This is a genomic window from Megasphaera indica (assembly GCF_046614755.1).
GTDB classification, from domain to species: domain Bacteria; phylum Bacillota; class Negativicutes; order Veillonellales; family Megasphaeraceae; genus Megasphaera; species Megasphaera intestinihominis.
Map to the genome: position 1 here is coordinate 57,672 of NZ_JBKKJR010000005.1, position 56,956 is coordinate 114,627.

Annotated in this window: 52 protein-coding genes, 6 tRNA genes and 1 riboswitch; of the genes, 18 read left to right on the plus strand and 40 right to left on the minus strand. The window is 54.3% G+C overall.

Annotated features, from left to right (window positions below; genetic code table 11):
• Positions 1 to 23: 23 nt before the first annotated feature.
• The 5 genes from ACFCTO_RS04325 to ACFCTO_RS04345 all read right to left on the minus strand — a co-directional run bounded on the left by ACFCTO_RS04325 (position 24) and on the right by ACFCTO_RS04345 (position 6,064).
• Entirely contained in the window at positions 24 to 671 is a 648-nt protein-coding gene (locus ACFCTO_RS04325; RefSeq protein WP_499876448.1) for a cupin domain-containing protein, read from the minus strand.
• A 302-nt stretch (positions 672 to 973) separates the two neighbouring features.
• Positions 974 to 1,402 carry an Hsp20/alpha crystallin family protein gene (locus ACFCTO_RS04330; protein WP_020311849.1) on the minus strand — a complete coding sequence of 143 codons (429 nt, stop codon included), beginning with the start codon at positions 1,400 to 1,402 and terminating at the stop codon, positions 974 to 976.
• Positions 1,403 to 1,497: 95 nt separating this feature from the next.
• Positions 1,498 to 1,938, minus strand: coding sequence for an Hsp20/alpha crystallin family protein (locus tag ACFCTO_RS04335; RefSeq protein WP_020311850.1), 441 nt, complete (start codon positions 1,936 to 1,938; stop codon positions 1,498 to 1,500).
• 356 nt (positions 1,939 to 2,294) lie between these two features.
• Positions 2,295 to 3,608: an MFS transporter gene (locus tag ACFCTO_RS04340; protein ID WP_499876449.1), complete on the minus strand. Its 1,314-nt coding sequence runs from the start codon at positions 3,606 to 3,608 to the stop codon at positions 2,295 to 2,297.
• 494 nt (positions 3,609 to 4,102) lie between these two features.
• Positions 4,103 to 6,064: a heavy metal translocating P-type ATPase gene (locus ACFCTO_RS04345; RefSeq protein ID WP_499876450.1), complete on the minus strand. Its 1,962-nt coding sequence runs from the start codon at positions 6,062 to 6,064 to the stop codon at positions 4,103 to 4,105.
• A 192-nt stretch (positions 6,065 to 6,256) separates the two neighbouring features.
• Here ACFCTO_RS04345 and ACFCTO_RS04350 point away from each other — a divergent pair, with 192 nt between their 5' ends.
• On the plus strand, positions 6,257 to 7,141 hold the full coding sequence (locus ACFCTO_RS04350; RefSeq protein WP_492001275.1) for a ketopantoate reductase family protein: 885 nt from the start codon (positions 6,257 to 6,259) through the stop codon (positions 7,139 to 7,141).
• A gap of 311 nt (positions 7,142 to 7,452) precedes the next feature.
• On the opposite strand, the gene ACFCTO_RS04355 is transcribed toward ACFCTO_RS04350, so the two are convergent.
• The 24 genes from ACFCTO_RS04355 to ACFCTO_RS04470 all read right to left on the minus strand — a co-directional run bounded on the left by ACFCTO_RS04355 (position 7,453) and on the right by ACFCTO_RS04470 (position 31,607).
• Positions 7,453 to 8,601 carry an acyl-CoA dehydrogenase gene (locus ACFCTO_RS04355; protein WP_294024993.1) on the minus strand — a complete coding sequence of 383 codons (1,149 nt, stop codon included), beginning with the start codon at positions 8,599 to 8,601 and terminating at the stop codon, positions 7,453 to 7,455.
• A gap of 198 nt (positions 8,602 to 8,799) precedes the next feature.
• Positions 8,800 to 9,918 (minus strand): 2-hydroxyacyl-CoA dehydratase subunit D, encoded by a 1,119-nt coding sequence (locus ACFCTO_RS04360; RefSeq protein ID WP_014015709.1) that lies wholly within the window; start codon positions 9,916 to 9,918, stop codon positions 8,800 to 8,802.
• Positions 9,918 to 11,204: a 2-hydroxyacyl-CoA dehydratase subunit D gene (locus ACFCTO_RS04365; RefSeq protein WP_020311648.1), complete on the minus strand. Its 1,287-nt coding sequence runs from the start codon at positions 11,202 to 11,204 to the stop codon at positions 9,918 to 9,920. Before ACFCTO_RS04365 ends, ACFCTO_RS04360 begins: the two co-directional genes overlap by 1 nt.
• A gap of 21 nt (positions 11,205 to 11,225) precedes the next feature.
• A complete protein-coding gene (locus ACFCTO_RS04370) occupies positions 11,226 to 12,002 on the minus strand; it encodes an acyl-CoA dehydratase activase (RefSeq protein WP_014015707.1) in 777 nt (258 codons plus the stop codon).
• A gap of 25 nt (positions 12,003 to 12,027) precedes the next feature.
• Complete coding sequence (locus ACFCTO_RS04375) at positions 12,028 to 12,942, minus strand: VOC family protein (protein WP_014015706.1); 915 nt, start codon at positions 12,940 to 12,942, stop codon at positions 12,028 to 12,030.
• A complete protein-coding gene (gene pct / locus ACFCTO_RS04380) occupies positions 12,939 to 14,492 on the minus strand; it encodes a propanoyl-CoA transferase Pct (protein WP_303147971.1) in 1,554 nt (517 codons plus the stop codon). The genes ACFCTO_RS04375 and pct overlap by 4 nt, the downstream gene beginning before the upstream one ends.
• A gap of 787 nt (positions 14,493 to 15,279) precedes the next feature.
• Positions 15,280 to 16,800 carry an L-lactate permease gene (locus ACFCTO_RS04385; protein ID WP_302485189.1) on the minus strand — a complete coding sequence of 507 codons (1,521 nt, stop codon included), beginning with the start codon at positions 16,798 to 16,800 and terminating at the stop codon, positions 15,280 to 15,282.
• A 313-nt stretch (positions 16,801 to 17,113) separates the two neighbouring features.
• Positions 17,114 to 18,010 (minus strand): mechanosensitive ion channel family protein, encoded by an 897-nt coding sequence (locus tag ACFCTO_RS04390; protein WP_292262284.1) that lies wholly within the window; start codon positions 18,008 to 18,010, stop codon positions 17,114 to 17,116.
• A 453-nt stretch (positions 18,011 to 18,463) separates the two neighbouring features.
• Positions 18,464 to 19,651 (minus strand): elongation factor Tu, encoded by a 1,188-nt coding sequence (tuf, locus tag ACFCTO_RS04395; protein WP_292300603.1) that lies wholly within the window; start codon positions 19,649 to 19,651, stop codon positions 18,464 to 18,466.
• A 148-nt stretch (positions 19,652 to 19,799) separates the two neighbouring features.
• A tRNA-Met gene (locus ACFCTO_RS04400) sits at positions 19,800 to 19,876 on the minus strand.
• 5 nt (positions 19,877 to 19,881) lie between these two features.
• Positions 19,882 to 19,957: transfer RNA gene (locus ACFCTO_RS04405), tRNA-Thr, on the minus strand.
• A gap of 58 nt (positions 19,958 to 20,015) precedes the next feature.
• Positions 20,016 to 20,091, minus strand: a tRNA-Met gene (locus tag ACFCTO_RS04410).
• A 5-nt stretch (positions 20,092 to 20,096) separates the two neighbouring features.
• Positions 20,097 to 20,182 (minus strand) — tRNA-Tyr (locus tag ACFCTO_RS04415).
• A 6-nt stretch (positions 20,183 to 20,188) separates the two neighbouring features.
• A tRNA-Thr gene (locus tag ACFCTO_RS04420) sits at positions 20,189 to 20,264 on the minus strand.
• 199 nt (positions 20,265 to 20,463) lie between these two features.
• Positions 20,464 to 21,792: a replicative DNA helicase gene (gene dnaB / locus ACFCTO_RS04425; RefSeq protein ID WP_499876451.1), complete on the minus strand. Its 1,329-nt coding sequence runs from the start codon at positions 21,790 to 21,792 to the stop codon at positions 20,464 to 20,466.
• A gap of 1 nt (position 21,793) precedes the next feature.
• Positions 21,794 to 23,713, minus strand: coding sequence for a Lon family ATP-dependent protease (lonC, locus tag ACFCTO_RS04430; protein WP_418518100.1), 1,920 nt, complete (start codon positions 23,711 to 23,713; stop codon positions 21,794 to 21,796).
• 22 nt (positions 23,714 to 23,735) lie between these two features.
• Positions 23,736 to 24,182 carry a 50S ribosomal protein L9 gene (gene rplI / locus ACFCTO_RS04435; RefSeq protein ID WP_020311654.1) on the minus strand — a complete coding sequence of 149 codons (447 nt, stop codon included), beginning with the start codon at positions 24,180 to 24,182 and terminating at the stop codon, positions 23,736 to 23,738.
• Positions 24,179 to 26,194, minus strand: a complete 2,016-nt coding sequence (locus ACFCTO_RS04440) for a DHH family phosphoesterase (RefSeq protein WP_499876452.1) — start codon at positions 26,192 to 26,194, stop codon at positions 24,179 to 24,181. Before ACFCTO_RS04440 ends, rplI begins: the two co-directional genes overlap by 4 nt.
• Before the next feature lie 18 nt (positions 26,195 to 26,212).
• Positions 26,213 to 27,169: a YybS family protein gene (locus ACFCTO_RS04445; protein WP_292261373.1), complete on the minus strand. Its 957-nt coding sequence runs from the start codon at positions 27,167 to 27,169 to the stop codon at positions 26,213 to 26,215.
• A 78-nt stretch (positions 27,170 to 27,247) separates the two neighbouring features.
• The gene (locus ACFCTO_RS04450) at positions 27,248 to 28,909 is read right to left on the minus strand and encodes a ribonuclease J (RefSeq protein ID WP_292261375.1); all 1,662 of its coding nucleotides are present in this window, start codon (positions 28,907 to 28,909) and stop codon (positions 27,248 to 27,250) included.
• A gap of 205 nt (positions 28,910 to 29,114) precedes the next feature.
• Entirely contained in the window at positions 29,115 to 29,960 is an 846-nt protein-coding gene (locus tag ACFCTO_RS04455) for a hypothetical protein (protein WP_337465991.1), read from the minus strand.
• A complete protein-coding gene (thiD, locus tag ACFCTO_RS04460) occupies positions 29,957 to 30,763 on the minus strand; it encodes a bifunctional hydroxymethylpyrimidine kinase/phosphomethylpyrimidine kinase (RefSeq protein WP_292261376.1) in 807 nt (268 codons plus the stop codon). The genes ACFCTO_RS04455 and thiD overlap by 4 nt, the downstream gene beginning before the upstream one ends.
• A 16-nt stretch (positions 30,764 to 30,779) precedes the next feature.
• Positions 30,780 to 31,277 (minus strand): SixA phosphatase family protein, encoded by a 498-nt coding sequence (locus tag ACFCTO_RS04465; protein WP_499876453.1) that lies wholly within the window; start codon positions 31,275 to 31,277, stop codon positions 30,780 to 30,782.
• 27 nt (positions 31,278 to 31,304) lie between these two features.
• Positions 31,305 to 31,607 carry an ArsR/SmtB family transcription factor gene (locus ACFCTO_RS04470; RefSeq protein WP_020723714.1) on the minus strand — a complete coding sequence of 101 codons (303 nt, stop codon included), beginning with the start codon at positions 31,605 to 31,607 and terminating at the stop codon, positions 31,305 to 31,307.
• A gap of 254 nt (positions 31,608 to 31,861) precedes the next feature.
• Between ACFCTO_RS04470 and ACFCTO_RS04475 the strand changes: the two genes are divergently transcribed.
• Positions 31,862 to 32,386, plus strand: coding sequence for a nitroreductase family protein (locus tag ACFCTO_RS04475; RefSeq protein ID WP_014015691.1), 525 nt, complete (start codon positions 31,862 to 31,864; stop codon positions 32,384 to 32,386).
• 150 nt (positions 32,387 to 32,536) lie between these two features.
• Here the strand turns inward: ACFCTO_RS04475 and ACFCTO_RS04480 are convergent, their stop codons facing one another.
• Genes ACFCTO_RS04480 through ACFCTO_RS04490 form a run of 3 tightly spaced genes read right to left on the minus strand, consistent with a single transcriptional unit; the run spans position 32,537 to position 34,445 of the window.
• Entirely contained in the window at positions 32,537 to 32,962 is a 426-nt protein-coding gene (locus ACFCTO_RS04480) for a Fur family transcriptional regulator (protein WP_292300439.1), read from the minus strand.
• Positions 32,959 to 33,777, minus strand: coding sequence for a metal ABC transporter permease (locus ACFCTO_RS04485; protein WP_020311664.1), 819 nt, complete (start codon positions 33,775 to 33,777; stop codon positions 32,959 to 32,961). The genes ACFCTO_RS04480 and ACFCTO_RS04485 overlap by 4 nt, the downstream gene beginning before the upstream one ends.
• Positions 33,777 to 34,445: a metal ABC transporter ATP-binding protein gene (locus tag ACFCTO_RS04490; RefSeq protein ID WP_292300438.1), complete on the minus strand. Its 669-nt coding sequence runs from the start codon at positions 34,443 to 34,445 to the stop codon at positions 33,777 to 33,779. The genes ACFCTO_RS04485 and ACFCTO_RS04490 overlap by 1 nt, the downstream gene beginning before the upstream one ends.
• Before the next feature lie 129 nt (positions 34,446 to 34,574).
• Between ACFCTO_RS04490 and ACFCTO_RS04495 the strand changes: the two genes are divergently transcribed.
• From ACFCTO_RS04495 to ACFCTO_RS04515, 5 genes are all read left to right on the plus strand, one after another.
• Positions 34,575 to 35,501, plus strand: a complete 927-nt coding sequence (locus ACFCTO_RS04495; RefSeq protein ID WP_292300437.1) for a metal ABC transporter substrate-binding protein — start codon at positions 34,575 to 34,577, stop codon at positions 35,499 to 35,501.
• Positions 35,502 to 35,535: 34 nt separating this feature from the next.
• The gene (locus ACFCTO_RS04500) at positions 35,536 to 36,258 is read left to right on the plus strand and encodes an HAD family hydrolase (RefSeq protein ID WP_292300436.1); all 723 of its coding nucleotides are present in this window, start codon (positions 35,536 to 35,538) and stop codon (positions 36,256 to 36,258) included.
• 252 nt (positions 36,259 to 36,510) lie between these two features.
• A complete protein-coding gene (locus tag ACFCTO_RS04505; protein WP_292300434.1) occupies positions 36,511 to 37,857 on the plus strand; it encodes an MFS transporter in 1,347 nt (448 codons plus the stop codon).
• Between the two features lie 16 nt (positions 37,858 to 37,873).
• Positions 37,874 to 38,302 (plus strand): hypothetical protein, encoded by a 429-nt coding sequence (locus ACFCTO_RS04510; RefSeq protein WP_292262583.1) that lies wholly within the window; start codon positions 37,874 to 37,876, stop codon positions 38,300 to 38,302.
• 66 nt (positions 38,303 to 38,368) lie between these two features.
• Positions 38,369 to 39,769: an FAD-binding oxidoreductase gene (locus ACFCTO_RS04515; RefSeq protein ID WP_292262585.1), complete on the plus strand. Its 1,401-nt coding sequence runs from the start codon at positions 38,369 to 38,371 to the stop codon at positions 39,767 to 39,769.
• Between the two features lie 145 nt (positions 39,770 to 39,914).
• Here ACFCTO_RS04515 and ACFCTO_RS04520 read toward each other — a convergent pair whose 3' ends face one another.
• The gene (locus ACFCTO_RS04520; protein ID WP_481324937.1) at positions 39,915 to 41,054 is read right to left on the minus strand and encodes an MFS transporter; all 1,140 of its coding nucleotides are present in this window, start codon (positions 41,052 to 41,054) and stop codon (positions 39,915 to 39,917) included.
• 262 nt (positions 41,055 to 41,316) lie between these two features.
• Positions 41,317 to 41,415: riboswitch (SAM riboswitch) on the plus strand.
• An 89-nt stretch (positions 41,416 to 41,504) separates the two neighbouring features.
• On the opposite strand from ACFCTO_RS04520, the gene ACFCTO_RS04525 reads away from it, so the two are divergent.
• The 4 genes from ACFCTO_RS04525 (at position 41,505) to ACFCTO_RS04540 (ending at position 44,771) form a co-directional block, all read left to right on the plus strand.
• A complete protein-coding gene (locus ACFCTO_RS04525) occupies positions 41,505 to 42,329 on the plus strand; it encodes a MetQ/NlpA family ABC transporter substrate-binding protein (protein ID WP_036200576.1) in 825 nt (274 codons plus the stop codon).
• Positions 42,330 to 42,492: 163 nt separating this feature from the next.
• Entirely contained in the window at positions 42,493 to 43,158 is a 666-nt protein-coding gene (locus tag ACFCTO_RS04530) for a 3'-5' exonuclease (RefSeq protein ID WP_418519509.1), read from the plus strand.
• A gap of 17 nt (positions 43,159 to 43,175) precedes the next feature.
• Positions 43,176 to 44,153 (plus strand): AEC family transporter, encoded by a 978-nt coding sequence (locus tag ACFCTO_RS04535; RefSeq protein ID WP_292299920.1) that lies wholly within the window; start codon positions 43,176 to 43,178, stop codon positions 44,151 to 44,153.
• Between the two features lie 18 nt (positions 44,154 to 44,171).
• A complete protein-coding gene (locus tag ACFCTO_RS04540) occupies positions 44,172 to 44,771 on the plus strand; it encodes a hypothetical protein (RefSeq protein ID WP_292299918.1) in 600 nt (199 codons plus the stop codon).
• Here ACFCTO_RS04540 and ACFCTO_RS04545 read toward each other — a convergent pair.
• Both ACFCTO_RS04545 and ACFCTO_RS04550 read right to left on the minus strand, forming a co-directional pair.
• Positions 44,764 to 45,300, minus strand: coding sequence for a Gx transporter family protein (locus ACFCTO_RS04545; protein ID WP_020311680.1), 537 nt, complete (start codon positions 45,298 to 45,300; stop codon positions 44,764 to 44,766). The genes ACFCTO_RS04540 and ACFCTO_RS04545 overlap by 8 nt on opposite strands.
• 8 nt (positions 45,301 to 45,308) lie before the next feature.
• Positions 45,309 to 45,707 (minus strand): NusG domain II-containing protein, encoded by a 399-nt coding sequence (locus ACFCTO_RS04550; RefSeq protein WP_020311681.1) that lies wholly within the window; start codon positions 45,705 to 45,707, stop codon positions 45,309 to 45,311.
• A 33-nt stretch (positions 45,708 to 45,740) separates the two neighbouring features.
• On the opposite strand from ACFCTO_RS04550, the gene ACFCTO_RS04555 reads away from it, so the two are divergent.
• Positions 45,741 to 46,391: a tetratricopeptide repeat protein gene (locus ACFCTO_RS04555; RefSeq protein WP_292261092.1), complete on the plus strand. Its 651-nt coding sequence runs from the start codon at positions 45,741 to 45,743 to the stop codon at positions 46,389 to 46,391.
• On the opposite strand, the gene gmhA is transcribed toward ACFCTO_RS04555, so the two are convergent.
• From gmhA to ACFCTO_RS04575, 4 genes are all read right to left on the minus strand, one after another.
• Positions 46,392 to 46,949, minus strand: coding sequence for a D-sedoheptulose 7-phosphate isomerase (gene gmhA / locus ACFCTO_RS04560; RefSeq protein WP_292261089.1), 558 nt, complete (start codon positions 46,947 to 46,949; stop codon positions 46,392 to 46,394).
• Positions 46,946 to 47,524 carry a beta-class carbonic anhydrase gene (locus ACFCTO_RS04565; RefSeq protein WP_292299916.1) on the minus strand — a complete coding sequence of 193 codons (579 nt, stop codon included), beginning with the start codon at positions 47,522 to 47,524 and terminating at the stop codon, positions 46,946 to 46,948. Before ACFCTO_RS04565 ends, gmhA begins: the two co-directional genes overlap by 4 nt.
• A gap of 10 nt (positions 47,525 to 47,534) precedes the next feature.
• Positions 47,535 to 48,893, minus strand: coding sequence for an NAD(P)-dependent oxidoreductase (locus tag ACFCTO_RS04570; RefSeq protein ID WP_292299915.1), 1,359 nt, complete (start codon positions 48,891 to 48,893; stop codon positions 47,535 to 47,537).
• Between the two features lie 57 nt (positions 48,894 to 48,950).
• A tRNA-Arg gene (locus tag ACFCTO_RS04575) sits at positions 48,951 to 49,027 on the minus strand.
• 181 nt (positions 49,028 to 49,208) lie between these two features.
• Between ACFCTO_RS04575 and murQ the strand changes: the two genes are divergently transcribed.
• Genes murQ through ACFCTO_RS04590 form a run of 3 tightly spaced genes read left to right on the plus strand, consistent with a single transcriptional unit; the run spans position 49,209 to position 52,575 of the window.
• Positions 49,209 to 50,123 carry an N-acetylmuramic acid 6-phosphate etherase gene (gene murQ / locus ACFCTO_RS04580; protein WP_292261081.1) on the plus strand — a complete coding sequence of 305 codons (915 nt, stop codon included), beginning with the start codon at positions 49,209 to 49,211 and terminating at the stop codon, positions 50,121 to 50,123.
• Entirely contained in the window at positions 50,110 to 51,492 is a 1,383-nt protein-coding gene (locus tag ACFCTO_RS04585) for a PTS transporter subunit EIIC (RefSeq protein WP_020311687.1), read from the plus strand. The genes murQ and ACFCTO_RS04585 overlap by 14 nt, the downstream gene beginning before the upstream one ends.
• Positions 51,493 to 52,575 (plus strand): DUF871 domain-containing protein, encoded by a 1,083-nt coding sequence (locus tag ACFCTO_RS04590; RefSeq protein WP_292299913.1) that lies wholly within the window; start codon positions 51,493 to 51,495, stop codon positions 52,573 to 52,575.
• Here ACFCTO_RS04590 and ACFCTO_RS04595 read toward each other — a convergent pair.
• A complete protein-coding gene (locus tag ACFCTO_RS04595) occupies positions 52,565 to 53,440 on the minus strand; it encodes an EamA family transporter (protein ID WP_292261097.1) in 876 nt (291 codons plus the stop codon). The genes ACFCTO_RS04590 and ACFCTO_RS04595 overlap by 11 nt on opposite strands.
• Before the next feature lie 139 nt (positions 53,441 to 53,579).
• Here ACFCTO_RS04595 and ACFCTO_RS04600 point away from each other — a divergent pair, with 139 nt between their 5' ends.
• The 3 genes from ACFCTO_RS04600 to ACFCTO_RS04610 all read left to right on the plus strand — a co-directional run.
• Entirely contained in the window at positions 53,580 to 54,500 is a 921-nt protein-coding gene (locus ACFCTO_RS04600) for an NYN domain-containing protein (protein WP_292299912.1), read from the plus strand.
• 29 nt (positions 54,501 to 54,529) lie between these two features.
• Entirely contained in the window at positions 54,530 to 55,651 is a 1,122-nt protein-coding gene (locus ACFCTO_RS04605; RefSeq protein ID WP_292261072.1) for a 3'-5' exonuclease family protein, read from the plus strand.
• 634 nt (positions 55,652 to 56,285) lie between these two features.
• Positions 56,286 to 56,956 (plus strand): transposase (locus ACFCTO_RS04610; protein WP_499876454.1); only part of this gene is annotated, 671 nt, incomplete at its 3' end.

The window sequence follows — 56,956 nt, forward strand, 5'->3', positions numbered from 1 at the left end:
TCAATTATCTCTATATGATGAAATTATTCTAACGTAAGCAGCAATGCCATTTTAAAGGGTCCATCGGCAGTGATGGCATGGCGGCCGTTCTTGGCAAAAGCAAAGTTTTCGCCGGCCTTGATTTCATGATCTTCACCTTCATAGCGAATGACGGCTTTGCCTTCCAGGGCAAAAATCAAGGCTTCGCCGGGAGCAGCGTGTTCCGAAAGGCCTGTGCCGGCGCCGAAACTCATGACGACGAATTTGACTTTAGGCGACTGAATAATGTCGCGGTTGATGATCTTACCATCCTGATAAGGCACGAGGCCTGCCAAAGAGAAAATCTTGCCTGCATCGATGTTCATAAGGAATTCCTCCTCTACTGTAAGTTCCGTATAGACCGCCCCATCGCGGCTCTTCATGCCAACGGGTACGGACGGCGGTGCGATGATGGCCTGACCAGCCACCAGATTATGTTCTTCCCCCGGCCAGTGAACGATCAGCGTACCGTCAGCGACATAGAGGACTTTCGCCTGCCTGTAGATTTCCGGACTGATGTCCGTACCGGCAGCCAGGGAAAAGTAAAAGACTTGATACTGGGCTTCATTGACCAGTTCTTTAGAAATCGTACAGCCGGCCACTGGGGCATTATCACGGCTGATAGAAAAGATATGGCCTTTCGTTTCTTTCATTCCACTCACCTCGTTTTTTCTTTCCCTTCGATGTGTTAAGTATACGTTTTTTTCATCATTATAGCTGTTGTAATTACAACAGACAATAGAATTTCTCAATTATAAAAAAAATAGGCGTCGCATTAAGCGATGCCTATTTTTAGCAGCCAGCAGTCAGCGGTTAGCAGATAGCTTTAAATCAACCTCTCAGACCGCCTTCGGCGGCCAGCTCTCCTATTATGGGAGCCTTGAGGCCGGCCTCTGCGAGCTGCTAGCCACTAAAAAAAGACCTGCCGTGTATGCGGTAGGTCTTTTTTTCATCCTCACTGGATTTCAATGGTGTTGGTCGGTTGTGCCTGTTGGGCATCTTTCGGGAGAGTTACGGTCAGGACGCCATCTTTGAAAGCAGCCTGGATACCTTCTTTCTGAATGCCTGTGACAGGGAACTGACGGCAGAAGGACGAACTCGAACGTTCTTTGCAGATGTAGTTGTGCTGTTCGTCTTGCGAATCCTTCTGTTCGTTGTGGCTGGCAGCCAAAGTCAGGACGTTGTTGTCGTAGCTCAGATGGATGTCTTCTTTCTGGACGCCCGGCAGATCAGCGGTCATAACGTATTCGCTGCCTTTGTCTTCAATGTCGACTTTCGGCATAGTGCTGGAGAATTCACTCGGCCACATGAAGCGATTGAAGAAGTTATCAAAAACATCGGGAACGGAAAATTCATTATCAACAACTGGGAATAAGCTATTCATAAGTCATGCCTTCTTTTTACGTAAGTTTGAACACCATATATCAAACATTGAATACAAGGGAGTTTGGCGGGCGCCCCACGTGGGCGCCCCTACAATTATTTGACTTCAATGCGGTGGGCTTCAGCCACTTTCTTCGGGTCTTCTTTCGGCAGGGTTACGGTCAGGACGCCGTCTTTAAAGGCTGCCTGGATGCCATCTTTCTGGATGTTGCGGACCGTGAACTGACGGCAGAACGTATGGCTGCTGCGTTCTTTGCGGATATATTTCTTCTTATCGTCTTTTTCATCTTTCTTTTCTTCGTGTTTAGCCGTCAAAGTCAGGATGTCATCGTTGTAGCTGACGTTGATGTCTTCTTTGGCGATGCCCGGCAGGTCCGTCGTCAGGATGTAGGCCTTATCGGTATCTTCGATATCTACCTGCGGGACGCGGTAGTTGCCTTCTGTCGGATTTTCAAAGCTGTTGAAGAAGTTGTCAAAAATCGTATCAGGGAATACAAAATCACTGTTCGTTACAACTGGAAATAAACCTTTCATCATAATCATTACCCTCTTTCAACACATCGTTCATTGTTGCTATGAGTGAACCTTCTTTTCAGTTCTGTTCTTTTGACCTTTTTGCTTATCTCTCTGTAACCTCTTCCTGATTACAGCTATATCATAAACCCTATTAGCACTCTTGTCAAGTGAGTGCTAATAAAAAATTTCAAAAAAAGTGCTGTCGCGTAAATGACAGCATTTTTTAGTGGTTAGCAGCTAGCCGTTAGGGGCTAGTAAAAGAAACCTCTCCGCCCTTTCAGGCCACCTCCCCTGTTAAGGGAGGCAAAGAACGCGTTCTGCGGCCTGCGAACGGCAAACGGCGGGCGCCCTATGTGGGCGCCCATCAATCACTTATCCTACGGGACGAGTTGTTTGCCCGGTTTTACGAAGATCCAGGCTACGATGGCGATGATGCCGAACAGGGACGTGGCCGTGAAGGCGTTGTTCCAGCCGTAGTTGGTGACGAAGAAGGCCGTGACGATAGGAGCCAGGACGCCGCCGATGTTGCCCCAGAGGTTGATCCAGCCGGAAACGGAACCGGTGTATTTACCACCCAGGGAGATGACGGAAGACCAGCTGGCGCTCATAGCAAAGCCCAAGGCACCGAGGGAAACGGACATCCAGAAGATGTTCATGGCCGGGTCAGCCGTATGGGATGCGATGTACAGGCCGAGGGATGTAACGGCGACGCCGGCCATAGCCGTGACGGTGCGCATCTTATACTGCATTTCGCTGTGGCTGCCATTGGCAATCTTGTCGGAAACGAAGCCGGCCAGGAAGACCATAGCCATCAGCGCGATCCAAGGACAGGAAGCCCAGAAGCCCATGGATTTCAAGGACATGTTGTGAACTTCAGTCAGGTACATGGGCAGCCATGCCAGGAAGACGTACATGATGTAGTCGACGACCATGAACTGGATACCGACAGCCCAGAACTGGGTCGAGCGGAGGAACTTGCTCCAGGGAGCGACGGCTTTCTTCAGGGAGTCAGCCGAACGGCCTTCGTTGATGTACGCAGCTTCTTCAGCATTGACATAGGGGCTGTCTGCCGGATTGTCACAGGCGAAGCGGTGCCATACCCAGGCCAGGGCGATGCCGACGAGACCGAAGATGATGAAGACGGCGTGCCAGCCGAAGAGGCCCATGAGGGCGACCGTTGCGACCGGGCCGACGACGGGGCCGAAGAAGGTCCCTAACAGGATGGACGAGCTGGCCTTGCCTTTTTCGTGTTTATTGAACCATGTAAAGGTAGCGGCCCCCAAAGACGGGAAGACAGGGCCTTCGCCGAGGCCGAAAGCCAGGCGGACAGCGGCGAAGCTGATCTTGCCTTTAGCTAAAGCCGTCAAGGCCGTGAAGACGGACCACCAGAGGATGGCGAAAGCCCCGGTCTTGCGCATGCCGAACTTTTCAGCCAGGATACCGCCAGGGACCTGCATCAAAGCGTAGCTGGCGAAGAAACAGGTCTGAATGAAGCCCATGTCGATTTTCGTGAAGCCGAAATCCTGCATGATGACCGGCGTCGCGACGGAAAGGTTGACGCGGTCCATATAAGCGACGAAACTGATTAAGAAGATTAAAAACGCGATTTTCCATCGGAAGTTTGTCATCGTGCCGGCAACAGCCCGCGTTTCAGCTGCAGCGGTCATGATCTTACCCATTGCTTTTTCCATAGCCAATACCTCTTTACATGAATACCAAAATACCCAAGAAATAATTTGATAATGAATACTGTACGAGTCACACTCAGGGGATATAAAAAACCCCTGCTGCTCCAGCGGAGCAACAGGGGCGATGATTCGCGGTACCACCCTGTCATTATACTCAACGTCTTTGACAGACATCCTATAACGCGGGATTGCGTCTGTACCTCAATTCCCTAGAAAAACAGTCGGTACAGAAACTCCCGGGCGAAGTCGGACGATTGCACCTCGCCGGATTCACAGCACCGCCGGCTCTCTGAAGAGGATCAGGATTCGTCTTTTACCCGTTCATCGTCATTATATCCGCACTGCTTTCACAGTGCTCTGTTTGTGTGATGTGCCTATTATCCCTGAAAAGAGGCTGGTTGTCAAGGACTTTTGTTAATATTTTTAAATTTTATTTCGTTAAACGTTATATTTTAAATTTAGTTAAACGTTTTTATTACCGATTTGCCAGAAAGACTTTATTTTTTGTAAAGCATGCGTACCGAATTGAGGACACAAAGGGCGGCGACGCCGGAATCGGCAAAGACGGCAGCCCACATGGAAGCATAACCGGCAAACCCGGCGATCATGACGACGCCTTTGACGCCTAAGGCAAAGACGACGTTTTCCATGGCAATCTTCATGGTTTCCCGGGACAGGTGGAGTGCTGCCGGTACGGCGCTGACCCGGGACTGCATGAAGACGACGTCAGCCGCTTCGACGGCTGCATCGGCACCACTGCCCATAGCAGCGCCGACATCGGCACCGGCCAGAACAGGCGCATCGTTGATGCCGTCGCCGACGAAGAGGATCGGCCCGTATTGCTTACGCAGGGCATCCATCTGATTGACTTTATCCTGCGGCAGCAGCTTGGCCCGGACGTCGTCGATGCCCGTCTTAGAGGCGATGTAATCTGCGGCTTTCTGAGAATCACCGGTAAGCATGGCCGTCGTGATGCCCATGCGGGAAATGGCCTTGACGGCGTCGACAGCGTCTTCTTTGATGGTGTCCGAAATGACCAAGCGGCCGGCATAGGCTCCGTCGATGGCGACGTACAGCTCCGAACCGTACTCGACGTCGTCCATGGCCGGCAGGACGATGTGGCGGGTATCCATGAGCTGGCGGTTGCCGCAGAGGACGCTATGGCTGCCGACCTGGGCTTTCAGGCCCTGCCCGGCGATTTCTTCCATTTCCGACGGCTCGGTCAGGCTCAGGCCCTGTTCACAGGCCTGGGCGACGACACTGCGGGCAATGGGATGGTTCGACGCCTGTTCTGCCGACGCGCAGAGGCAGAGGACGTCATCGGCACTGCGGTTATCGGCCGGAACGACCTGGTGGACGACGAAGTTACCTTTGGTAATGGTACCGGTCTTATCGAAGACGACGGCGCCGATGTGCTTCATCTGTTCCATGGCAATACCGCCCTTGAAGAGGATGCCCTGTTTCGACGCCGCACCGATACCGGCGAAGAAGCTCAGGGGTACGCTGAGGACCAGGGCGCAGGGGCAGCTGATGACCAGAAAAGTCAAAGCCGTATAAATCCAGTAGTGCCACTGACCGGTCACCAGGGACGGGATGATGGCCGTAGCCGCGGCGATGGCGACGACAGCCGGTGTATAGATGCGGGAAAAGCGCGTAATGAAACGGTCGATTTTCGGCTTGCGCGCCGCTGCCCTTTCGACGGATTCCAAAATCTTCGTGACCATCGATTCTGCCAGGGGCTTGGTCACTTTGACGTGGAGGACGCCAGACGTATTGATGCTGCCCGACAGGACTTCCGAGCCTTCCCGGCAGATGACCGGAACCGGTTCCCCTGTCAGGGCCGACGTATCGATGAGGCTTTCGCCGGCCGTGACGACACCGTCCAAGGGGATGCGGTCACCGACGCGGACGACGACGACATCACCGGCAGCAGCGTCCTTGGCCGGGATGGTGACCGTCGAGCCATCGGCCGTTACGCGATGGACGACTTCCGGGCGCATATCGATGGCGGCGGCCACCTGCTTGCGGCTGCGGTTGACGGCCCGGTCTTCCATGGCTTCGCCGATGCGACTGAAGAGCATGACGGCGACGGCTTCTGGATAGTCACCGATGGCAAAGGCGCCGATGGTAGCCACGGCCATGAGAAAATTTTCATCGAAAGGCTGGCGCTTCATGATGTTTTCTCCAGCTTCCCGCAGGACGCCGTAGCCTAAGAGCAGATAGGCGATGATATAGGCGGGAAGGGAAAAATCATCGGGAATAATACCGGTCAGGTAGGTGACTAAAAAGAGCACCGTCCCGGCGACGAGGGTCCACAAGGGACTTTCTTCTTCGTCATCATCGTCGTCACCGCAGCAGCAGCCGCAAGTGCCGACAGCATCCATTTTGACGGCTTCGTCTTCGTCGTGATGGTCGTTGCAGCAGGAACAGCCCTGGTCTTTCAAAAATTCTTCTTCCATAGATATGCCTCCTTCAGGGACTCACTTTTTATTTGCCTTCATGATATCATTAAAGTTAAATATGTTCAAGTGTTCATATGTTATCTTCATATACTTTTTGGGCATACCCTGACCGATTTGCTGTTTATCCGGGCCTGTGCGATAATAAGGTATACTTGATTATTCAAAGAGGGGTTGATAATTGTGAAAATTATGATTACCGGCATCGGCGGCGTCGGGGGATATATCGCGTCCGTCCTCTGTGCCAATTATGATGACGTAACACTCATTGCCCGGCGGAAGCGCAAAGAATCGCTCCAGACAAAGGGCCTCGTCGTCCACAGCGACTTCTTCGGCGACCACACGGCCCATCCGGCCGTCACGGACGATCCCGCCTCGGCAGGCATCCAGGACGTCATCTTCGTCTGCGTCAAGAATTATTCCCTGGAAGCGGCTCTGACGGCGGTCCTGCCCTGCATCGGCGACGATACGATCGTCGTCCCTGTCCTCAACGGCTTCACCTATCACGATACGGCAGCGGCCCTCATGAAGCGCGGAAAAATCGTCGATTCGGCCATCTACATCACGTCATCTTATAAAGAAGACTACTCCATCCGCCAGGAAGGGCGCTTTGCCCGTATCTACATCGGTTCGGACGACGCCGATGCGACGAAGAAAATCTACGGCATCCTCAACCATCCAGGCCTGACCTGCTGCATCGCCGAGAACATCACCGTCGAAATCTGGCGCAAATTCATCCTCAACTGCGCCTATAACGTCCTGACGGCGTACTATCGAACATCCATCGGCGGCGCCCTCTCCCAGCCCCATGGCAGGGAAGAATTCCGGGCTCTCCTGCAGGAAGCCTATGACGTCGGCAAGGCCGCCGGAGTCCCCCTGCCCGACGACGTCGTCGACGACCAGTACGACCGCATCTTAGGCAGCGACGACATGGATGCCACGAGCTCCCTCAAGCGGGACATCGCCGCCGGCCACCAGAGCGAGCTGGATACCTTCAGCGGCGCCCTCATCCGCCTGGCCCACCAGTACGGCGTGCCCGTGCCCATGTCGGAGAAATGTTACCGGGCGTTGGTGTAGGGGCGCCCATACGGGCGCCGCAGGCCGCAGTGTAAAGCCCCGTTAAGTGGCTCGTGGTTCGTGGTTAGGGGTTAGGGGTTCGTAGTTAGGGGCTGGCTTACGCATTACTGTAGCAAGGCCCCTCAGACCGCCTGGAGCGGTCAGCTCCCCTTCTCAGGGGAGCCACTACAAACTGCAAATTACAAACACGAAAAAGAGAGGCTGTCGCATCGGCGACAGCCTCTCTTTGTAAGCGGTTTTATCTCATACTGTTTTATACTATTTCTATACGTGTTTCAAAAGGAGGAGAGTTCTGTTAGGAAACTCTTTGATTATCTGAGGATGGCGCCAGAGATAACCATCTGCTGTACCTGGTTGGTGCCTTCGTAGATCTGAGTGATCTTAGCATCGCGCATGTAGCGTTCAACCGGATATTCGCGAGTGAAGCCATAGCCGCCGAATACCTGGACAGCATCGGTGGTGACCTGCATAGCTACGTCAGAAGCATATTTCTTAGCGATAGCTGCGTCTACGGAGTAGGATTTAACGTCAGGCTGAGCCATTTTCCAAGCTGCTTTGTAGACAGCGAGGCGAGCCGTTTCGATTTTGAGTTTCATGTCAGCGAGCATGAAGCTGATAGCCTGGAATTTAGCGATCGGTTTGCCAAACTGTGTACGTTCTTTAGCATACTGAACAGCTGCATTGTAAGCGCCTTCAGCAATGCCGAGAGCCTGTGCGCCAACGCCAACACGGCCGCCGTCGAGGGTCATCATAGCGATCTTGAAGCCTTCGCCTTCTTTGCCGAGGAGGTTTTCAGCCGGAACTTTTACGTTCTGGAATACGAGTTCACGCTGTACGGAAGCGCGGATACCCATTTTAACTTCTTTTTTGCCATAGGTAAAGCCTTCCATGCCTTTTTCGAGGATGAAAGCGCTCATGCCTTTAGCGCCTTTGGATTTGTCCGTGGAAGCGAATACGACAGTAACGTCAGCTTCGCCGCCGTTGGTGTTGAAGACTTTGGAGCCGTTCAAGGTGTAGCTGCCATCTTCGTTTTTCGTAGCGACTGTGGAGCCGTTCAAAGCGTCGGTACCAGCATTCGGTTCAGTGAGGCCGAAAGCGCCGAGTTTTGTGCCTTCTGCGAGGGGTTTGAGGAATTTAGCTTTCTGTTCAGCTGTGCCAAATTTCCAGATCGGCCAGGAGCAGAGCATAGTGTGTACTTCAAAGCTGAGTGCGATGGAGGGGTCAACTTTAGCTACTTCTTCGCAAGCAACTGCGAGGCTGAGGAAGTCAGCACCTACGCCGCCGTTTTCTTCTTCCCAGGGAATACCGAGAAGGCCGAGAGTACCCATTTCGTCGAGGATAGCGCGGTCAAATTCTTCTTTTTCGTCGCGATCTTTGACAGTGGGAGCTAATTTTTTTTCTGCAAAATCTTTTGCGAGATTTGCGATATCTTGCTGTAATTCAGAAAGTTTGAATTCCATGATTGAGTTTCCTCCTAAAAGATTGTATATATGGTTTTTATTTAAAAACGGCAGAGCCGTCTTTAAAGCGTCATGAACAGCCCACAGCCCGCACAACGCGGGCTGCAAGCTGCCATACTGTCTGCCGGAGCAGGCAATCTATCCTGTAGCAGGCACCTTTCGGAGTCCCGCCCAGATGGCTGATGGATCAGGCGATTCTTAGAGAATTTCCGAGAAAGCCTGGATACGGGTACGGAGCTGTTCGAGCGACGGAGATTCGATGTCGAGGTCGAGGACGGTGTAACGGACACCGGCTGCTTCGAATTCCGGTTTGTAAATCGGATAGTCGAATTCTTCCGGATCGCAGAAGCGCATCATGCAGATGACGACAGCGTCAGCATTGTATTTCTTGGTCATGTCGATGAGCATCTGGCCACGCGGTTTGTCTTCGTTCAAAGCGAGCGGGCAGCCATCGAAGTCCTGCCACTGCTGAGCGAGCTGTTCGAGGGGATCGATGCCGGACGGTACGTCTGTACGGAACTGGCGGGATTCCTGAGCGAGGTCGTCAGCGACGACAGCGATGTTGAATTCGCTGAAGATGTCGAGGAATTCATCCGGTTCTGCCATGATACCGGAGAGGATGACTTTTTTGCCATTCCACGGCTGTACCGGTTCTTTCTTGACAGCGTCGATAAGTTCGCGGACCAAAGCGGTGTGTTCAGCTTTGTCCATGAACCAGCGGGCTTTGATGACGTCATGGCGTTTGACCGGAGTGAAGATCTGCGGGTACTGAGCAGCTACGTCGCAGAATTCACGCATAACCTGACGGTTTTCGTTGTATACTTTGATAGCTTCCTGGATAGCCAGGTCGGAGATTTTTACGTTGAGGATACGTTCCAATTCAGTGCGGACATGTTCGTATTCAGCTTTGAGGAAGTCGACAGCCGGGCGGATCTTACGGTTCTGGGGCTGTGTGAAGACGATGACCGGAGCTTTGCCGTGCCATTTCTGGCTCATGCAGCGGAGGGTATCGCAGGGAACGGAGAAGATGACAGCGTCGAGGCAGTCATACGTGCCGTTGAGCTGGAGTTCCATGTCAGCCTGCATCAAGGAACAAGCGAACGGAGGAAGGTATGTACGAGCTGCGGAGATCTGCGGGTTCTGGGAGCCGAACATGCCTACCGGGAGATAGCCTGCAGCGTATACGATTTCTTCCGGAGCGTAGTAAGGCATCATGCCTACGAGGCCTTTGCCCTGTTTTTTATAATTCAAAACCGTCTTCTGGGGATGGTTGGATACTTCCTGTAATTTGCTGATAAGTTCGTCGATCTGACTCATTAGTGGTTTCCTCCTTCATTGGCTTTTTTGTCTGCCATCATTTCTGCCAAAGCTTCTACGCGGGTATCGAACTGTGCTTCCGAGAAGTTACGAGCATCGGTCTGGTCGCCGTCGAAAATGACATACGGTACGCCGAGGTTCTTCTGGACGCGCTGGCCACCTTCGTTGTTGAGGAGGCTCATGTTCTTGCAGGAACGGTTCTGATGCATGATCAAGCCGTCGCATTTGCCGTCGCGGACAACTTTTTCAAGAACAGCGCCGCGCTGTTCGAGGCAGCAGTTGATATATGTACGGGAATAAGCTTCTGCCATGGATTCGAGGTCGCCCGGTTCGTAGGAAACGTCCCACATGCCAGGATAAGCGGAACCAGTCATGAGAGCGCCCTGACCTTTGAGTTCTTTGAAGGTGTGGCCGAGAGCGATCCAGACAGCGATACCTTCCCAGGTAACACGGGATTTTTCGTTTTCACCGAAAGCCCATTTCTTATTAGCTACTTTTTCGTCCAATTCTTTGAGGAATTTGTTGAACGTGATTTCCGAGTAGTTCAAGGAGCGGGCAGCAACGGCGAGGCCCATGTAGTTGAAGAGGTCGAAGCCGTTGAGCGGCGACGGTTTGTACTGGAAGTACGTAGCGATTTTGTTCCAGGCAGCGATGGAGCGCTGTGTCTGTTTCTGTACTTCGAAGAATTTGTCATAGTCGAAGGGACGGCCGCAAAGGTCTTCGAGCTGTTTGATAGCATGTTTGAATTCGCCGACGATGTACTGTTTAGCGTGTTTCGTAACAGGGAATTCATGGTTGAACGGTACGTCGATGTTGATGAGAGGTACGTTCAATTCTTTAGCCAAGTTTTCATACCATTTGAGCAAGGTATTGCAGATGTTGTTGCAAGTGAGGACAACATCCGGAAGGGGAATCGGAGAAGCCGGGGAGTTTTTGAGGACTTCCGGCGTTTCGCCTGTCAGAGCCTGCTGTTTGAGGAGTTCCATGTAGCCCATGTTGACGCGGCAGTAGGAACAGATGTCCTGGTTGTAACCTTTGTTTTCAGCAACTTCGAGCATGGCCGGAGCCCCGTGACGGGCACCGATACCAGCTGCGTGAGTTTCCGGATAGACGATGGCGATGTCCATAGCCGTGCAGAATTCCGGAGGAGCGACAGAAGCGGACCAGCAAACGAGGCGGCCTTCTTTTTTCGCTTTACGTGCGTCTTCATCGACTTTCGGCAAGAAGTAACCAAGGGCTTCCTTGGAGCTCATGCTTTCAATATCTACTGTTTTTTCTTCACTCATGATTTTGTTCTCTCCTTTGACTTATTTCTTGATTTTATCATAAGCAATCAAAGCAGCTCCGAGAGCACCCACCGCTTGGGGATGCAGAGCGACTCTGACAGGAATACCTAATTCTTTCGATACGGCATCGACGACGCCGGGATCGCGGGAGCCACCGCCGGTCATGGTCAGGTCTTCACCGACACCGACGCGGCGCACGAGAGCGCAGGCTTTGGCGGCGATGGACTGATGGACACCGGCTACGATATCTTCTTTCGGGACATTCTTGGAAAGAAGGGAAATGACTTCCGATTCAGCAAAAACCGTGCAGGTACTGCTGACGGCAGCGGGATGCTTCGATTTGAAGTACCAGTCCCCCATTTCAGACATGGGGATTTCCAGTACCTTCGACATGACGTCGAGGAAACGGCCCGTACCAGCGGCGCATTTGTCGTTCATGGCAAACTGCATGACCAGGCCCTGGCCATTCAATTTGATGGACTTGACGTCCTGACCGCCGATATCGAGGATGGTCGTCGTACCGGGGCATTCAAAGAGGGCCCCTTTGGCATGGCACGTGATTTCGCTGACTTCGCCTTTGGCGCAGTCGACATTGAAACGGCCATAGCCTGTGGCGATGATGTTCGCCATGTCTTCAATTTTTAAGTTGGTATCTTTGAAGACTTCGTCCAGGACGCGTTCCGGACCGGTCGAACCGGTGCCGATTTCAACGACGGCATGGGCGACGATCTTCTTGCCATCTTCCAGGATGACTGCCTTGGAAGAAGAAGAACCAACGTCGATTCCGAGAGTATACACAGTTTTCACCTTTCTTTATAAAAAATCAATCATTAAAAGGGTTGGGATTGCTGCGATTGATGGGAGCTACGGTCTGGACATATTCGACGAGGATGCCGGCGTCCGTGCTGGGACGGCGGAAGTTGACGATGATATCGTCCGTTCCCCGGACGGCTTTCTTTTCGAGCATGCAACCAGGCTTCTGGCTTTCCATAATCTGACGTACCTTTTCGACATCATCCACTTCAAAGGCGATATGAGCGATACCTCCCCTGCCATGATTGAAATCTTTGAGGACCCCTTCACGGGGAATAATGAATTCGATAGGCGTACTGTTTTCACCTTTTTTAGTGAAAATGAGATCCGCATGGTAGGCGTCGACGAAACCGGAATAATCCACTTCCAGACCATTGGTCTTGATGAATTCATGGGCCTTTTCCAAGGTCGGCAAGACGATGCCGATATGGTGCAGGCGCATGGGATGCCATGTTTCGTTGAGCTTCCCTTTTTCCGGGCCGAGATTCTTAACGAAAGGATTTTCGCCGCGGCCGGTGATAGGTGCTGTCGTCTGAACATATTCAACGAGGATACCCTGGTTGGTTGTCGGGCGGCGGAAGTTGACGATAATGTCGTCCGTACCCTGGACAGCTTTCTTTTCTAACATGCATCCCGGACAATCTGCTTCCATTTCCTGGCGGACAGCTTCGACATCGTCCACTTCGAAGGCGATGTGGGCAATGCCGCCGCGGCCACCATTGAATTGGGTAAGCACACCGGAGTGCGGGATAATCATTTCAATCGGGCTGGCAAATTCACCAAACTTAGTGAAAATGAGATCAGCCTGGTAAGCATCGACATAGCCGGCATAGTCGATTTCAAGTCCATTATTCTGCATGAATTCATGGGCTTTTTCTAAGGTCGGCAGGACAATGCCTACGTGGTGGAGTCGCATAGGTTTCATTTTTTCACCCCCATCGGGCCGTCCTGGAAGAGGCGGGCATCCATGAGTTTCGGATTATCAATGATCGGCTTGAAGTCCATGTGAGCGAGGATATCTTTTTCAATATCGATGCCCGGTGCGACTTCGATGAGTTTCAAGCCTTCTTTGGTCAGTTCAAATACGCAGCGTTCTGTGATGTAGAGAACGTGTTTGCCGTTGCGGGCTGCATAGGAACCGTTGAAAGTGATCTGGTCGACAGCTTTGATGAACTTCTTGGCTTTGCCTTCCTGGAGGATCTTGACTTTGCCGTCTTCGACAGCGATTTTCAAGCCGCCAGCCGTGAAGGTGCCGCAGAAGTAAACATTCGGTGTCTGCTGGGAAATGTTCGGGAAACCGCCGCAGCCGGCAACGTTAGTACCGAACTTGCTGACGTTGATGTTGCCCGAGCCATCGCACTGGGCCAGGCCGAGGTAAGCGATGTCCAGACCGCCGCCATCGTAGAAGTCGAACTGATAGGTGTGGTCGATGATGGCATCGGCATTGCGGGACGAACCGAAGCGGGCACCGCCCTGCGGTACGCCACCGATGGCGCCACCTTCGACGGTCAGGGTAATGGTATCGGCGATACCTTCTTCACCGGCAACAGAAGCAACGTATTCCGGAGCACCGACGCCGAGGTTGACGACAGCGTTTTCAGTCAATTCCAAAGCGCCGCGGCGGCCGATGATTTTCTTAGCGCTCATGGGGAGAGCTGCATCGGCAGCGCCTTCAGGAGCACGATGTTCACCGCTGAGGGACGGATCGTATTCGCAGTCATACGTCTGCTGATGGTCTTCCGGAGCTGCTACGACGACGTAGTCGACATAGATGCCAGGGATCTTGACCATGCGCGGGTCGAGGCTGCCGTGAGCGACGACGTCTTTGACCTGGACGACGACTTTACCGCCACAGTTGTGAACGGCCTGGGCGACGGAAGTGCTTTCGAAAGGCCCGATTTCTTCATCCATGGTGATGTTGCCCGATTCATCGGCATAAGTGCCGCGGAGGAAAGCTACGTTGACCGGGAATGTCGGATAGAAAAGCTGTTCGTGACCGTCGACTTCGATCAATTTGACCAAGTCTTCTTTAGTTACGTCATTGAGCTTGCCGCCGAGCTGACGGGGATCGAGGAAAGTTTCCAAACCGATATCCGTGAAGACGCCGAGTTTGTGGCCTGCCAAAGCGCGGAACCAATGAACCAGCGTGCCCTGCGAGAAGTTGTATGCTTCGATTTTGTTTTCAACAGCCAGTTTACCGATAGCCGGTACTGTCTGCCAGTGACCGATGATGGCGCGTTTCAAAAGACCTGTGTGTGCCAGGTGTTCTGCAGCACGGCCATCGCGTTTACCCTGGGAACCTGCGTAGATGTAAGTCAGGTTCTGCGGCGTGTTCGTATCCAAGAACCGTTTTTCCAAGGCTTTGGTCAGGGCTTCCGGATGGGCACTGCTGACAAAACCAATAGACGTAATCGTGTCGTTGTCTTTTACGAGCTGAGCTGCTTGTTCAGCTGTAATGATTTCTACTTTTCTCATTACCGTAACTTCCTCCTGCTATGTAGAGTGTACCGACGCTGTCGTCGCTACTGTCGTACGCCTTTGTGAAAATTTTCCAAAGGTGAATTACTGACTAGAATGATATCATGGAAAATCCATAACGTCAATGAATAAATTGGGACAAATTAGTCACAAGGAATAGAAAATCTACAAATCTATTCCACTTTAGAATTATAAATTTTGATATTTATAATTGTTTATTGAACAACTAATTCCAAGCGAATTACGGCGATAAAATGGCTTGTATATTAACATAAATAGATTAATTCATCACGTATGATTTTTATTTTAATCGATATTATATATCAAAAAGTCGGAAACCCCTGTAAAACAGCCATGACCAAAAGGTACTGTTAAAAATCAAGCATGATAATTCGTTATAGTATGTGAAAAACGGCACTTATTCTTCTCTTCTAGAATAGTTCGTAATAGGAAGTTTAGGGGTTAGGGGTTCGCCTGAATCATCTAAAAAAGCTGCCGCACGAAGCCCAGATGGCTTTATACGGCAGCCTTTTTTTGCTCTGTAGGGGTCGCCACGTGGGCGACCCGTTGGATATTTGGTGGCGCTCTCCCTAAAATGAATAATCACTCATATTCTAAGACAGGCCTATCATGATTATATAGACATAATAGATTTGAGTATATTGAACGTTTTCACGCATATCATTTGTCATGTATAACGTCTACATCACATTTCAGGCGGGCTTGCCACGTGCAAGCCCCTACAGAAAAAGGGACTGTCGCATGTGCGACAGTCCCTTTTTCCCTACCCTACCAGGACCTGTCCGAAGTAGACGATGGCCCCTAAGAGGATGATATATGGTACATAGACTTTCATGATTGCCTGAAGGATTTCGTTATCCTTGCCGGTCAGGGAGATGGCCCCGACGGCAATGGCGATACTTTGCGGCGAAATCATCTTGCCCGCGCAGGTACCAGCCGAGTTGGCAGCGGCCAGCCAGGCTTTATTGGCATTGATGGCGGCAGCAGCATCGGTCTGGAGGTTGCCGAAGAGGACGTTACTGGACGTACCGGAACCGGTGATGAACGTGCCGACAGAGCCGATGAGCGGTGCAATGGCCGGATACATCATACCCGTCGCTTCGACAGCCGTGCGGGCGATATCCGATGTCATGCCGCTGTAGCCCATGACCTTAGCCGTAGCGATGACAGCGATGATGGTGATGATCGTATTGCGCAGGCCTTTGATGGTGTTCAGCAAGACGATGAACATTTCACTGAAACGGGCCGACTGGGCTTTACCACTGATGAAGGCAGCCAACAAGATGAGGATACCCGGCGTATTGACCCAGACGAAAGTATAAGGTACGCCGCCCTGACCGGTATAGATGAGGACCGACGATTTAATAGCCATGAGCGGTGCATGGATGAAGGGAACGAGTTTCGACGTCAGCAATAAGAAGACAAAAATCAAGATGAAGGGCAGGCAAGCCAGCAGACCACCGCGGAGCGGTACGTGAGCCGGATTGATGTCCATGGCATATTCCGGATCGTCGATAGGACGGAAATGGGAATAAACGACGATGAGGGCCATGATGACGATAGAAGCCCCCATGACAGCCAGTTCCGGACCGACGAAGGCCGAGACGATGAGTTCCGGCACAGCCAGGCCCAGGGCCGAGAGCAGGGTAACCATGAAAACGCCTTTGAGGGCCTTCAGCGAGCCGCCGACGATGGCGACGATGATGAACGGGCAAAGGATGTTGAGCGGCAGGAGCTGCAAGCTGATATATGTCGACAGCTGGACCGGATCGAGGCCCGTCAAGTTAGCCAGGGTGCTGGCAGGGATACCGATGGAACCATACGTCGTCGGAACGGAGTTAGCAACCAGGCAGACCAGGATAGCCTTGATGGGGTCGAAACCCAGGGCAACCAGCATCGATGCCGGGATAGCGATAGCCGTACCGAAGCCGGCCATACCTTCCATGAAGGCGCCGAAACCCCAGCCAATGAGCAGGGCCAGGACGCGGCGGTCCTTGCTGACCGTCGTCAGCATGTGCTTGACGATATCCATGCTCTTGGTGTACAAGGTCAGATTATACGTAAAGATAGCGGCGATGATGACCAGTAAAATAGGCCAGCATGCCAGGGCCACGCCTTCCAGGGCTGCCGTAGCGGCATCCATGCCCGGCATATGATACCAGGCCAGGGCGACGGCAAAAGAAATGATCAAGGCAATGGGACATGCCTTGAAGCTCTGCATCTTCAGGAAGCCCAAAGAAACGATGAGCCACAAAATAGGTGACAATGCCAATAAAAATACCATAATACAAATACCCTCTTTCTTTGTTCACTTTTGAACTTATTATATGCTCAAAAACTATTAATAATTAAATAATTAATTCCCTAACAACATGATACTATTATATAATAGAAAAAGGGCATAAATCAACAGCTTAACAATGCTATTAAGGTATAGCTCAAGCCTTAGTTAGACGAAAAACGCAAGATTATTTTTCGATTTTGGCGAATATTCTTATTTCCCATCTTTATTCTTTTTTTCACATACTATGGATAGGGTACAAAAAAATCAGCTATTTCCTAAGAAATAGCTGAAAACATGTTCAAAAAGTAACGTTTTATTGTTCATTTTTTTGTATATAAATTACGCGCTGCGGATAAGGTATATCAATACCATTGGCATCGAAGGTATCCTTTACCTTGGACATAGTGTCGTAATAGACGGGGTAATAATTTTCCTTGGCGACCTTGGGAAAAGCGGCGATGCGTACGGAGCTTTCGGCAAATTCGCGGATGCCGATTTCCATCGTGTCGGCATTGAGGACCCGCCTGTCTTCCCGGAATATCTGCTTCAGCAGAGCAATGGCCTTGTGATGGTCGTTCTGGTAACCGATGTCGAAGAAAAAAGTAATGTACCTTTCCTGCTGGTAAGAGCTGTTGGTCACCTGGGACGAGGTGATACTGGAATTGGGGATGAAAATCGTCTTGTTGTCTTTCGTCGTAATAGCCGTATTCATCATCTGAATCCCTTTGACGCTGCCTTCTACACCGCCGACGGCGATCCAATCTCCGGCTTTGAAAGGCTTGAAGATCAGGATCAAAAGGCCGGAAGCGAAATTCGACAGATTGCTCTGCAAGGCCAGGCCGACAGCCAGGCCAAAGGCGCCGAACGCGGCCAGGAAGGAATTCGTCGGGATACCGGCCTTATTCAGGGCCGACAACAAGACCAAGGCCATGATGGCATAATAAATCAGCTGGCTGACAAAGGTGATGACCGTATGGTCGTAATTGGCATGGGTCATCATGCGGACAGCCAGGTTCTTGAAAGCCCGGGCCACGTAGCGGCCGACGATGAAGATGATAATGGCATAGATGACATCGGGACCGTGGTTGAGCAGAAAATCCTTTAAATGGTCCAGCGTCGTGACGCTCTGCGTGACCTGGTTCTGGACATCGGCCTGGACGACGTTAGCCGCCTGCTGCGCTGTATCGGCCGTATTTTCAGCAATGTTCATATTTCGCACCCTCCTCTTGTGTGTAGTTCTATTATACCCGGGATTTTGGGTAGTGGCTAGTGGCTAGGGGCTAGGGGTTCGTAGGGGCCGACGGCCCGGCTCTCCTGCTAGGAGAGCTGTCAGCGCAGCTGACTGAGAGGTTAACCTCTCCGGCCCTTCGGGCTACCTCTCCTATGAGGAGAGACTTCCGACGGATGCCTTACGTTACAGTTACCGTCATTCCCTCATTATACTAGAAGCGGGCTTGCCACGTGCGAGCCCCTACAATTGCGCAGACAGGCGATAACTAATTCACGGCCTGTAGCCTTGCGCATAAATGTATGCAAAAAAGGCGCTGTCGTATGAAGACAGCGCCTTTTTTGAGTTTAAAGTTTGTAGTTTTTAGTTTGCAGTTATTGGCTAAAAATTTAACCTCTTTCTACAAACTCGGCACTACAAACTTTAAACTATCTTTTAGCCTTCGATTTCGGATACGACACCGGCACCTACGGTACGGCCGCCTTCACGGATAGCGAAGCGCAGGCCTGCTTCGATAGCAATCGGTGTGATGAGTTCGACTTCCATCTTGACGTTATCGCCAGGCATGCACATTTCTGTGCCTTCCGGCAGGGTGATGACACCCGTTACGTCAGTCGTGCGGAAGTAGAACTGCGGACGATAGCCGTTGAAGAACGGCGTATGACGGCCGCCTTCATCTTTGGTCAGGACATAGACCTGAGCCTTGAATTTCGTGTGCGGATGAATCGTGCCCGGTTTAGCCAGGACCTGGCCGCGTTCGACGTCTTTGCGGTCGATGCCACGGAGGAGTGCGCCGATGTTGTCGCCTGCTTCTGCGAGGTCCAGGATCTTACGGAACATTTCAACGCCCGTAACGACGGTATCTTTCGGTTTATCAGCGAGGCCGACGATTTCGACAGCGTCACCGACTTTGATCGTACCACGTTCGACACGGCCCGTAGCAACCGTACCACGGCCGGTGATGGTGAATACGTCTTCGACAGGCATCAGGAACGGCTGGTCTGTCGGACGCTGCGGCGTCGGGATGTAGCTGTCGACAGCATCCATCAAGTCGAGGATGGATTTTTCAGCTTCCGGATCGCCTTCGAGGGCTTTCAATGCAGAACCTACGATGATAGGTACTTCATCGCCAGGATAATCATATTCAGTCAGGAGGTCGCGGACTTCCATTTCAACGAGTTCAATCAGTTCCGGATCGTCGACCTGGTCAGCTTTGTTGAGGTATACGACGATAGCCGGTACACCGACCTGGCGGGCCAGGAGGATGTGTTCACGAGTCTGCGGCATCGGGCCGTCAGCTGCGGATACAACGAGGATAGCACCATCCATCTGAGCTGCACCAGTGATCATGTTCTTGACATAGTCAGCATGCCCCGGGCAGTCAACATGTGCATAGTGGCGTTTTTCCGTTTCATATTCGACGTGCGCCGTGTTGATCGTAATACCACGTTCACGTTCTTCCGGAGCCTTGTCAATATCGGAGTAATCTTCGAACTTGGCAAAGCCCTTCTTTGCTAATACTTTCGTAATAGCAGCCGTTAATGTCGTTTTGCCATGGTCGACGTGACCAATCGTACCGATATTAACATGCGGTTTTGTTCTTTCATAATGTTCTTTTGCCATTGTAATCATTTCCTCCTTTAGGAAAAAAAACAGCTACCCACTTGTATTCTATCACACATCCGTACTCTTTGCTTAAAAAAATAGGAAAATTTAAACAAAAAATATTTTTGCATATAGAAATAACCTCGTATGCACGAGGTTATTAGTGTGGTGGCGGCTCGGAGATTCGAACTCTGGACACTGCGGGTATGAACCGCATGCTCTAGCCAACTGAGCTAAGCCGCCATGTGTGGAGCTATTGACCGGGATTGAACCGGTGACCTTATCCTTACCAAGGATACGCTCTACCGACTGAGCTACAACAGCTTATGAACTGGTCAAAGCCAATTATGAAGTTGTTTTTTTACCTGACAGTAAAAAAATTTGGTAGCGGGGGCAGGACTTGAACCTACGACCTTCGGGTTATGAGCCCGACGAGCTACCAACTGCTCCACCCCGCGATAATTGGTGGTGGGGGAAGGATTCGAACCTTCGAAGGCAAACGCCGGCAGATTTACAGTCTGCTCCCTTTAGCCACTCGGGAACCCCACCATTTACTGGAGCCAACGATAGGACTTGAACCTACAACCTACTGATTACAAGTCAGTTGCTCTACCAATTGAGCTACGTTGGCTTACTGTTCCGTGGAACGTAGTCTATTATATCAAAGGACTGACGTTCTGTCAAGAACTTTTTTATCAGCTTTTCTTATTTCTTCTGACGAGGCAGAACCCCGTTTCAAAAGTCTCTGTCAGAACCGCTGACTTGATTAGTATACTATACCCCACGGAATAATGCAAGTACTTTTTACACTTTTTTTAAATTAATTTTATCTACCCTTCATGCTGCGTGTCCAGGTTGAGGAACAGCGTGAACTCGTTCTTGAAGTAGAGCTTGACCGACCCGACAGGGCCGTTGCGGTGTTTGGCCAGGATGACTTCTGTAATGTGCTGGTTCTCCGTTTCCTTATCGTAGTAATCTTCGCGGTACAAGAAGGAAACGATATCCGCATCCTGTTCCAGGGCCCCCGATTCGCGGAGGTCACTGAGCATAGGCCGTTTATCCTGCCGGCTTTCGACACTGCGGCTGAGCTGGGACAAGGCGATGAGCGGTACTTTCAGTTCCCGCGCCAAGGCCTTGAGGGACCGGGAAATCTCGGAGATTTCCTGCTGGCGGCTTTCGGCATTGCGCCCCTGCATGAGCTGCAGGTAGTCGACGATGATCAGGTCCAGGCCGTGTTCCGACTTGAGGCGCCGCGCTTTCGATCGCATTTCGGCGACAGAGATGCCCGGCGTATCGTCGATGTAAATGGGCGACTCATAAAGTTTGTCGCAGGCATCGGTCAGGCGCGTCCACTCTTCATCGCTGTTGAGCTGGCCTGTGCGCAGTTTCTGCGAGTCGATATGGGCGATTTGGCAGAGCAGTCGCTGGACGAGCTGTTCCTGGGACATTTCCAGGGAAAAGAAGGCTACCGTCTTATGCTGACGGACGCCAACGTTCTGGGCGATGTTCAGGGTAAAGGCCGTCTTGCCCATACTCGGACGGGCAGCGACCAGGATCAGGTCCGACGGCTGCAGGCCCGACGTCATGCGGTCCAGGTCGCGGAATCCCGTCGGCAGGCCGGTGAGGCCCGCTTTATTTTCATAGAGCTTGGTGATCTTGTCCAGGGTCACTTCGACGACGGCGCCGACAGAAGCGAAATCGCCGCGGTTCTTTGTATCCGACAGCTGGAGGATGCGCCGTTCGGCATCGTCCAGGAGGGCTTCCGTTTCCTTTTGGCCATCATAGGCTTCCGCCGTCAGTTCGGTACACGTCGAAATGAGGTTGCGCGCCAGGGCCTTCTCGGCGACGATATTGGCGTAATATTCGATATTGGCCGCTGACCCGACCAGGTTCGGCAGGTTCAGGACATATTCGAGACCGCCTACATCGTCGAGCTTCTTCATGCGTTTCAACTCGTCCGGCAGGGTGATGACGTCGATTTCTTTATTTTCCCGATGGAGGTGTTCCATGGCCTCGAAGATGATGCGATGGACGTCGCGGTAAAAATCCTGGGACTGGAGCTTTTCCATAGCGACGATGACGGCATCATGGGATAAGAGCATCGCCCCCAGGACGGCTTGTTCCGCCTCTACGTTCTGCGGTGGAATCCGCTGTTCCATATTAGGCTCCCTCCTGTTCGACCAACATCAGTTTCAGTACGTCGTCGATGGTGACGGCATAGTGGATATCCAGGCCTAAATGACGTTCCGGGATATCATGAGCATTTTCTTTCGGGATGATGATTCCTTTCATGCCGGCCTGACGGGCGCCATAAGCCTTTTCAAAGACGCCGCCGACGGGCTTGACCTGGCCTTGGATGGAAATTTCCCCGGTCAGGGCCATATCCTGACGGACCGGCTTGCCTGTGATGGCCGAGATGAGGGCCGTCGTAATGGCACAACCTGCCGACGGGCCGTCGATATTGCCGCCGCCGACGAAGTTGATGTTGACGTCGTAATCGGACAGTTCCTTACCGGTCATGCGGCGGACGACAGCGGCTGCGTTGAACATGGAGTCCTTGGCCATGGAACCGGCCGTATCGTTGAAGCGGTAATAGCCCTTCCCCGGCGCCCGCGCCGGAAAGGCGACGGCTTCGATTTCAATGGCCGAGCCGAGGTAACCGGCGACGCCGAGGCCGAAGACCTTGCCGACGACAGGCGTATCGCTGGCCTTTTCCGTCACATAAGGCACGAGGCGGCTGATCTGGGCGACGCGGCGGACGTGGTCGCAGGTGATGCGCACGTGGTCCTTGGAGCCCGATTTAAAGACAGCCAGGCCATACGTGTCGGCCAGGATGTTGACGGCTTTGCGGCCTTCGATGGTAAACTCACTGATCAATTTGGCCACGCCGTCTTCCAGTTCTGCCCCCAGCTGGACAGCGGCATTGGTGACAATCTGTTCGATATCCGACGGGATGAGGGGTTCAAAGAAGATTTCAGCGCAGCGCGACCGGATGGCCGGATTGATTTCCGACGGGTCCCGCGTCGTCGCACCGATGAGGATGAAGTCGGCCGGAGCCCCTTCGGCAAAGAGTTTCTTGATATACTTCGGCACATTCGGGTCGTCTTCGTCGTAATAAGCCGATTCAAAACGGACCCGCTTGTCTTCCATGACTTTCAGCAGCTTGTTGAGCAGCATCGGGTCCATTTCCCCGATTTCGTCGATGAAGAGGATGCCGCCATGGGCTTCGGTGACCAGGCCCGGCTTCGGTTCCGGGATCCCCGTATCGGCCAGGTCGCGGCGGGCGCCCTGATAAATCGGGTCGTGGACCGAACCGATGAGAGGGTTGGTCATATCCCGCGAATCCCAGCGCAGCGTCGTCCCGTCCGTTTCGATAAAGGGCGCATCAGGGCCAAACGGTGTAAAGGGCAGCTTCTTGGCTTCGTCGAGGACGATGCGGGCAGCCGTCGTCTTGCCGACGCCAGGCGGTCCGTAGAGGAGCAGGTGCTGCGGATAGACAGACGATAACTTGCTCTGCATGGCTTCCACGGCCCGTTCCTGGCCGACGATAGCCCGGAGCTGTTTCGGCCGTACCCGTTCCATGACCGATTCCGTAAGATGGACGTTTTCCAGGTCGTCCAATTCCTTGAGCTTGCGCTTGGTCTGCGGCGTTTCGACGTCGTGCAGTTCTTCCTTGATGAGTTCCATCTTGATTTCCCGCACGTATTCCTGCTGTTTTTCATCCATGCGCTGGCTGATTTTCTTTTCCAGCCGTTCTTCTACGGCCTGACGGGCCAACATCTCAGCCAGGACCATTTCCAGTTCATTGAGGACGTTGATGACTTCATCGTCATCGGGTACTTTATCATACGAGACGTCTTCATAGATGAGGCGCTGCAGTCCGACCAGGCGCTGGCGCGGGTCTTCGGAATGGATGTACGACAAGGCAGAATACTTACTGGCCCGGAGGACCATCTTTTCAGACCCTATAAGACCAGTAAAAGCGCCATAAAGCACGTTAACCTGACGGCGGAGTTCTTCCTCCGCCGTCGGTTCGAGGTACTTATGGCGCTGTAATAATTTGTCCAATAATTCTTTCATTGTATCCCCTTATGGCTTATGATCAGCCTTCTACAACGTGTATTTTGATGACACTGGTAATCGTCGGATGGACGCGGATGGTGACATCGTAATCGCCGAGCGATTTAATCGGATCCTTGATTTCTACTTTTTTCTTGTCCAGGTCGATATCGTACTGGGCCTTGGCTGCTTCGCTGATGGTCTTGCCCGTAATGGCGCCGAAGACTTTGCCGCCTTCGCCGACTTTGACGGGAATGGTCAGTTCGACTTTCTTCAGCTGGCTGGCCAGGATGACGGCTTCATCCGAAGCGACCTGGGCCTTATGCTTGGCAGCGGCTTTTTTCTGTTTGGCATCGTTGAGGTTTTCCGATGTGCCGGGAGCGGCTAATTTACGGGGCAGGAGGAAGTTGCGGCCATAGCCTTCCGATACTTCGATGATGTCCCCTTTCTTACCGAGTTTCTTTACATCCTGTAATAAGATTACTTTCATTTTTCATCAATCTCCTTGTCTTTATCTATGATTTCATGGAGGGCGGCCATGACATCCCCCTGGGCTTCGACCAGGGTCCGGCCACGCAGCTGGGCACCGGCAACGGTACGGTGGCCGCCGCCGCCGAGAGCTTCCATGACTAATTGTACATTGATTTCGCCTTTCGAGCGGGCGCTGACACCGATGCAGTCATCGGCCAGATAATAGAAGGTAAAGCTGGCTTCGACGCTGTCGATGTTGATGAGCATATCCGCTACCTGGGCGGCGATGATGGTGGCATTGCGCTGACCCTTGGGGCAGCTGGCCATGGCGACGCCGTCGCTGATCTGGGCACCGGACAAGATGAGGGCCCGGTCCTTGACGGTATCGAAGTCAGAGCTGAACAGTTCGCGGACGATATCCGGATCCGCTCCGCAGCGGCGCAGATACGACGCGGCGTCGAAAGTGCGCACGCCGGTCTGGACGGCGAAGTTCTTGGTGTCGACAATGATGCCGGCATAGAGGGCCGTCGCTTCGATCTTCGATAATTCTACATCTTCCTGGAAATATTGCAAGAGCTCCGTCACCAGTTCACTCGTCGAAGAACTCGACGTTTCCGTATAGGTCAGCAAGGGCTTCTTGATGAAGTCCGAACTGCGGCGGTGATGGTCGATGACGACGCGCCGGTCCGTTTCGTCCAGCAAAGCCGGAGCTACGGTCATGTCCGGGCGGTGCGTATCGACGATGAACAGCAGGGTCTGGCTGTTGCAGATATTCTCCGCCGTTTCTGCCGAAATGAGCAGGTCCTTGAAATCGGGATTATCCATAATCTGATCTTCCAGGCGCCGGATGGCGTCGGTCTGATTGCTGACGACGACATGTACCGGCTTGCCTGCCAGGCGGGCCATGTGGGCTACGCCGACGGCAGCGCCGATGCTGTCATAGTCTTCCCGTTCATGTCCCATGACCAGGACCATATCGCTCGTATCGATGAGTTCGTGGATGGCCTGGGCGACGACGCGGGCCCGGACGCGGGTATTCTTTTCGACGCAGCGCGTCTTGCCGCCGTAGAAGTGAGGCGATCCGTCCTCTTCATAGACGACGACCTGGTCGCCGCCGCGGCTCAGAGCCAGGTCGAGGCCGGCCCGGGCTTTCGTAGCCAGTTCGTTGAAATTGGCTTTGCCCGCCGCAATGACGTCGCTCGGGAAGAGGGCGATGCCCATGCTGAGCGTCACGGGGATGCGGTTGACCGTATGGATGGAACGGATTTTTTCCAGGAAAGAAAAGTTATCCTCCTTATAATATTCCAGCGTATCCCGGCTCATGCAGGCAATGTACTTCTCATTGCCGTAGGCCCAGATAAAGCAATTATGGCCGGACAGTTCGCCGATGAGGCAGTTGTTGACGTTGGTCACCAGCGTAGCCCGCTGGACAGCCGTCATCCCCTTGGCAACTTCCTCCAGGTTGTCGATCTCGATATCGCAGAAAACGGGGACAGCAGCCAGGGAATTCAGCTTCTGCCGTTCCGTATCGGTAATGTCTTCAAAATAGAGGATGAGGTAATTGTCATCGTCAGCAGCTTCGGTCTGCAGATACTTGTAGACGACGCGGTAATAGCGTTCGCCGATGTGTTCAAAGAAATATCCCGATTTTCCCCAGAACTTATCGACTTTCAAGTTCGGCATGATGTGGTCCAGCTGCTGGTCGTTGTCGATGTCGCCGACCCAGTCTCGGAAGACGCTGTTGGCCCAGTACAAGTTGGACTGCATGTCGATGATGGCAATGCCGATAGGCAGATTCTGCACGGCATACGTCGAAGCCTGGTCGACGCTCTTGGAGATGGCATCGAAGAACTGGCTGATTTCCCGGTTGCGTTCGTTATGGTTCTTGCGGGTCAGGACATAAGCCCCGCCGATGAGGATCAGGGCCAGCAAGGCGATGACCCAATTATATACGGCAATGATGATAAGCAGCAAGACGGTAATCAGGAAGAAAGGTTCTTCCGACCGCCTTGACAGCAACGTTTTAAACATGGTTCCGCCCCCTGCGTACTAAAGCGTACGACCTTTTTTTCTATAATTCGTGAGCATGTCGAAGATGCCGGCTAAAAAGGCAGCATACGAAAAAACAGGCATGACAAAAAATGAGATGAGGATCAGGGCCTGAAGGCCATTCCCTAAACGGAAACGGCTGCTGAGGAGATAAAAGACGAAGGCAATTCCCTGGATACAGATGAAGAAGAAGGCAATCTGATTGAGATTCATACCGATGATATTGAGCCAGGTAATATCCCGTGTCACTCCCCAGTATTTCATGACCAATGCCAATATATATAAGTATATCATACTACGGGGTATTTCCCAATAACGAATAGGCAAAAACGCCTTGAGCGAAAAGCCGAGACGGCGCAGGATGACCTGGGAAATCTTGATGTTCGCGTAGGCGATGATGGCCGTCCCCAGACAGAGGAACATGGGCAGCAGCGACGGCAGCATCTCCCGGACCTGATTGAGCTGGGCCCGCGTTTCTGCCAATTTGACGTCAGACATGCCCTGCTGCTGGTACTGGGCCATCATGCTGTCCATGAACTGCGTGAAGAAATCGTTCATCTGGGTAAAGACGTTGACGTCGAGGACAACATAGGACAATAGGGCGATGACGACGAAGACGGCGACCAGGGCCGCTGTAACCGTCCCCAAGAGGCGTACAGCCGACCATTCATAGCGAAAGCCAGCTCCCAGGGCCAGGCCGACGGCACCGAAGCTCAGGAATTGGACCAATGCCGTCACCGGGTCGATGAACAGCCCCATGAGGAAGCCTACGGTCACGCCCAGCAGCAGGGTCTGGCGCAGACCGTATTTCATGAAAATGATGACCATGGGAATGGGCATGATGAAATAACCAATAAAAGAAAAAATCGGCACGTATGTACTGAGAAGCGCAAAGACCAGCATAATGGCGGCAAAACAGCCGGCCGTCGTCAGCGGTGTGACACGCCTCTGCTCCATAACAGTTCCCCCTTTCGTCGGGACTGAGAAACAGCGGAGGCACGAGATGCCTCCGCTGTCACAGTAACAAATATCAAATTATACTTCCATGATAATCGGCAGGATCATCGGACGACGCCGTGTCTTTTCATAGAGATAACGGCTCAGCGTATCGCGGACCTGGGACTTGATGACAGCCCATTCGCGGATATTACCGGCTTCGCAGCGTTCGAGGACGGCGGCGACGCGGTCATGAGCTTCGCGGATCAATTCTTCCGAATCGCGGACATAGACGAAGCCGCGAGAAACGATATCCGGACCGGCCAGGGGATGGCTCGTCCCTTTGGCCAGGGTCATGACGACGATGACGACACCTTCCATAGCCAGCTGCTGGCGGTCGCGGATGACGATGTTGCCGACATCGCCGACGCCGAGACCGTCGACGAAGACGCGGCCTGCATTGACATGGCCTGTCTTATGGCCGGAACGGTTCGAGAATTCAAAGATCTGGCCGTTGTCGCCGATGAGGACGTGGTCCTTGGCAACGCCCATCATGACGGCCAGGTCGCCGTGCGTCTTGAGCATGCGGTATTCGCCGTGGACAGGGATGAAATATTTCGGTTTGATCAGTTCCAGCATGAGCTTCAGTTCTTCCTGGCTGGCATGGCCGGATACGTGGATTTTCTTATCCCGGCCGGCGATGACATTGGCACCGAGGCGCATGAGGTTATCAATGGTGCGGCCGACACCAGTTTCATTGCCCGGGATAGGCGTAGCCGAAATGATGACCGTATCGCCAGGCATGATGCTGACGCTGCGATGGTTGTTGGAAGCCATGCGCGACAGGCCGGCCATGGGTTCGCCCTGGCTGCCCGTCGTCAAGATGAGGATCTGGTCATCGGGATAACGGTTCAGTTCATCCGGTTCGATGAGGACACCTTCGGGAACGTCGAGATAGCCCAGTTCAATGGCAATCTGGACGTTGTTGACCATGCTGCGGCCGAGGACGGTGACTTTGCGCTTGAACTGCACTGCCGTATTGATAGCCTGTTGGATACGGGAAATATTCGAGGCGAATGTCGCCAGGATGATACGGCCTTTTGCAGCGCGGAAAGCCTTGCGGAAAGCATGGCCGACAGTCGTTTCCGATTCGGTGTAGCCCGGCCGTTCGGCATTGGTGCTGTCCGACATGAGCAGCAGGACGCCGCGGCGGCCTAATTCAGCAAATTTATGGATGTCCATCTGACGGCCATCGACCGGCGTCAGGTCCATCTTGAAGTCGCCTGTATGGACAATGGTGCCTACGGGAGTCCGGAAATACAGGGCACTGGCATCCGGGATGGAGTGGTTCGTATGGATGAAGCCGACCTTCATACAGCCGATCTGTACTTCATCACCATGATGCACTTCATTCAGTGTATAATTCGTAATGTGGTTTTCTTTCAGTTTCCCTTCGATGAGGCCGCATACGAGCTTGGTGGCGTATACGGGCACATTTACTTCATTGAGCAAGTAGGACAAACCGCCGATATGGTCTTCATGACCATGGGTGATGACGACGGCCCGTACTTTGTCCCGGTTTTCAATCAAGTAACTCATGTCCGGGATGACGAGGTCGATGCCGAACATGTCGTCATCCGGGAAGGCCAGGCCGGCGTCGATGACGATAATATCATTCCCGTACTGGATGACCGTCATATTCTTGCCGATTTCACCTAAACCACCTAAGGGAATTACCATGAGTTTTTCTTTTTTAGCCAAAATATACCTCCTAAAAATAAATATAGTTGTATCCGTTCCAACCGGAGCCCGGCAGACCAGGCTGCAGGTCTATCCTATATGTAGATATAACGAACAGTAATGGATTTTCTTCCTTCTATCATATTTTCCGTTATTTCCGGGACTCTGTCAATAATCTATCGTCTCTTTTTGTGAAAACTCTTAACTTTTCATAAAAAATTTACATTTATTTTGCCGATTTGATGACTTTTTCCGGCACGGTCAGCTGTGTTCCCTGGGGCAGGGCCGTGCAATCGATGGTCAGGCTGACTTCGCTCATTTTGATGAACGACTGGGCTACGGCCTTGTCGGCGTCACTGCGGCCATATTCATCAACCAGCGTCAGGGCCAGGCTGCGCAGCTGGTCCGTCAAGGGCAGGGAGATGCGGGAAATGCGCTTCGTCGCCGGGTCGATGGTGACAACCGTCGATAAGTCGCCGCACTGCTGCAAGCCCTGGAGGACTTTGGTCATGACGCGGATCTGCTCGGCCGTCATGCCGTTTTTCTTCCACTGAGCCTGGTCGGCCGGATTATAGATATGGGAAGCGTCGAAGACGACGTTGTAATCATTGCCGCCAGCAGCGGTGACTTTTTTCACGCCAGCCAGGACATTGTAGTCCTGACGCAGGTAATCGGCCAAGGGCTTGCTGTCCTTCAAATCATAGCTCTTCTTTTCCCATTCATCGCCATCTTCCTGGTAATAGACGTCGATTTTTTTCCCGTTCTGGACGGCATAGGCTTTCCCTTCAGGGACTTTCTTCATCGTCGTCGCAGCAAAACCCGTTACCTTAGCCTGGGACTGGATGACGAAAGGCCGTTCCTGGACGTCGATATTGTTGACGACGGCCCCTTCGCCGACAAAGGGCATCTTGAGGCCCAGTTTCAGCGTATAAGAGCCCTGAGGATGGGCCGCCATGTTGCGGGCCGCTTCTTCATATGTTGCCTGCGGTGAAGCAGCCAGTGCCATACCGCCGATCGATGCAGCCGCCATGACCAGGCAGCACAGTTTCTTCCAAGAATGTGTCAATCTCATTTTGTCCACCCTGCTTTCTTATATAATTCATAAAAGTGATGAATCGGGCCATGGCCCTTGCCAATGGGTTCAGCATGGGCAATGCCTTCAAAGACGTACTCTTTCGCCGCACCGACTGCGTCTGGCAAACTCAGGCCATTGGCCAGGTTCGAGGCGATGGCGCTCGATAAGGAGCAGCCTGTCCCATGGGTACTCGTGCTTTCCAGGCGTTTCCCCTTATAATAATGAAAATCATGGCCGTCGAAGAGGATATCCGTCGCATCGGCAATGCGATGACCGCCTTTGACCAGGACGGCTTTGGCACCCATGGCAGCAATGGCCTTGGCCGCTTCTTCCATGTCGTGCAGGCTTTCAATGGATTTCCCTGTCAGCACTTCGGCTTCCGGCAGGTTCGGCGTCAAGACATCGGCCATGGGAAGGAGGACTTCCTTCAGCGTCTGTTCGGCTTCCGGTACCAGCAGGCGATGGCCGCTGGTAGCGACCATGACCGGATCGATGACGATATACGGCGGCTGGTATTGTTTCAATTTATCGGCGATGACGCGGATCGTTTCAGGTACACTGACCATGCCGATTTTGACGGCGTCGACGTCGATATCTTCAAATACCGCATCGATCTGCGAAGCAATGAGGTCCGGCGTGACGTCCATATAACCGCGCACGCCCTGGGTGTTCTGGGAAACGACGGCCGTAATAACATTCAAGGCAAAGCAGCCGTGGGCACAAAAAGTCTTGCAATCCGCAGCGGCACCGGCTCCGCCAGAAGGATCCGTCCCGGCAATGGATAATACATGTTTCATCATGAGTACAACCTCCAATTTATTCTTTATAAGAAGGTCCCAAAAATTTCAAGGCCTTCGGATGGACATAGAAAAGCAGCGATGCCGAACCGATGCGGCCGCCGTGGACGTCGAAGTCGAACATGGCCATGCTGCCCGTCTTGAAGTCGACAGCCGTCCCCGTCCAGGCCTGAGCCCAGCGGTCGAGGAACGGCGAATGGCCGATGATGCACACGACATCAGCTGTTTCCCGGCTCAAAATCTCGTCGTATACGGCGACTAAGTCACCGGAAGCGATGGCTTTATGCGTATGGAACTGCTCAATAGGCAGATGCTTTTCTAAATAAGCGGCTGTCTGACACGTCCGCACGTATGGGCTGACCCACAGGGCCGTTTTCCCCGACGGCCACCATGACGAGGCCCATTTCGCCATGGACGAAGCCTGATTACACCCTTTTTCAGTCAGTTCACGCAGTTTATCCGGCTGATGCAGATCAAAAGGCTGGGCCTTTCCGTGACGCATTAAACAAACATACATAAACTACTCCCCCTTTATGTGCCCCTTTTATTCGGCAACATGCTCCAGGCCGACGTCGAGCAGCGTAAAGACATGGGCATCGGCCAGCGAATAGTATACGGTCTTGCCGTCCCGGCGGAACTGGACCAGCCGGGCATCGCGCAGGATGCGCAGCTGATGGGACACAGCAGACTGGCCCATACCGAGTTCATCGGCAATATCCCGGACGCAGACTTCCTGATTCATGAGGACGCGCAATATGCGCAGCCGTGTCGGATCGCCGAGGACTTTGAAGACATCGGCCAAAGGCTGGATATATTGTTGTGAAAGTTCCGGTGCTCGTCGTTTCAATGCAATCGCTCCTAATGCGGTTTATCACTGTCTGTCTTAATCGTTTTATTATAGCACACTTTCCACATATACTGCTAGAGGCGTTACAAATAAGGCCCGCACAGGGTACAGACAAGGTAAATGAATTATAAAGGAATTATAAAAAGTCCTAAAAAGGCGTGAAATGTCCTGGCAAAAGCCTTTCCTCTAAATCAAAAATACCCTATAATGATAACAAAATCGCAACAAAATACTTTTACTTAGGAGTGAATGTCATGAATGAAACCATCCATACCCTCATCACGCGGCGCAGCGTCCGCAAGTACAAAAAGGCCCAGATCAGCGATGAAGACTTGTATCTGATTCTCCAGGCCGGCACCTATGCAGCCAGCGGTCATGGCCTGCAGCCCTGTACCATCGTCGTCATCCAGGACACGGATACCCTGGCCCGCCTGAGCGCTCTCAACGCCAAAATCATGGGCACGACGAGTGACCCCATGTACGGCGCCCCGACGGTCCTCCTGGTCCTGGCCGACATGGAAAAATCCCCCAACGCCTGGTCCGACGGCTGCCTCATCCTGGGCAATCTCATGAATGCCGCCGCTTCCCTGCACCTCGGCTCGTGCTGGATCAACCGGGCCAAAGAAGAATTTGAAACGCCCGAAGGGAAAGCCCTCCTCAAAGAATGGGGCCTGCCGGAACACCTCGTCGGCGTCGGCCACTGCATCGTCGGCTACGGCGACGGCCCGGAACCGGCCGCAGCCCCGCGGAAACCGGATTTCATTAAATTTGTTAAGTAAATAGTGGCTCGTAGGGGCGCCCCGTGGGGCGCCCGCAGGCCGAAGGCTGCGCAAAAAGAGGCTGTCGCATGACGACAGCCTCTTTTAAGTGGTTAGGGGCTAGGGGTTAGGGGCTAGTGGCTGACCGCTGACTGCTAACTGCTAACACCACTATCTCCCCTTCTTACATTCCGGGCAATAGCCGTAGAGTTCCAGGTTGTGGCCGACGATGTCGAACTGTGTCTTTTGGGCCACTTCTTTTTCATAGTCGCTGAGCGGACAATGAGCTAGATCCACGACTTTATGGCATTGTAAACAGATGAGCCTGTGTGTATGGCCGGAACGGCGGAGGGAAAAGCCGTATTTCCCTTCATCGGGGAGGAATATCTTTTCTGTCAGTTTACGCTCTGTAAACATTTCCAGGATGCGGTACACTGTGGAAAAATTGACTTTACATCCTTGTTCCAACAGGGCTGCATAGACGGTTTCGACGGTCACGACACTGGTTTCCCGGCTCAGGATATCCAGGACGCCATTGCGGGCCTTGGTACTCTTCAGGCCATGTTCGCGTAAACAGGCTTTATAATCGTCATTCATGGACGGCGCCTCTTTTCTTGCAGGGAAAAGACACATTCTTTATAGGCAATGACCAGAAGCAGCATGGCAACTGACGTCAAGGCCGTGACGCCGCCAGGGGCCGCATCGATGTAGTACGACAGCAGCAGGCCCGACAGGATGTCGATGAAGCTGAAGACGACGGAGTAAATGAGGGTCCGCCGGAAGCCTTTGCGCAGCTGCAGGGCCGTCGCCACGGGCAGGGCGATGAGGGAGCTGATGACCAGGATGCCGACGATGCGGATAGAAACGGAAATCGTCGCCGCTACCAGGACGGCAAAGATATAGTTGATGAGCTTGCTGCGGACACCGGCAATCTGCGCCCCGTCTTCATCAAAGGTCAGCATGACCAGCTGAGGATAGAGTCTGGCAATGACGGCCAGGGAGATGACGCTAAGGGCGACGACGGAGTAGACATCGCCCGTCGACACGGTGAGGATACTGCCGAACAAGAAGGATTCGACATTCGTGTGGACCAGGCCGGCACTGATGATGGTAATGGCAATGCCCACGGAGAGAGATAAGATGATGACCAGGATGAGCTCGGCATAACGGCGGAAGCGGCGTCGCAGGACTTCGATGAGGATGCCGAAGAAACTGGTCAGGCCAAAGGCGCTGAGGACGGGGTTCCAGTCAAAGAGGAGACCCACAGCCACGCCGGCCAGGGACGCATGGGACAAGGCGTCGCCAATCATGGAATAGCGGCGCAGGACCAGGAACATGCCGATGAGCGGGCAGACGATAGAAATGAGCAGGGCTACGATAAAAGCATTCTGCATAAAGGCATATTCAAACATTACTTATCCCCTCCCATCGTGGCTGATACGTATTCATCGAGATAGGCCTTGGGCGAGCAGAAATGGCCGCGGCCGCCGACGACGTGGAACATCTTCGTCGAATTGCGGACAGCGAATTTCAGATTGTGTTCGACCGTAATGACCGTGACGCCTTTATTTTCATTTAAATCCTTGATAAACGGGTAGAGCTCTTCCTGACTGCGCACATCGATCCCCGTCGACGGTTCATCGAAGATGAGCAGGTCCGGATGGCCCATGAGGGCCCGGGCGATGAGGACCTTCTGGCACTGGCCGCCGGACAGGTTGCCGATGAGCTGGTCCTTCAGGGAATAGACATTCATCTGTTCCAGGCAGTCCCGGATGATTTCTTTATGCTTCAAGTGCAGGACCTGGCGGTAACAGTTGAGGACTTCCCAGACCGTAATCGGGAACTGGCTGTTCAGCGTCTCGAAGCGCTGGGGCACATAGGCCCGATGGCGATAGGTATTGGAAATGGCCCCCCGGCTCGGCGACAACAGGCCCAGGATGAGTTTGATGAGCGTACTCTTGCCGCTGCCGTTTTCACCGACGACGGAAATATAGTCGCCGTCGCGGATGGTCATGTTGACATCTTCTAACAGGTACTGACCGTGTTCATAGGCGAAATAAACGTGCTGTAAATCAATCATAGCTTGCCTCCCTTGTCGTAATCTCGAGACCTTATTATAGCCCTGCGCAAACGAAAATGCAAGGCATTTGCAAATAATTGACAAAAAAAGGCGCCCGTGATACGATGGACGCCATAGGAGGTCTTATCAATGTTGTTACATACCCTCAACCGCCTGGCCCGTTACGGCATGGTCCTGGCGGCCTGCTTATGCATCATCGGCCTGGCTGGCTGTGGTCCCGCCGCTGATGTCCCCGATGACGGGAAATTAAAAGTCGCTGTCACTTTCGACGCCCTGAAAGAGTTCACTCAAGCCGTAGGCGGTGATAAAGTCGATGTTTACACCCTCATCCCCGATGGGACAGAGCCCCATGAATTCCAACCGACGACGCAGACTATTAAACATCTCGGTAAATCTCAGCTCTTCGTTTACAGCGGCCTGGGCATGGAACCGTGGGCACCCAAAGTCGTTGAAGCAGCCAAGAATACATCCCTCCATACGGTCAATGCCTCGCAAGGCGTCACGCCCATCGCCCTGACCGATGAGGAAGATGTCAAAGAACACGGCGCTTATGACCCGCACATCTGGCTGAGCCTGGTAAACGCCCAAATCGAAGTATCTAACATCGCCGCCGCCCTGGCTGAAGCCGACCCGGCCAACGCCGACTATTACCGCAACAATGCGGCGAATTACAAAAAACAGCTCCAAGCCCTGCAAGACGAATATGCCCGCAAATTCGCCAGCGTTTCCCGCAAGGATTTCGTCACCGGCCACGCTGCCTTTGCCTACCTCTGCCGCGACTTCGGCCTGACCCAGCACAGCGTCGAATCCGTCTTTTCCAGCGGCGAACCCAGTGCCCGCCAGCTGGCCCGCCTGGCCGACTATTGCCGGGCCAACGACGTGCGGACCATCTTCGTCGAAGACATGGTCAGCCCGAAGACGTCAGAAACCCTGGCCCGTGAAGTCGGTGCCCGCGTCGAAACGATCCATACCATCGAAACGAGCGAAGATGACGAATCCTACCTGGACCGCATGCGCGACAACCTGGAAAAGATTTATGCCAGCAGCCTGCGCTAAAATGGCAAAAAATAAAGTAACCATGGAGAAGAATATGAAACATAAAACATATAAAGCCGCAATTTTTGATATGGACGGTACCGTCCTCAATACCCTGGAAGACCTGACCAGCGCCTTGAACCACGTCTTAGCCGAAACAGGTCACGACCATGCCTATGGGACAGCCCAGGTCCGCCAATTCTTCGGCAGCGGCGTCCAAGTGGCCATTACCCGCGCCTTGGCCATTGAAAAGGGGATTGCCTCTTACGAACAGCTGGAATACGTCGGCCAGGACGGCGATACGATTACACCGCGTGTCGATGCCCAGGAAGTCCGCCGCATCCAGGACATCTTCCGTCCCTACTATGCCGCCCACTGCGCCATCCAGACGGGAGAATACACCGGCATCAGCCAGCTCCTCCGCCAGCTCCGGGGCGCCGGCATCCAGACGGCCGTCGTCTCCAATAAACCCGATCCGGCCGTACAGAAACTGACAGACGACTACTTCCAGGGTCTCTTCGATCTCTCCCTGGGCGAACAGCCCCAGATACGGCGAAAACCTGCACCGGACATGGTCCTCAAAGCCTTGAAAGACTTAGGACTCACGCCGGAACAGGCCGTTTACATCGGAGATTCCGAAATCGACATCCAGACCGCCAAAAACGCAGGCCTGGACTGCATCAGCGTCACCTGGGGCTTTCGTTCCAAAACCTTCTTAGAAAAACACGGTGCCCGCTTCCTCGTCGATACGCCGGAAGAAATTGCCAGGTTCTTTTAAAGGCCGCAGGCCGCAGTTCGCAAACTGCAGGCCGCAAAGGTCGTTACTCTTCTTCATAATCATGAGTCAAGCCACTTTTCCTTTAAGTCCTAAATCCATAAAAACCATAAAATTGAGAAGAGTCCCTTTATGTTCCCTCATAAAATGTGAAATCCACCTCATTATTCGCTCATATTTTTGTAAATCCACAGGTCCTGCTACTTGGTTATCTGTTATAATAGACGTATGATACTGACTTTGTGAGGTGCGGATATGTCGACGGAAAAACGGATTTTTTACTCGATTTGCCTGATTAGTTTTGTCGGGCCTTTTCTTTCTACGTCCATCAATATCGCCATCCCCGTCATGGCCGGCCAGTTCGGCGTCACGCCGGACCGCATGAGCTGGGTCGTGACGATTTTCCTGATGACGACAGCGGCCTTTCTCCTGCCCTTGGGCAAGGTGTCCGACGTCCATGGCCGGCGGCGGACGTATTCCCTTTCGCTGGTGGTCTTCGCCATGGCTACGGCAGCGGCGGCCTTTGCCCAGACCCTGACCGGTCTCATCGTCTTGCGGGCCATCCAGGGCATCGCCCTGTCCGGCGTCTACGTATCTTACATGCCCTTGCTCCTGGCCACGACTGATGAAGCCCATCAGGGCCATATCCTCGGCCGGGCCGTTGCCCTGACCTATCTCGGCCTGTCCCTGGGGCCGGTCATCGGCGGGGCCCTAACCCAGTTCGTCGGCTGGCGCTGCATCTTTCTATTGTCAGCCCTGGCCATCGTCCTGTCTTATGCCTTCATCCGGCCCATCAAAGAAGAATGGTATGCCAACGGCGCGCCTTTCGTCAACCTGGTCAGTTCAGCCTTATCGGTCAGTGGGATTCTCTGCGCACTTTATGGCCTGTCGTCCTTTGAAAAATACAGTGCCTTTTTCTGGACTGGTATTGTCCTGCTCATCGTCTTCGTCATCCACGAAGGGAAATCATTCCATCCCCTGCTGCCGCTTTACTTGTTCCGCAACCTGACTTTTTCCATGTCCAACCTGGCTGCCCTCATCCAGTACAGCTCCACGTATGCCGTGTCCTTCCTGTTATCCCTCTATTTCCAGGTCATCCTCGGCCTGCCGCCGGCTGTATCCGGAGCCATTCTCCTAGTCCAGCCCATCATCATGGCCTTCTTGTCGCCCCGGGCCGGCGACTTGTCGGATAAATATGGCCCACGGGGCATTGCCTCTATAGGCCTCGTCCTGACGGCCCTGGGGCTGACGGCATTCGCCCTGTTCCCGCACATCCCCGTCAGCGGCGCCGCCGCATTCCTGGTCTTCATCGGCCTGGGCGCAGCCCTGTTCGGCGCGCCCAACAACAGCGCCATCATGGGGTCGGTCAAAAAGATGCATCACGGCATCGCTTCGAGCATCCTGGCCTTATCGCGCAACCTCGGCCAGGCCCTGAGCATGGCCGTCGTCACCTTCATCATGACGACAGAGACGGCCAAACAGCCGTCTTATGCGGATGGCGTCGTAGCCGCCCTGCACGCTTCGTTCGTCATCTTGGCCGTCCTCTGTTTCCTCGCCGTCGCGGCCTCGCTGGCCCGCGGCACAAGTCCCAAAAAAGTGTAAATTAGGAGGTATTTCCATGAAAAAACAACTCATCGCAGCCGTTACGGTTGCATCGCTCCTCGGCTTTGCCGGTGGCACGGCCGTCCAGGCCTTCAACCTCGGCTCTATCCTGAAAGTCGGCGGCATTTCCGTCCTCGTTTCCAAATACGGTGATTCCATCAATGATTTCCTCAACAAACTGCTCATGAAGAACGGCGTCGGCACGGATTACGCGACGAAAGTCGTCCCCATCGTCAGTGTCGGTACGGGTAAATATATCGGCGCCGTCCAGGTCATCGGCCCATCGGCACAGGTCGAAAAGGTCAAGGCCGTGGCTCAGCTGGAAGGGGAATTCAACGGCATCGCCCGGGCCAATGCCCTCATCCCAATGGCGACGACGAATGTCACCAACCTCAACCGCGTCCAGGGCGTCGGCGTCTCGGCAACAATCGATTTCAAGTTCTGATGCCTTCCCTAAGCAAAGCGGGCGTGGTAAAATAAGACAACCGATTTTTATAAGGAGGCCCTTCGCTTGAAAACTTATCAGCCTATTACGGCAGAAATCATTGAAAAATTAAAGGCCATTACCGGTCCGACTTATGTCAAGACCGATAAAGACCTGCTCTTACAGTATCAGACAGACTATGAAACCAATCCGGCCATGTTCCATCTCCCGGAAGCAGCCGTATCGCCGGCCAATGCCCAAGAAATCTCGGACATCGTCAAATTGGCCAATGAATACGACTTCCCCATTACCGTCCGCAGCGGCGGCACCAGCCTGGCCGACGGTGCCATCCCTGTCTGCGGCGGCCTGGTCCTCTGCATGGACCGTCTCAACAAGATCATCGAACTGAATGAAGAAGGCATGTACATGACCGTCGAAGCCGGCGTCCGCACGGTAGACTTGCAGAACGCCGCCAAAAAAGTCGGCCTCATGTATGCCGGCGACCCGTCCAGCGCCGAAAGCTGCCTCATCGGCGGCAACCTGGCCACCAATGCCGGCGGCCTGCGCGCCGTCCGCTACGGCGTCACCCGCGACCAGGTCTACTGCCTGGAAATCGTCACGCCTACAGGGGATATCGTCGAATGCGGCCGCATCCTCAAGAAATGCTCTACCGGCTACGACCTGGAACAGCTCATCATCGGCAGTGAAGGGACGCTGGGCATCATCACCAAAGTCACAGTCAAGCTCATCCCCCTGCCGCCGTACCGCTTCGACGTCCTGGCCATCTACACGGACCCGCGCCAGGCCCTGCACATGGTGCCGAAGCTGATGAAAGCCGGCATCGACCCGACCAGCGTCGAATACATGGACAATTCCTACGTCCGCGGCTGCGCTGACTACTGCCATTACAAGGACATGCCGCACTACGACGACGGCATTTACGTCATCATCACCGTCGAAACGTTCCACGAAGACGAATTGGACACCAAGATGGACGCTGTCTGCACGATCTGTGAAGAATCGGGCGCTGCCGAAGTCCTGGAAGCTGACGACCGCGTCTGGAATATGCGCCGTAACTGCCAGACGTCCGTCGAACTCCAGAGCAAGGTCTTCCTCACGGACGACGTCGTCGTTCCGGTACATAAAATTGCCGGGACCATTGAAAAAATCATGGACATCGGTAAGAACTATCCCTTTGAAGTCAAGATCAACGCCCATATCGGCGACGGCAACCTGCACATCGTCCTCTGCAAGATGGATATGAGCGACGAAGAATGGGAAAAGAACGTCGAAGAATTCCACCAGCAGGTCTACGCCTATGCCTACAGCGTCGGCGGCCGCCTGGCCGGTGAACACGGCATCGGTGCCAAGAAACTGAAATATATGGAACAGTTCACGCCAAAAGGCGAACTGAAAATCATGAAGACCATCAAGCGGGCCATGGACCCGAAAGACATCCTCAACCCGGGGAAAGTGATTGATGCGTAAAAAAAGCGGCTGTCGCATATGCGACAGCCGCTTTTTGAGTGGTTAGGGGTTAGGGGCTAGGGGTTAGTAGGGGCGCCCACGTGGGGCGCCCGTTTACGCAAGTCGGTCACGGGATTCTTACACATCCCCGACTACAAACTACAAACTATTTCCCCCGCAAGAGCCGCATGGCCATGATGGACATGATGATCAGGAGGGCCGTGACTAAGGCGAAGGAGGCGGTCAGGCTGAAGGCCCGGCCGATGAAGCCCAGTACGGCCGGTGCCAGGAGGATGCCGACGTAGCCAATGGTGCTGACGGCAGCGACGGCATCGGCGACGGGCATGTCTTTCTGCGTCCCCAAAGAGGAATAAAAGATCGGCACGGTATTGGCACAGCCGACGCCGATGAGGATGTACGATGCAAACAGGAAGGGGCCGCCGCTGATGAGCAGGATGCCCAGGAAGCCGGCAAAGGCGACGGGCAGGGACAGGGCCAGCAGCCGCCGCGGCCCGAAATGCATGGTCAGGGAGTCACCGGGCAGGCGGGCCAGGAAGGCCGACGCCGTAAACAGGGTCAGGCCCAAGCCGGATTGGGAAATGTCGATGCCCTTTTCCGTCGTCATGAAGACGCCGCTCCAATCGTTGATAGAACCTTCTACCAGGAAGGCAATGGTGCAGACCAGGCCGATGAGGACGATTTTCCCCTTGGGCAGGACCAGGGAAGCGCCCTTGCCGGATGCCTGCCGTTCCCCATGGAGATGGGGCGCAAAGAAGCAGACGCAGAGGCCGATGAAGACGGCGCCGGCAATCATGACGATTTTCCAGTAAAAGCCTAGGTGGAGCAGGGAAGCAAAAAAGGCAGCGCCGGCGAGATTCCCCAGGGACCACATGGCCTGCAGGCCGGACATGAGGCGCTTGTGAACTTTCCGTTCAATGAAGATACCGTTGATGTTGACGACGACGTCGAGCAGTCCCAGGAACGAACCGAGGAGGACGGCCATAACCAAGGCCGCTGCATAAGCCGGCACATAACAGAGAACGTTCAGGACGACGGCAATGGCTAGGCCGGCGATGGTCAAAGAACGGCGGCAGCCCAGGCGCCCGGCAATGGAACCGGCCAGCATCATCATGATCAGGGCGCCTAAGCCGACGGCCAATAAGAGGAACCCCAGGTGGTCGTCCTGAATCTGCAGCTGCTGCCTCAGGAAGGGAATGAGCGATGCCCACGACGTAAAACCGAAACCGCCGAGGAAGTAAAAGGCTTTGGCACTATAAATCTGCCAAAGGATATCTCGTTTATTCATCAATTTCTGTCACCTCACACTAAAAAAAGCCGGACAAGAAACCACCCTGTCCTGCATCTTTATCGAAAGACGCGTTTACGTACGCGCCCTTCCTCCGCTGCAGGACTGAAGTGACATCTTATCCGGCTTTATACTATACGAGCATAAGCCTCCGATGAGCGGTATTATTATAACATAAAAAGAAATTTTCCTCAAGGAGCACAATATTTCTTGACAGATTCTCTTCCAGGTGATAATATGTACACCAACAACCATACATTGTCTTTCATCAAGAGCAGTCGAGGGAATGGCCCGATGACGCTGCGGCAACCCCCTATCGGGATAGGTGCCAAGTCCAGCGGTGTATACCGGCAGATGAACGAATCGCAAATTGAGCCGTCATCTGTATGACGGCTTTTCTTTTTGACCGGCAAGCCCTTATTATCCGTTATCCAGAAAGGAAATGATTACATGAACGCAACAGTAAAAAAACTCTTCGCCGCCGTTCTCATCACGACGACGTGCCTCTTTGCCGCCGGCTGCGGTTCGTCTTCCAATTCCGGTGCTTCCGGTGACAAAAAAGAAATCAAGATGGGCGTCACTGCCGGTCCTCATGCCGAAGTCATGGAAGAAGTCGCTAAAGAAGCAGCTAAACAGGGCATTACTATCAAAGTCGTCGAATTCAACGACTACGTCCAGCCGAACAAGGCCCTGGCCGAAGGCGACCTGGATATGAACTCCATGCAGCATCAGCCGTACATGGACAACGTCGTCAAGAAACAAGGCCTGAAGATCACCTCCATCGGCAAGACCATTATCCTGCCCATGGCCGTTTACTCCCATAAATTCAAAGACATCAAAGACGTCACGGACGGCGCCAAAGTCACCATCCCGAACGACCCGACCAACGGTGCCCGCGCCCTGCTCCTGCTCCAGCAGGCCGGCCTGATTAAATTGAAAAACGGCAACTCCGTCGACGCTTCGGTAACAGATATCACCGAAAATCCCAAGAACCTCCAGTTCGTCGAACTCGACGCCGCTCAGATTCCCCGCTCCCTCGACGATACGGACCTGGCCTGCGTCAACACCAACTACGCTATCCCGGCCGGCCTGAACCCGCAGAAAGATTCGATCCTCGTCGAATCGAAGGATTCGCCGTATGCCAACGTCATGGCAGTCCGTCAGGGCGACGAAAACAACGAAACATACAAGAAAGTCTTGGCAATCTACCAGTCTGAACCGATCAAGAAATTCATTGAAGAACACTTCCAGGGAACCATCCTGCCGGCGTTTTAGCAGCGAGTAGTTAGTGGTTAGTGGCTAGTGGCTAGTGGTTCGTAGGGGCCGCCCAAAGGGCGGCCCGCCTGAATCCTCTAAAAAGGGCTTGTCGCACGTGCGATAAGCCCTTTACTTATGGTATAATAATGGTTGTCATCAGATTCAGAAAGGAGACACTCTCATGAAAGCCGTATTTGTCGATTTCGAGATGAACCCTATCGGCCGGGACCAGAAGGAAGCGCGCCGCATCTGCAAAGGAGAAATCATCGAAATCGGTGCTGTCAAAATAGACGAAGACGGGAATGAAATCTCGTCGTATAAGGAATATGTGCTGCCCGAATATACGACAGCCATGAATCAGACCTGTCAGGAATTGACAGGTATCACCATGGAAATGCTGGCCGGGAAACCCCATTTCCGCCAGGCCTTCGACCATTTCCTGACCTGGTGCAACGAAGGCTGCCCCAATGCCTACGAAATGTTCGCCTGGAGTGAAAATGACTGGCGCCAGCTGGACTGCGAACTCCGCCTCAAAGAAATCGACGAGCACGACGACCGCGTCCGCTGGATGCTCGACCACTGGCAGAACTTCCAGCAGATTTACTGCAACCTCCTGGGCCTGGATAACGTCATTTCCCTGGACAAGGCCATCAGCACCCTGGGAGAAACCTTCGACGGCCAGATGCACGACGCCCTCTGGGATGCCCGCAACACGTCCAAGCTCTACGTCTTATCGAAGAAAAAAGAAGAATTCCGCGATATCATGCAGCCTATCATCGACGCCACCAAGCCGGCAGAACCGCTGACGTTCTCCCTGGCCGACGCCTTCCGCGCTGCCCGCAAGTAAAGGGAGGGAATCCGGCCATGGAAGATACGACACTCCGGATGGTTTATATTTTCACAGACATCATCCTGCCCATGATTGCCGGATATGTCACCAAAAGGCGGAGCTGGCTGACGCCGGACCAGTCGAATTGGCTCATCCGCTTCAACATCATCGTCATCATGACGTCCCTGACCCTGCTCAGCTTCTGGGTCCTGCCCATGCGGACGGACTTGCTCAGCCTGCCTTTCTTCGCTTTTTTCAACGGCCTCCTGCCGCTGGCCGTCGTCCTCTTGCTGGGACGGCAGCGCAAATTCTCGTCCTTCGTCGACCGAGGCAGTTACCTCATCGCCGCCATTCCGGCCAACACGGGGATGCTCGGCGGCCTGTGCAGCTACATTCTCTACGGGGAAATGTCCTATGCCTACGTCCAGATTATCGGCGTCTTCCAGAACCTGCTCATGTTCTTCGTCCTCTTCCCCATGGGCTACTACTACCAGCACGGCGGCAAGGACCGCAATTTCTTTGTCTTTTTCAAGGATAATTGGAAATCGATCTTCATCAACTGGAACCAGTTGTCCGTCGTAGCCCTGGTCATCGGCACGGCCTTACACGCCGCCGGCATCCCCAGGCCCGCTGCGGGGACGACGATTTTCCAGGCCCTGATCCACGTCAGCGCCTGGGTAGCCCTCATCCCCGTCGGCTACCTCATCGACTTTTCCCACTTCAAGGACTATGCCCGCCAGACGCTGGACCTCATTCCCATCAAGATGGTCCTGACGCCGCTGGCATCGTATTTCCTGGCCTTGTGCTTCACGTCGGACCCGGTGCTCCTGGGGACGATTGTCATCGTCATGGCTACGCCCTGTGCCATCAACGCCCTGATTACGGAGCGCCTTTACGACTTGAACGTCAATCTGGCCATGGCGCCCTTCATTACGACACAGCTCTTATATATACTTATTCTATATCCCGCTTTTTACCTGCTCGTATCCTGGGGATACCTGCCTTTCAAATAACTTTCGCGAGGTGCACTCATGACTCATACCCGAATCCGTTCCTTCTGTCTGGCCTTATGCCTGCTCATCCTTACCCTGAGCCTGACGGCCTGCTATACGATTACCCTCAAAGAACGCCGCGTCGACGGCATGGGCTCGGCCATTTCCCTGAAACTGCCGGGAAATCTCCAGAAGCTCGACTTCCCCGTCCCCGTAGACCCGCTGACCCAGCGGTACTTCAAGGGCAGCCGCCTGTACGGTGAAATGGACGGCGGCCTGTACATCGCCATCTATACCAACAGCATCGACACGCAGCAGATGTACGACGACCTGCACATCAGCCAGGGCCAGGCCATCAGCCAGCGCCTCAACCAGACGGCCGAAGCCGCAGCCGGCGCCGTATTATCGAAAATCGACGCCCAGAACGTCTCGGTCAGCCAGGACACGACGACGGTCAGCGGTCAGCACGCCGTCGTCCAGACCTTTACCTTCACGTATCAGGATAAATCCATGAAGGCCCGCCTCATCGGCTTTGCCGACGGCCCGGCGACGTGGATCGTCGTCGTAGCCTGCGACGGCAGCAAAGAAGATAAGGTAAAGCTCGCTGACGAAGTACTCGACTCCATCCGAATCAATTAATCGCCTGATTTTCCTCTTGCATGCGCCGGTAAATGGGCAGCCGCTTCAAATGGCGCAAGGTGAAGATAGCCGTAATGCCGATGAGGATGCCCGTTCCCGTGCCGGCGACGGCCAGGATCGGCAGGTAGAGCATGATCTTGATATTCTCTACGACCAAAGAGGCCACGATGACCTGGCCCAGGTTGTGGAAAATACCGCCAGCCGTGCTGACACCGATGATAGAGAATTTCCCCGTCTTCTGCAGGACCATCATGGCACCCAGGCTGAAAGCCGCCCCGGCGACGCTGTACAAGAAAGCGTTGATGCCGCCGCCAAAGGCCGTGGCCAGGATGATGCGCACGAGCAGGATGAGGCAGACGTCGCGCTTACGCGGCAGGGCATAGAGGGCGATGACCGTAATCAGATTGGCCAGCCCCAGTTTCGCCCCTGGCGCGATGAAGGGCACGGGCAGCATCCCTTCGACGACATATAAGACCAGGGACTGGGCGATGAACAGGCCCAGGATAATAATGTGAAATGTCTTTTTCATAAGTACCTCTAATGGGCCGGAATGACATCGGGTTCGTCATCGCCGGCGGACTTCACTTCGACCAGCACCTTGTGCGGCAGGCAGACGACAGTCGCACCGGGCTTGCTGACAAAGCCTTCACTGATACAGATTTTATCGGGACAATCGGCTTCGGTAATGCCGACGCTCTCGTCCTGGATGACCACGAGGTTATAGCCCTCCTCGGTCTGGATAGGGATGACATCGGTCCCATGGTGGCCCGACAAGGGAACTTCTTTATAGACCTTGCCGTCGACCTGGATGACCGCATACGTCCGGCTCACAGACGCATCGTTACCGGTCAGGTAAAAGATGCCTTCCGGGATGAAAGATAAGACGAGCAGCGTAATGATGAGGACGATGTCCCCTTTTTTGATGATATGTTTCATAGGATTTCCATATTGACGAACAGGAGAATGAACATGAAGAACAAACACTTGGCCATCCTGCTCCTGCTGGCCCTGGCTGCCGGGAGCGGCGGATGCAGTACACAGCCATCCCAGCCCCAGCCGGCTCAGACGGCACAGGACGTACAGGCTCCATCAGCACCGGCCATCCAGGCCGATTCGCAGGCTTACAGCGACGAAGGCCTGAAAAAATACCAGGCCGGCGATTATGCCGGGGCACTGAACGATTTCGACAAGGCCCTTTCCCTCGACGCCAACAACTATCAGGCCTTGAGCAATAAGGGCGTCACCCTGGCCATGCGCGGCAACAGCACAGGCAGCAAAAACGACGTCTCCCAGGGCATCGAGCTCATTGAAAAAGCGCTGAAAATAGCCCCGAAAGACGTCGCTTCTTTCTACAACCTGGCCTTAGCCTATAAAATTGACGGCCAATACGACAAGGCCCTGACGTATTTCAAGAACGTCATCGCCGCCGACCCGGGAAATACCTGGAGTTACTACGGCATCGCCACCATCTACGGCGACCTGGGCAAAGCCGACCAGGCCCTGCCCTATCTGAAGCAGGCCATCGACCTGGGCGGTGAAGACGTCCGCCAGGCAGCCCGGACGCAGAGCCATTTCGATAAGATACGGAACAACAAACAGTTCCAGCAAATCGTCGGCTGATTACATGTCTTCCTCAGCGATTTCGCAGAGGATATGGCCGATCATGATATGCATTTCCTGGGCCCGTGCCGTCACTTTGGCCGGTACGGCCAGGCAGATATCGCAGGCCTCCTTCATCTTGCCGCCGCCATAAGCGGTCAGGCCGATGACAGTGAGGCCTTTTTCACGGGCTGCATCGATGGCTTCCAGGACGTTCTGGCTGTTGCCGGACGTAGAAATGCCGACCAGGACGTCGCCTTTTTCGCCTAAGGCCCGGACCTGGCGGGCAAAGACCGTATCGAAGCCATAATCATTGCCGACGGCCGTCAGGATCGACGTGTCGACGGTCAGGGCGATGGCCGGGAACGGGCGCCGTTCCTTTTGGAAGCGGCCGACGATTTCCGCGGCTAAATGCTGGGAATCGGCAGCACTGCCGCCGTTGCCGCAAAAAAGTATCTTGTGACCAGAAGCCAGGGCCTCTTTGAACAGAGCCCCGGCTTTTTCAATATCCGGGATCAAATCCATCGTCGCCTCGAGGACGGCGGCGTGGTCTTTCATTCGTTGTGTGACCAGACTCATAATACCTCCTGTTCCTGGCCTTCTCCATCATCGACGACGCGGATTTCACCGGTGTGCGGATGGATGACCATACCATAAATCGTAAGGGATGAAGGCAAGTAGGGATTGGCCCGCAGGCGGCGGACCGTATCGCAGACAGACGCGCCGATATCGGTAATGGGGTCGGCCCACTGTTCCAGCTTGGGCCGGACGGCGGCGATGGCCTTTTCGTCAATACCTTCTTCGGCCATATGGCGGCACAGGCTGTCTGCCGTCGTCTTGAGCATGCCGCAGTCGTCATGGCCCATGACGATGATGTCGTGGACGTGCAATTCGTAGACGGCGACCATGAGGCTGCCGATGACGCTGTCAAAGTCTTCAAAAGCCGTATTACCGGCGACTTTGATGAGTTTGGCTTCGCCCCGGGCGAGGCCCATGGCCGGTTCGAGGAAACTCAAGAGGCGCGTGTCCATGCAGGTCAGAACGGCCAGGTTGCGGCTCGGGTACTTGCTGACCTCATCGAAACCGCCCTGGGACAGGGATTGTTTGACAAAATTTTCATTGGCTTTCAATATCTGTCGTGTCAATTCACTCATAGGGGCCTCCTCATGCTTTGGCAGCAGCCAAGACTTTCTTGGCTTTCAGGTACTGGTCGATACCTTCGGCAGTCTTACGCCCTTCGCGCATGGCCAGGACGACGGTCTGCGGCTTGTGGACGATATCTCCGGCAGCAAAGACGCCTTCTTTGCTGGTCAGGCCATAAGGCAGGTCTTTGACGGCGATGTAGCCATCGTCATTGGCATCGACGCCGAGAGCTTTGACGACGGACAGTTCCGGCTTGTTGCCGATGGCGGCGATGATCTTATTGGCCGGGACGACGCCGAATTCTCCCGTCGGTACCATGGTGGCATCTTCGAGGATCTGCTGTTTTTCGTATTTCAGGCCTTCTACATGGTCCGTCCCGACGACGGCTTTCGGTGCCGAATAGAACTGGAACTGGACGCCATCGGCCTTGGCTTCTTCGTATTCCGACGGCAGGCACTTCATGTTCTTTTCAGCCCGGCGGTAGACGATCTTGACGTCCGCACCGAGGCGCAGCGACGTGCGGGCCGCATCGATGGCGACGTTGCCGGCGCCGACGACGATGACCTGGTCGCCTTTCTGGACGGGCAGGTCTGCCAGTTCGACTTCACCGGTCTGGACGCGCTGGACATCGCGCAGGAACTGTTCGGCATCGACGACGCCGTCGATAGTGTCGTTGTCCACGCCGAGGTTCCAGGCATTCATCGTGCCGATGGCGATGAAGACGGCATCGAAATCACGCTGCAGTTCGTCCAGGGATTTGTCGACGCCGATTTTGACGTTATATTCGATGGTGACGCCCATAGCCGTCAGGGCCTGGGCTTCGCGCTGCAATAATTCCTTATGGAGCCGGAAAGTCGGGATGCCGTAAGTCATGGTACCGCCGGGCTGGGAAGCGGCTTCAAAGATGGTTACATCGTAATCGCGGCCAGCCAGTTCCCGCGCAGCTGCCATGCCGGCCGGGCCGCAGCCGATGATGGCCACACGACCTTCTGTTTTACGGCTGACCGGCTGCGGCAGGAAGCCGCCGTCCAGGGCCATGTCCGCTACGAAGCGTTCGAGTTTGCCGATTTCGACGTGTTTGCCTTTTTTGCCGAGGACGCAGTGGCCTTCGCACTGCTTTTCTCTCGGACAGATGCGGCCGCAGATAGCCGGCAAATCACTGCGGTGATAGATGTGTTCAGCAGCGGCGCCGAAATCGCCCAGGGTCATGGCATGGATGAACTGAGGGATTTCATTTTCAATGGGGCAGCCTTTGCGGCACTGCGGTACTTTGCAATTCAGGCAGCGTTTGGCTTCGGCAACGGCTTCAGCCAGGGTATAATCGGCATCATGCATGACTTCTTCATGGAAAGAAGCCAGCCGGTTCTTGGTATCGGACATGAGGAGACCCACCTTTCCGGATTATAAAATGATTAGATTGTATTCAAGATAAAAAAATGGTGCGCCCAAGATGACTCGAACATCCGACACGCAGTTTAGGAAACTGCTGCTCTATCCAGCTGAGCTATGGGCGCACAGGGCACACAGGTCTGCTGCGTGCAGATTAATCATACCATGAAACGGCAAAAAAATAAAGGTGCTGGCTCATGAAAAAAAGGCCTATTGCAAGTCTTTCAAACACTCTCTATAATTAGAGATGTGTATATTGTTCCCAAGCGGCAATAGCCACGACTGCATGAAAGAAAGGAATCAAGCATGATAAATTTAGAAACCCTGGCTACGGAACAGCAGAACAGCCATAGCCAGCATATCGACAGCGTATCGACCGAAGATATGCTGCGCATCATAAATGAAGAAGACCATAAAGTCGCCGATGCCGTCGGCGCCATCATCCCGGCCATCGCCCAAGCCGTCGACACCATTGCCGATAAATTGCGCCGCGGCGGCCGCCTGTTCTATATGGGCTCGGGCACGTCCGGCCGCTTGGGCATCCTCGACGCCGTCGAATGTCCGCCGACGTACAGCACCGACCCGGAACGCATCCAGGGCCTCATTGCCGGCGGTTATGAAGCCATCTTTCGGGCCAAAGAAGGGGCTGAAGACTCGCCGGAGCTGGGTCGGCAGGATTTGATAGACAAAAACCTGACGGCTGACGACGTCGTCGTCGGCCTCAGCGCCTCGGGCCGGACGCCTTATGTCGTCGGCGGCCTGACCTATGCGGCCTCGGTCGGAGCCGCTACCATCGCCATCGACTGTTCGCCTCATTCGGCCATCGGCCGTTGTGCCGACATCGACCTCTGTGCCGTCGTCGGCCCGGAAGTCGTCACGGGCTCGACGCGCATGAAAGCCGGCACGGCCCAGAAGATGATCGCCAACATGTTGTCTACAGGCGCCATGATCCGCCTGGGCAAAGTCTATGGCAACCTCATGGTCGACGTCAAGTCGTCCAATCAGAAATTAGAAGAACGGGCGCGGCGCATCGTCATGACGGCGACGGGCTGCAGTCGCCAGGAGGCCATCGAAGCCCTCAGGGAAAGTCAGGGCCGGGCCAAGACGGCCATCGTCATGGTCCTCCTGCACATCCCGGCCAGCGAAGCCGAAGACCGCCTGACAGCGGCCCAGGGCTATGTCGCCGCCGTCCTCAAGGAGGCTGCCCATGGATTACGATAAACTGGCACGGGCCATCTACGATATCACCGGTCCGGCAGGCAATATCGAAAAGGCTTACAATTGCATGACCCGCCTGCGCCTGACCGTAAAGGATGAACACTTTAGCAAAGACGACCTGGCCAAACTGCCCGGCGTCATGGGCATCAACAAATCCGGTGACGAATGGCAGATCATCGTCGGCCCGGGCAAGGCGACCAAACTATACCAGGCCTTTGCCCCCTTAGTCGAAGCAGGCCGTAAAGAACAGCCGGCGGCCGCTGCGCCAGATGCCGGCGACGATAAGCAGGGGCCCTTCGACGGCCAGGCCCTTCACGAAGAAATACGCCGCAAGAACGCGACGCCGGCCAAACTGGCCCTGAAGAAAATCGCCCATATCTTCGTGCCCATCATTCCGGCCTTCATCGCCTGCGGCCTGATCACGGGCCTGCTCAACGTGGCCTTCAAGATGGACCCGTCCCTGGCGGCCCAGCCGCTGATGCAGGTCCTGGCCATTGCCGGCAATGCCGCCTTTTATGGCCTGAACATCTTCGTCGGCATCAATGCGGCTAAGGAATTCGGCGGCTCGCCCATGCTGGGCGGCGTCATGGCAGCCATCCTCAGCCATCCGAACCTGGCTCAGATCAATCTCTTCGGCGAATCCCTGGTCCCTGGCCGGGGCGGCATCATCGCCGTCCTCCTGGTCGTCTTCTTTTCATCGTGGCTGGAAAAGAAGCTCCACCGCCTCGTCCCGGATATGTTCGACCTCTTCGTCACGCCCTTCCTGGTCGTCGTCATTTCGACCTTCGTGGCCCTCTTCCTCTGCCAGCCCCTGGGCGGCTATCTGTCAGAAGCCATCGGCTATGCAGCGACGGAATCCATCGGGACCGGCGGCGCCGTGACGGGCTTCATCCTGGGCGGGACCTTCCTGCCCATGGTCATGGTCGGCATCCATCAGGGCCTGACGCCGATCCACGCGGAACTCCTATCGCGCTACGGCGTGACCATTCTCCTGCCCATCCTGGCCATGGCCGGCGGCGGCCAGGTCGGCGCGGCTATCGCCGTCTATGCCAAGACGAAGAACAAGGCCCTGCGCAAGACCATCGCCTCGGCCCTGCCCGTCGGCCTCATGGGCGTCGGCGAACCACTCATCTACGGCGTCACCCTGCCCCTGGGCAAGCCCTTCATCGGGGCCTGCATCGGCGGGGCCTTTGGCGGCGCCGTCCAGGCCGCCTACATGGTCGGCGCCGCGACGATCGGCATTTCCGGCCTGCCTCTGGCAGCCAGTACGGACAACATCCCCATGTATTTATTAGGACTCGTCACAGCCTACGTGGCCGGCTTCATTGCAACCTGGCTCTTGGGTTTCGACGACCCGAAGGAGGGTGAATAAATGGAAACGGGTATTTCCGTCTATCCCGGCCTGGGAGGGACGATCCAAGAAAAAACGGCCCGCATCGAACGGGCCGCTGCCCTGGGGATGACGCGGCTCTTTACGTCATTCCACATCCCCGAAACGGACCCGGCAGCCTTCCGCAAGGAACTGCAGGCCGTCCTGGACACAGCCCGGCAATGTCAGCTCGACATCGTCGCCGACGTATCGCCGGCCTCGGCAGCCTGCCTGGGCATGGACCGTTTCGATCCGGAAGCTATCGCCAAGCTGGGCATTACAACTGTCCGCTTTGACGACGGTTTCGATGCAGCCAAGCTGGCTATGTACAGCCACATCGTCCGCGTCCAGGTCAACGCGTCGACGCTGACCCAGAAAGACCTGGAAGACCTCCAGAAGAATGGCGCCCAGCTGGACCACATCGACAGCCTGCACAACTTCTATCCCCGTCCCCACACGGGCCTGGCCCTCGACTATTTCAAGACCCAGACGGACAGGCTCCACGCCTATGGCCTGTCCGTCGGCGCCTTCGTCGCCAGCCAGGCCGGCCAACGGGCACCGCTGTATGAAGGCCTGCCGACGCTGGAATTCCACCGCCATCAGGACGTCAGCCTGGCAGCCCGCCACTTGGCCGCCCTGGGCGTCCAGTCCGTCTTCATCGGCGACGACAAGCCAGCCGATAAAGAACTGCGCGACCTGGCCCGGGCCGGCCGGGAAGAAACGGACGTCGTCGTCATCAAGGCCAAACTCCTCAGCCGGGAACCGCACATCCAGGACCTGTTGTCCTATACCTTCACGGCCCGGCCCGACCCGTCGCGGGATGTCATCCGCGCAAATGGCAGCCGGGCTCATCTAGACGGCCGCATCATCGAACCGGACAGCGACATCTTCCGCAGTCTCCACCGCGGCGACATCACCCTGGACAACGCCGATTTCCTGCGTTATATGGGCGAAGTCCAGATCGTCAAATGTGAACTGCCGCCGGAAGAGCGGACCAACATCGTCGCCAAAGTCGTGCCGAACGAAGAATTTCTCCTCGACTATATCACGCCGGGCCGGAAATTCCGCTTTGAATTCATCCGTTAGCGGATCCGGACCTGGCCAGGAGGATGACCGCCCCCAGGATACAGGCCATGCCGGCCGCCCCGGTCAGGGTCAGGGCTTCATGGAAAATAGCGATGCCGACGACTGTCGACGTCAGCGGTTCCACGGAGGCCAGGATAGATGCCCGGCCCGCTTCCATATGCTTCAGGCCCATCGTATAGAGGCCAAAGGGCAGAGCCGTCGACATCAGACCGAGAAGGGCAAAGAGGAGGCCCGTATAGGGTACGGCGGCGGCCAGGGAAAGGATCATGCCGAAATGGCAGAAAGGCAGGAGCCCTGAAGACGCGATGATGAAGGTCCAGGCCGTGACCGTCAGGGGTTCATATTTCGCCAGGGCATAGCGGCCAAAAATGGAATAGAGGGCGTAGCCGAAGCCGCTGCCCAGACCGGCCAGGATACCGGCAGCCTCGACATGCCCCATGCCTAAGCCGCTGACCAGGACGCAGCCGACAAAGGCCAGGACCAGGCAGAACCCCTTGCGCCGCGTAAAGCGTTCATGGAAAAGGAAGATAGAAAAGACCATGACGATACTCGGCGCCGTATAGAGCAGGATAGCCGCGACGGACAAGGTCGTCAATTCGATGGCTGTGAAGTAGCAGATATTGAAAAAGACGATGCTCCCCAGGCCGGTCCCCAGGAACATCCAGATATCCCGCGGCGCAATGGCCAGGCTGCGGGGCTGGCGGAATAGGGCGACGCCAGCCATGGCGATGGCCGTGACCAGGGCCCGGCCAAAGGTAATCTGTAAGGGCGACAGGCCATAGGCCGACAGCTGGCGGGTAAACAGGCCGATGATGCCCCAGCAGATACCGGCTGCGACGACGCAGAAAGGCGCCATATGTTCCATTTTCACGCGTATCACCTTCTTAAAAAAAATAGGCCTGGCGAAGGATAAACGCCTTCGTTCCAGCCTTGGTTTTATTATAGCACAGTTATTATGGATGATGATATAATAAAAAAGTAATGTAAACAGAGGTAATCAAATTATGAATCAAGAAATGAAACTCGCCGTCCTCATCGACGCCGAAAATATTTCCAGCAAATACATCGACGTCATCTTATCTGAAGCGAATAATCTCGGCGATGTCATCTACAAACGCATTTACGGCAACTGGACGACGCCCCAGATGGCGTCGTGGCGCAATACCATTTTAGATAACGCCATCCAGCCCGTCCAGCAGTACAGCAATACGATCCGCAAGAATTCGTCCGACTCGGCCCTCATCATCGACACGATGGACTTATTGTACCAGAGCAACCTCGACGGCTTCTGCATCGTCTCGTCAGACAGTGATTTCACCCGCCTGGCTTCGCGCCTGCGGGAATCGCAGAAATATGTCCTCGGTATGGGCGAAAGCAAGACGCCCCGATCCTTCATCTCGGCCTGCAACAAGTTCCTCTACCTCGACGTCCTTTGGGAAGAAGCCGAAGAACACGAAGCCGGTGACCACGAAGGCACGGACCATGAAGAAGCCCAGGCCGAACATACCAGTCCGCAGGCTAAGGCCGAAAAGCCAGAAGCCGATAATCATGCCAGCGAAACGCCGGCAGCCCGTCCGCTGACACCGCCGGAAACGATGCCCCTCCACGGCAAGACACCGGGGAAAGATTTCTCCACCATCCGTCAGGCGCTCATCAAGCTGACCGAAGAAAATTCCGACGACAACGGCTGGATTTTCTCGGGTACCCTGGGAAATCTCCTGAGCAAGCAGTTCTCCGACTTCGACGTCCGCAATTTCGGCTACAAGAAATTCGTTCCCTTCATCGAATCGCTGAAACTCTTCGACGTCAATACCTTTACAGACGAAAAGAACAGCACAGTCAAGCACAACTACTTCAAGCTCAAACAAACGCCTAAGCGGCCGCGGCGCACGTTCCGCCCCTACTATAAACAGCGAGGCCGTTAAAACCACTCGATTCACGGAGGATACCCGCCATGGATGCGAATACACAAAAGGCGCTGGAATCGCTGCGCCGGCGAAAGGTCAATTCGTCCATCGCCATCGCAGCGGACCTGGCCAACGACAACTTAAACAGTATCTGCCGCCTGGCGCTGGCCTGGATCAGCGACGGCAATGTCCACGGCATTTCCTATTTCATCAAGCCCCGGGAAGGCCCGGTCCAGGCACACAACCTGACGGAAGCCATGCTGGCCGACAGCAAGCCTTTCGATGTCGTCTGGGATGAAGACATTGCCTTTCTCCTCAAAGACGCCGTCCTCTCTGCCTACCGCTCGGAACGGCTCTTTCCGGCCATCAAGGCCAGCTATGAAGCATCCGGGCGGGAACTGCCCCTGAAGGATGTCTACATCCGGGACTTGAAATTCCTGGCCTCGACGTACATGCCCAACCTGGCCAATGATTCGCTGACGTCGATCCTGCACCGCATGAAGATCCCCGTCGACATGGACAATGCCCTGAGCCGGGCCATGGCCTGCATCTGCGGCCTGAACTGGCTGGAAAACCTCTATCCCATTTCCAGCTACGGTATCCCCTTGTCGGCCATCCTGGCCGGTGCCCTCCAGGGCCAGCCGGAAGAAGTCGTCGAGACGCGGGAAGAACGGGAAGCGCGGGAAGAAAAGGAAGCCAAATACGCCAAACTGACGTATTACACGAAGATGCTCTTCCTGCCCTTCGTCATCTTCTGCCTGTTCATCACCATCTATTACGTCCACCGCTATGGAGAAGCCGAACAAACCAATGTCAACTTCTCCCGCTATTCAGCCAGCGGTGTCCCGGAACTGAGCGACGAGGAAAAAGAAGCGCAGCAGGAAAAGAATCGCCTGCCCTCGAACAGCGGCCGCTACCTCATGATGCGCGGGACCTACGTCATCCCCGACGAGACGACCATTCCCACCTTCCTCAAAGCCAGCCACGACCGCGATATGGAAACAATCCGCTCCCTCGTCCGGTCCGACAAGATACTGGTCTTTGCCAAGCCGACGCGCATCCAGATTACCGGTGACAAAGACAAGAACGGCTTCGTCCCCGTCCAAATTCTGGAAGGCGACTACGCCAATCGCACGGGCTTCGCCTCAGACGATATGATAAGTAAATAAAAAAGGGCCTGTCGCACGTAATCGTGCACAGGCTCTTTTTCTGTATGCAAAAATATCATAGCTTTATAGTCATTCTTCGGGATTTGTTTGCTCGGACTTAGAAGCGGCTTTGCCGCAATAGACTCTGGAAATCAGGCGCAGGAGCGCCCAAAGGCTCCCCTTCATAGGGGAGCTGGCCGCCAACGGCGGTCTGAGGGGTTCTTCTGAAGAGGTTGGCATCGGCCACCTGGCCCCTGGCGGGTTCGCGTGCTCCACTCCTCTTGCCGAGAGTGCCATTTGCTGGCGTGCTGAAACTCGCTGCGCTCAAACAAAGCAGCACGCCGGACGCAAATAGCACGCACGGCATCCGGCACGGCCTATCCGGACCATGCCGGACCGAGGACGTTCCCGCAATGTCACCCACCAGGGGCCAGGCAGCCGTATCCATTAGGGCTAAACAAAAAATCCGAAAAAAGCAAATCCCGGACTGTAAAAAGCCCGGGACTGCGCGTAAAATAGAGTTATGAAGACACTAAATACGCATGTTAATTATACAATATGGGAAGCGCCTTATCAACTGTCACTTCCCTTGAATATTTCATTCCAGATTCCAGATGACGATCCCGTGCGGTTAGTGAAGCTGCTCATAGAAAGGATGGATTTATCACCACTGTACCATACGTATTCTCGTATCGAGAAAAATCAGGCTTCACCACGCCAGTTACTGGCCATCGTCATTTATGCCAGCATGAACCAGATTTTCAGTTCCCGCCGTATCGAATCAGCCTGCCGAAGAGATTTGAATTTCCAATATCTGCTGGAAGGGAAACCCATTCCCAATCATGCGACTATCGCCCGTTTCCGTTCTCATCATATGGCGGCATGCAGCCAGACCTTGTTTGCCGACATGGATGCCGTCTTGGTTCAGGCCGGGGCCTTATCGCTGAAGAACTTGTTCATCGATGGGACAAAAATCGAGTCTGTTGCCAATAAATACACCTTTGTCTGGAAGAAGAGTGTCACGAAACGGCAGGCCAAAGTATTAGCAGCGATTCCGGGCTTTATTCTCCAGACCCAGGAACTCTTTGGCATCCAAGTGCTTCATACCCACGCTGTCCATCGGTACCATTTACGTCGGCTGCTGGGAAAACTGAAACGGCTTCAACGCGAAGGGCACGTCGTATTCGTCCATGGCAAAGGCCATCGTAAGACGCCACTACAAAAGGCAATGGAAAAAACCGAGTATTTCCTGCATAAGACAAAAGAGTATGCCGTCCAGCTTCATTACTGCGGGGACCGGAACAGCTATGCCAAGACCGATATCGA

Excerpts from the sequence above, each read along its gene's own strand:
- ACFCTO_RS04480 (WP_292300439.1), bottom strand. The coding sequence starts at position 32,962 with ATGAATGACGATTATAAAGCCTGTTTACGCGAACATGGCCTGAAGAGT.
- ACFCTO_RS04590 (WP_292299913.1), top strand. The coding sequence starts at position 51,493 with ATGGAAACGGGTATTTCCGTCTATCCCGGCCTGGGAGGGACGATCCAA.
- ACFCTO_RS04445 (WP_292261373.1), bottom strand. The coding sequence starts at position 27,169 with ATGGAGCAGAGGCGTGTCACACCGCTGACGACGGCCGGCTGTTTTGCC.
- ACFCTO_RS04520 (WP_481324937.1), bottom strand. The coding sequence starts at position 41,054 with ATGAATAAACGAGATATCCTTTGGCAGATTTATAGTGCCAAAGCCTTT.
- ACFCTO_RS04495 (WP_292300437.1), top strand. The coding sequence starts at position 34,575 with ATGTTGTTACATACCCTCAACCGCCTGGCCCGTTACGGCATGGTCCTG.
- gmhA (WP_292261089.1), bottom strand. The coding sequence starts at position 46,949 with ATGAGTCTGGTCACACAACGAATGAAAGACCACGCCGCCGTCCTCGAG.
- ACFCTO_RS04540 (WP_292299918.1), top strand. The coding sequence starts at position 44,172 with ATGACTCATACCCGAATCCGTTCCTTCTGTCTGGCCTTATGCCTGCTC.
- ACFCTO_RS04375 (WP_014015706.1), bottom strand. The coding sequence starts at position 12,942 with ATGAAACCTATGCGACTCCACCACGTAGGCATTGTCCTGCCGACCTTA.
- ACFCTO_RS04475 (WP_014015691.1), top strand. The coding sequence starts at position 31,862 with ATGAATGAAACCATCCATACCCTCATCACGCGGCGCAGCGTCCGCAAG.
- ACFCTO_RS04505 (WP_292300434.1), top strand. The coding sequence starts at position 36,511 with ATGTCGACGGAAAAACGGATTTTTTACTCGATTTGCCTGATTAGTTTT.
- thiD (WP_292261376.1), bottom strand. The coding sequence starts at position 30,763 with ATGATGAAACATGTATTATCCATTGCCGGGACGGATCCTTCTGGCGGA.
- ACFCTO_RS04345 (WP_499876450.1), bottom strand. The coding sequence starts at position 6,064 with ATGGAAGAAGAATTTTTGAAAGACCAGGGCTGTTCCTGCTGCAACGAC.
- ACFCTO_RS04365 (WP_020311648.1), bottom strand. The coding sequence starts at position 11,204 with ATGAGTGAAGAAAAAACAGTAGATATTGAAAGCATGAGCTCCAAGGAA.
- ACFCTO_RS04490 (WP_292300438.1), bottom strand. The coding sequence starts at position 34,445 with ATGATTGATTTACAGCACGTTTATTTCGCCTATGAACACGGTCAGTAC.
- ACFCTO_RS04550 (WP_020311681.1), bottom strand. The coding sequence starts at position 45,707 with ATGAAACATATCATCAAAAAAGGGGACATCGTCCTCATCATTACGCTG.
- pct (WP_303147971.1), bottom strand. The coding sequence starts at position 14,492 with ATGAGAAAAGTAGAAATCATTACAGCTGAACAAGCAGCTCAGCTCGTA.
- ACFCTO_RS04335 (WP_020311850.1), bottom strand. The coding sequence starts at position 1,938 with ATGATGAAAGGTTTATTTCCAGTTGTAACGAACAGTGATTTTGTATTC.
- ACFCTO_RS04545 (WP_020311680.1), bottom strand. The coding sequence starts at position 45,300 with ATGAAAAAGACATTTCACATTATTATCCTGGGCCTGTTCATCGCCCAG.
- ACFCTO_RS04325 (WP_499876448.1), bottom strand. The coding sequence starts at position 671 with ATGAAAGAAACGAAAGGCCATATCTTTTCTATCAGCCGTGATAATGCC.
- ACFCTO_RS04605 (WP_292261072.1), top strand. The coding sequence starts at position 54,530 with ATGGATGCGAATACACAAAAGGCGCTGGAATCGCTGCGCCGGCGAAAG.
- ACFCTO_RS04500 (WP_292300436.1), top strand. The coding sequence starts at position 35,536 with ATGAAACATAAAACATATAAAGCCGCAATTTTTGATATGGACGGTACC.
- ACFCTO_RS04355 (WP_294024993.1), bottom strand. The coding sequence starts at position 8,601 with ATGGAATTCAAACTTTCTGAATTACAGCAAGATATCGCAAATCTCGCA.
- ACFCTO_RS04455 (WP_337465991.1), bottom strand. The coding sequence starts at position 29,960 with ATGAGATTGACACATTCTTGGAAGAAACTGTGCTGCCTGGTCATGGCG.
- ACFCTO_RS04360 (WP_014015709.1), bottom strand. The coding sequence starts at position 9,918 with ATGAGTCAGATCGACGAACTTATCAGCAAATTACAGGAAGTATCCAAC.
- ACFCTO_RS04570 (WP_292299915.1), bottom strand. The coding sequence starts at position 48,893 with ATGTCCGATACCAAGAACCGGCTGGCTTCTTTCCATGAAGAAGTCATG.
- ACFCTO_RS04485 (WP_020311664.1), bottom strand. The coding sequence starts at position 33,777 with ATGTTTGAATATGCCTTTATGCAGAATGCTTTTATCGTAGCCCTGCTC.
- rplI (WP_020311654.1), bottom strand. The coding sequence starts at position 24,182 with ATGAAAGTAATCTTATTACAGGATGTAAAGAAACTCGGTAAGAAAGGG.
- ACFCTO_RS04330 (WP_020311849.1), bottom strand. The coding sequence starts at position 1,402 with ATGAATAGCTTATTCCCAGTTGTTGATAATGAATTTTCCGTTCCCGAT.
- dnaB (WP_499876451.1), bottom strand. The coding sequence starts at position 21,792 with ATGGAACAGCGGATTCCACCGCAGAACGTAGAGGCGGAACAAGCCGTC.
- ACFCTO_RS04530 (WP_418519509.1), top strand. The coding sequence starts at position 42,493 with ATGAAAGCCGTATTTGTCGATTTCGAGATGAACCCTATCGGCCGGGAC.
- ACFCTO_RS04585 (WP_020311687.1), top strand. The coding sequence starts at position 50,110 with ATGGATTACGATAAACTGGCACGGGCCATCTACGATATCACCGGTCCG.
- murQ (WP_292261081.1), top strand. The coding sequence starts at position 49,209 with ATGATAAATTTAGAAACCCTGGCTACGGAACAGCAGAACAGCCATAGC.
- ACFCTO_RS04600 (WP_292299912.1), top strand. The coding sequence starts at position 53,580 with ATGAATCAAGAAATGAAACTCGCCGTCCTCATCGACGCCGAAAATATT.
- ACFCTO_RS04385 (WP_302485189.1), bottom strand. The coding sequence starts at position 16,800 with ATGGTATTTTTATTGGCATTGTCACCTATTTTGTGGCTCATCGTTTCT.
- ACFCTO_RS04555 (WP_292261092.1), top strand. The coding sequence starts at position 45,741 with ATGAAGAACAAACACTTGGCCATCCTGCTCCTGCTGGCCCTGGCTGCC.
- ACFCTO_RS04465 (WP_499876453.1), bottom strand. The coding sequence starts at position 31,277 with ATGTATGTTTGTTTAATGCGTCACGGAAAGGCCCAGCCTTTTGATCTG.
- ACFCTO_RS04565 (WP_292299916.1), bottom strand. The coding sequence starts at position 47,524 with ATGAGTGAATTGACACGACAGATATTGAAAGCCAATGAAAATTTTGTC.
- ACFCTO_RS04390 (WP_292262284.1), bottom strand. The coding sequence starts at position 18,010 with ATGAACATTGCTGAAAATACGGCCGATACAGCGCAGCAGGCGGCTAAC.
- ACFCTO_RS04595 (WP_292261097.1), bottom strand. The coding sequence starts at position 53,440 with ATGGAACATATGGCGCCTTTCTGCGTCGTCGCAGCCGGTATCTGCTGG.
- lonC (WP_418518100.1), bottom strand. The coding sequence starts at position 23,713 with ATGAAAGAATTATTGGACAAATTATTACAGCGCCATAAGTACCTCGAA.
- ACFCTO_RS04440 (WP_499876452.1), bottom strand. The coding sequence starts at position 26,194 with ATGTTTAAAACGTTGCTGTCAAGGCGGTCGGAAGAACCTTTCTTCCTG.
- ACFCTO_RS04535 (WP_292299920.1), top strand. The coding sequence starts at position 43,176 with ATGGAAGATACGACACTCCGGATGGTTTATATTTTCACAGACATCATC.
- tuf (WP_292300603.1), bottom strand. The coding sequence starts at position 19,651 with ATGGCAAAAGAACATTATGAAAGAACAAAACCGCATGTTAATATCGGT.
- ACFCTO_RS04340 (WP_499876449.1), bottom strand. The coding sequence starts at position 3,608 with ATGGAAAAAGCAATGGGTAAGATCATGACCGCTGCAGCTGAAACGCGG.
- ACFCTO_RS04525 (WP_036200576.1), top strand. The coding sequence starts at position 41,505 with ATGAACGCAACAGTAAAAAAACTCTTCGCCGCCGTTCTCATCACGACG.
- ACFCTO_RS04350 (WP_492001275.1), top strand. The coding sequence starts at position 6,257 with ATGATTACCGGCATCGGCGGCGTCGGGGGATATATCGCGTCCGTCCTC.
- ACFCTO_RS04510 (WP_292262583.1), top strand. The coding sequence starts at position 37,874 with ATGAAAAAACAACTCATCGCAGCCGTTACGGTTGCATCGCTCCTCGGC.